The 57,671-nt window shown below is 52.4% G+C and carries 56 protein-coding genes and 1 pseudogene (1 of these 57 running past the window's edge); 25 read left to right on the top strand and 32 right to left on the bottom strand.

The genetic code is table 11. From position 1 onward, the window contains the following. The 6 genes from NP589_RS06115 to NP589_RS06090 all read left to right on the top strand — a co-directional run. Nucleotides 1-644, top strand: the final stretch of a protein-coding gene (locus NP589_RS06115) for an EAL domain-containing protein (RefSeq protein WP_256606179.1). Its footprint begins 2,656 nt before the window's first position; only the last 644 of its 3,300 coding nucleotides appear in the window; its start codon lies beyond the left edge, outside the window; it ends in the stop codon at nt 642-644. A gap of 372 nt (nt 645-1,016) precedes the next feature. Continuing rightward, a complete protein-coding gene (locus tag NP589_RS06110) occupies nt 1,017-1,982 on the top strand; it encodes an ABC transporter substrate-binding protein (protein ID WP_256606178.1) in 966 nt (321 codons plus the stop codon). Next, complete coding sequence (locus NP589_RS06105) at nt 1,982-2,743, top strand: ABC transporter permease (protein WP_256606177.1); 762 nt, start codon at nt 1,982-1,984, stop codon at nt 2,741-2,743. The genes NP589_RS06110 and NP589_RS06105 overlap by 1 nt, the downstream gene beginning before the upstream one ends. Beyond that, complete coding sequence (locus NP589_RS06100) at nt 2,740-3,483, top strand: ABC transporter ATP-binding protein (protein WP_256606176.1); 744 nt, start codon at nt 2,740-2,742, stop codon at nt 3,481-3,483. The genes NP589_RS06105 and NP589_RS06100 overlap by 4 nt, the downstream gene beginning before the upstream one ends. A gap of 1 nt (nt 3,484) precedes the next feature. Beyond that, a complete protein-coding gene (locus NP589_RS06095) occupies nt 3,485-4,045 on the top strand; it encodes an IMPACT family protein (protein ID WP_256606175.1) in 561 nt (186 codons plus the stop codon). Nucleotides 4,046-4,202: 157 nt separating this feature from the next. Continuing rightward, nucleotides 4,203-4,364, top strand: a complete 162-nt coding sequence (locus tag NP589_RS06090) for a hypothetical protein (RefSeq protein ID WP_197491483.1) — start codon at nt 4,203-4,205, stop codon at nt 4,362-4,364. A gap of 84 nt (nt 4,365-4,448) precedes the next feature. On the opposite strand, the gene djlA is transcribed toward NP589_RS06090, so the two are convergent. Next, the gene (djlA, locus tag NP589_RS06085; RefSeq protein WP_256606174.1) at nt 4,449-5,252 is read right to left on the bottom strand and encodes a co-chaperone DjlA; all 804 of its coding nucleotides are present in this window, start codon (nt 5,250-5,252) and stop codon (nt 4,449-4,451) included. A 69-nt stretch (nt 5,253-5,321) separates the two neighbouring features. Between djlA and NP589_RS06080 the strand changes: the two genes are divergently transcribed. Next, a complete protein-coding gene (locus tag NP589_RS06080) occupies nt 5,322-6,218 on the top strand; it encodes a phosphoribosylaminoimidazolesuccinocarboxamide synthase (protein ID WP_256606173.1) in 897 nt (298 codons plus the stop codon). Between the two features lie 55 nt (nt 6,219-6,273). Here NP589_RS06080 and NP589_RS06075 read toward each other — a convergent pair whose 3' ends face one another. The 16 genes from NP589_RS06075 to NP589_RS06000 form a co-directional block, all read right to left on the bottom strand. Beyond that, nucleotides 6,274-7,524: a sialidase family protein gene (locus NP589_RS06075; protein ID WP_256606172.1), complete on the bottom strand. Its 1,251-nt coding sequence runs from the start codon at nt 7,522-7,524 to the stop codon at nt 6,274-6,276. A gap of 129 nt (nt 7,525-7,653) precedes the next feature. After that, nucleotides 7,654-10,083 (bottom strand): TonB-dependent receptor, encoded by a 2,430-nt coding sequence (locus NP589_RS06070; protein WP_256606171.1) that lies wholly within the window; start codon nt 10,081-10,083, stop codon nt 7,654-7,656. A 414-nt stretch (nt 10,084-10,497) separates the two neighbouring features. After that, the gene (locus NP589_RS06065; RefSeq protein ID WP_256606170.1) at nt 10,498-13,299 is read right to left on the bottom strand and encodes a glycosyltransferase; all 2,802 of its coding nucleotides are present in this window, start codon (nt 13,297-13,299) and stop codon (nt 10,498-10,500) included. Nucleotides 13,300-13,605: 306 nt separating this feature from the next. Then, the gene (locus NP589_RS06060) at nt 13,606-13,803 is read right to left on the bottom strand and encodes a winged helix-turn-helix domain-containing protein (RefSeq protein ID WP_064009484.1); all 198 of its coding nucleotides are present in this window, start codon (nt 13,801-13,803) and stop codon (nt 13,606-13,608) included. A 100-nt stretch (nt 13,804-13,903) separates the two neighbouring features. Beyond that, nucleotides 13,904-14,158, bottom strand: a complete 255-nt coding sequence (gene minE, locus NP589_RS06055) for a cell division topological specificity factor MinE (protein ID WP_020483546.1) — start codon at nt 14,156-14,158, stop codon at nt 13,904-13,906. Beyond that, nucleotides 14,158-14,970 (bottom strand): septum site-determining protein MinD, encoded by an 813-nt coding sequence (minD, locus tag NP589_RS06050; protein WP_026147021.1) that lies wholly within the window; start codon nt 14,968-14,970, stop codon nt 14,158-14,160. Before minD ends, minE begins: the two co-directional genes overlap by 1 nt. Nucleotides 14,971-14,991: 21 nt before the next feature. Further along, nucleotides 14,992-15,732, bottom strand: coding sequence for a septum site-determining protein MinC (gene minC / locus NP589_RS06045; RefSeq protein ID WP_256606169.1), 741 nt, complete (start codon nt 15,730-15,732; stop codon nt 14,992-14,994). Nucleotides 15,733-15,800: 68 nt separating this feature from the next. Further along, the gene (gene mgtE / locus NP589_RS06040) at nt 15,801-17,159 is read right to left on the bottom strand and encodes a magnesium transporter (RefSeq protein ID WP_064009486.1); all 1,359 of its coding nucleotides are present in this window, start codon (nt 17,157-17,159) and stop codon (nt 15,801-15,803) included. A 35-nt stretch (nt 17,160-17,194) separates the two neighbouring features. Continuing rightward, nucleotides 17,195-18,052, bottom strand: coding sequence for an RNase adapter RapZ (gene rapZ / locus NP589_RS06035; RefSeq protein WP_256606168.1), 858 nt, complete (start codon nt 18,050-18,052; stop codon nt 17,195-17,197). 56 nt (nt 18,053-18,108) lie between these two features. Continuing rightward, the gene (gene hpf, locus NP589_RS06030; protein ID WP_036272894.1) at nt 18,109-18,399 is read right to left on the bottom strand and encodes a ribosome hibernation-promoting factor, HPF/YfiA family; all 291 of its coding nucleotides are present in this window, start codon (nt 18,397-18,399) and stop codon (nt 18,109-18,111) included. A 39-nt stretch (nt 18,400-18,438) separates the two neighbouring features. Further along, complete coding sequence (locus tag NP589_RS06025) at nt 18,439-19,875, bottom strand: RNA polymerase factor sigma-54 (protein WP_256606167.1); 1,437 nt, start codon at nt 19,873-19,875, stop codon at nt 18,439-18,441. A 13-nt stretch (nt 19,876-19,888) separates the two neighbouring features. Beyond that, nucleotides 19,889-20,614: an LPS export ABC transporter ATP-binding protein gene (gene lptB, locus NP589_RS06020; protein ID WP_026603153.1), complete on the bottom strand. Its 726-nt coding sequence runs from the start codon at nt 20,612-20,614 to the stop codon at nt 19,889-19,891. After that, complete coding sequence (gene lptA / locus NP589_RS06015) at nt 20,614-21,114, bottom strand: lipopolysaccharide transport periplasmic protein LptA (RefSeq protein ID WP_064035440.1); 501 nt, start codon at nt 21,112-21,114, stop codon at nt 20,614-20,616. Before lptA ends, lptB begins: the two co-directional genes overlap by 1 nt. Further along, on the bottom strand, nt 21,101-21,667 hold the full coding sequence (lptC, locus tag NP589_RS06010; protein WP_064009491.1) for an LPS export ABC transporter periplasmic protein LptC: 567 nt from the start codon (nt 21,665-21,667) through the stop codon (nt 21,101-21,103). The genes lptA and lptC overlap by 14 nt, the downstream gene beginning before the upstream one ends. Continuing rightward, the gene (gene kdsC, locus NP589_RS06005) at nt 21,664-22,197 is read right to left on the bottom strand and encodes a 3-deoxy-manno-octulosonate-8-phosphatase KdsC (protein ID WP_256606166.1); all 534 of its coding nucleotides are present in this window, start codon (nt 22,195-22,197) and stop codon (nt 21,664-21,666) included. Before kdsC ends, lptC begins: the two co-directional genes overlap by 4 nt. 12 nt (nt 22,198-22,209) lie before the next feature. Then, a complete protein-coding gene (locus tag NP589_RS06000) occupies nt 22,210-23,184 on the bottom strand; it encodes a KpsF/GutQ family sugar-phosphate isomerase (RefSeq protein WP_371929648.1) in 975 nt (324 codons plus the stop codon). A gap of 144 nt (nt 23,185-23,328) precedes the next feature. On the opposite strand from NP589_RS06000, the gene NP589_RS05995 reads away from it, so the two are divergent. The 7 genes from NP589_RS05995 to hisD are packed head-to-tail and all read left to right on the top strand — an operon-like array spanning nt 23,329 to nt 28,972. Next, nucleotides 23,329-24,147, top strand: a complete 819-nt coding sequence (locus NP589_RS05995; protein WP_064009493.1) for an ABC transporter ATP-binding protein — start codon at nt 23,329-23,331, stop codon at nt 24,145-24,147. A gap of 17 nt (nt 24,148-24,164) precedes the next feature. Beyond that, on the top strand, nt 24,165-24,947 hold the full coding sequence (gene mlaE, locus NP589_RS05990; RefSeq protein WP_256606165.1) for a lipid asymmetry maintenance ABC transporter permease subunit MlaE: 783 nt from the start codon (nt 24,165-24,167) through the stop codon (nt 24,945-24,947). A gap of 1 nt (nt 24,948) precedes the next feature. Further along, nucleotides 24,949-25,413: an outer membrane lipid asymmetry maintenance protein MlaD gene (gene mlaD / locus NP589_RS05985; protein WP_256606164.1), complete on the top strand. Its 465-nt coding sequence runs from the start codon at nt 24,949-24,951 to the stop codon at nt 25,411-25,413. Beyond that, on the top strand, nt 25,413-25,724 hold the full coding sequence (locus NP589_RS05980; protein ID WP_020483561.1) for an STAS domain-containing protein: 312 nt from the start codon (nt 25,413-25,415) through the stop codon (nt 25,722-25,724). Before mlaD ends, NP589_RS05980 begins: the two co-directional genes overlap by 1 nt. Before the next feature lie 33 nt (nt 25,725-25,757). Then, complete coding sequence (murA, locus tag NP589_RS05975; protein ID WP_064009496.1) at nt 25,758-27,023, top strand: UDP-N-acetylglucosamine 1-carboxyvinyltransferase; 1,266 nt, start codon at nt 25,758-25,760, stop codon at nt 27,021-27,023. Nucleotides 27,024-27,038: 15 nt separating this feature from the next. After that, entirely contained in the window at nt 27,039-27,668 is a 630-nt protein-coding gene (hisG, locus tag NP589_RS05970) for an ATP phosphoribosyltransferase (RefSeq protein WP_256606163.1), read from the top strand. 2 nt (nt 27,669-27,670) lie between these two features. Further along, nucleotides 27,671-28,972 carry a histidinol dehydrogenase gene (hisD, locus tag NP589_RS05965; protein WP_256606162.1) on the top strand — a complete coding sequence of 434 codons (1,302 nt, stop codon included), beginning with the start codon at nt 27,671-27,673 and terminating at the stop codon, nt 28,970-28,972. On the opposite strand, the pseudogene NP589_RS21730 reads toward hisD, so the two are convergent. The 3 genes and pseudogenes from NP589_RS21730 to NP589_RS05955 all read right to left on the bottom strand — a co-directional run. Continuing rightward, nucleotides 28,962-29,159: pseudogene (locus tag NP589_RS21730) on the bottom strand (BrnA antitoxin family protein); the annotation flags it as partial. The gene hisD and the pseudogene NP589_RS21730 overlap by 11 nt on opposite strands. A gap of 27 nt (nt 29,160-29,186) precedes the next feature. After that, nucleotides 29,187-29,315 carry a hypothetical protein gene (locus NP589_RS21725; protein WP_371929647.1) on the bottom strand — a complete coding sequence of 43 codons (129 nt, stop codon included), beginning with the start codon at nt 29,313-29,315 and terminating at the stop codon, nt 29,187-29,189. Continuing rightward, complete coding sequence (locus NP589_RS05955) at nt 29,290-29,595, bottom strand: BrnT family toxin (protein WP_256606199.1); 306 nt, start codon at nt 29,593-29,595, stop codon at nt 29,290-29,292. The genes NP589_RS21725 and NP589_RS05955 overlap by 26 nt, the downstream gene beginning before the upstream one ends. 293 nt (nt 29,596-29,888) lie before the next feature. Between NP589_RS05955 and NP589_RS05950 the strand changes: the two genes are divergently transcribed. Next, nucleotides 29,889-30,383 carry a phage tail protein gene (locus NP589_RS05950; protein ID WP_256606161.1) on the top strand — a complete coding sequence of 165 codons (495 nt, stop codon included), beginning with the start codon at nt 29,889-29,891 and terminating at the stop codon, nt 30,381-30,383. A 494-nt stretch (nt 30,384-30,877) separates the two neighbouring features. Here NP589_RS05950 and NP589_RS05945 read toward each other — a convergent pair whose 3' ends face one another. Both NP589_RS05945 and NP589_RS05940 read right to left on the bottom strand, forming a co-directional pair. Continuing rightward, entirely contained in the window at nt 30,878-31,546 is a 669-nt protein-coding gene (locus NP589_RS05945) for a laminin B domain-containing protein (RefSeq protein ID WP_256606160.1), read from the bottom strand. Between the two features lie 437 nt (nt 31,547-31,983). Continuing rightward, nucleotides 31,984-32,865, bottom strand: a complete 882-nt coding sequence (locus tag NP589_RS05940; protein ID WP_256606159.1) for a LysR substrate-binding domain-containing protein — start codon at nt 32,863-32,865, stop codon at nt 31,984-31,986. A gap of 347 nt (nt 32,866-33,212) precedes the next feature. Here NP589_RS05940 and NP589_RS05935 point away from each other — a divergent pair, with 347 nt between their 5' ends. Then, nucleotides 33,213-33,989: an ATP-binding protein gene (locus NP589_RS05935; RefSeq protein WP_026603137.1), complete on the top strand. Its 777-nt coding sequence runs from the start codon at nt 33,213-33,215 to the stop codon at nt 33,987-33,989. Between the two features lie 93 nt (nt 33,990-34,082). Here NP589_RS05935 and NP589_RS05930 read toward each other — a convergent pair whose 3' ends face one another. Both NP589_RS05930 and NP589_RS05925 read right to left on the bottom strand, forming a co-directional pair. Continuing rightward, nucleotides 34,083-34,655, bottom strand: coding sequence for a response regulator (locus NP589_RS05930; protein WP_256606158.1), 573 nt, complete (start codon nt 34,653-34,655; stop codon nt 34,083-34,085). 61 nt (nt 34,656-34,716) lie between these two features. Beyond that, a complete protein-coding gene (locus NP589_RS05925) occupies nt 34,717-36,006 on the bottom strand; it encodes an ATP-binding protein (protein WP_256606157.1) in 1,290 nt (429 codons plus the stop codon). A 385-nt stretch (nt 36,007-36,391) separates the two neighbouring features. Between NP589_RS05925 and NP589_RS05920 the strand changes: the two genes are divergently transcribed. From NP589_RS05920 to NP589_RS05895, 6 genes are read left to right on the top strand one after another with little or no spacing between them, the layout of a single operon-like run. Further along, the gene (locus NP589_RS05920) at nt 36,392-38,029 is read left to right on the top strand and encodes an ASKHA domain-containing protein (RefSeq protein WP_256606156.1); all 1,638 of its coding nucleotides are present in this window, start codon (nt 36,392-36,394) and stop codon (nt 38,027-38,029) included. Then, entirely contained in the window at nt 38,029-38,694 is a 666-nt protein-coding gene (locus NP589_RS05915; protein ID WP_256606155.1) for a cobalamin B12-binding domain-containing protein, read from the top strand. The genes NP589_RS05920 and NP589_RS05915 overlap by 1 nt, the downstream gene beginning before the upstream one ends. Continuing rightward, nucleotides 38,691-39,719: a uroporphyrinogen decarboxylase family protein gene (locus NP589_RS05910; protein ID WP_256606154.1), complete on the top strand. Its 1,029-nt coding sequence runs from the start codon at nt 38,691-38,693 to the stop codon at nt 39,717-39,719. Before NP589_RS05915 ends, NP589_RS05910 begins: the two co-directional genes overlap by 4 nt. Beyond that, nucleotides 39,716-40,336: a DUF1638 domain-containing protein gene (locus NP589_RS05905; protein WP_256606153.1), complete on the top strand. Its 621-nt coding sequence runs from the start codon at nt 39,716-39,718 to the stop codon at nt 40,334-40,336. Before NP589_RS05910 ends, NP589_RS05905 begins: the two co-directional genes overlap by 4 nt. Beyond that, nucleotides 40,333-41,985: a sensor histidine kinase gene (locus NP589_RS05900; RefSeq protein ID WP_256606152.1), complete on the top strand. Its 1,653-nt coding sequence runs from the start codon at nt 40,333-40,335 to the stop codon at nt 41,983-41,985. Before NP589_RS05905 ends, NP589_RS05900 begins: the two co-directional genes overlap by 4 nt. Beyond that, on the top strand, nt 41,982-44,078 hold the full coding sequence (locus NP589_RS05895) for an EAL domain-containing response regulator (RefSeq protein WP_256606151.1): 2,097 nt from the start codon (nt 41,982-41,984) through the stop codon (nt 44,076-44,078). Before NP589_RS05900 ends, NP589_RS05895 begins: the two co-directional genes overlap by 4 nt. Nucleotides 44,079-44,315: 237 nt before the next feature. Here NP589_RS05895 and NP589_RS05890 read toward each other — a convergent pair whose 3' ends face one another. From NP589_RS05890 to NP589_RS05860, 7 genes are all read right to left on the bottom strand, one after another. Then, entirely contained in the window at nt 44,316-49,034 is a 4,719-nt protein-coding gene (locus tag NP589_RS05890) for a YCF48-related protein (protein WP_256606150.1), read from the bottom strand. 350 nt (nt 49,035-49,384) lie between these two features. After that, on the bottom strand, nt 49,385-49,897 hold the full coding sequence (locus NP589_RS05885; RefSeq protein WP_256606149.1) for an aspartate carbamoyltransferase: 513 nt from the start codon (nt 49,895-49,897) through the stop codon (nt 49,385-49,387). Nucleotides 49,898-49,955: 58 nt separating this feature from the next. Beyond that, on the bottom strand, nt 49,956-50,375 hold the full coding sequence (locus NP589_RS05880) for a phosphate-starvation-inducible protein PsiE (protein WP_256606148.1): 420 nt from the start codon (nt 50,373-50,375) through the stop codon (nt 49,956-49,958). Between the two features lie 9 nt (nt 50,376-50,384). Beyond that, on the bottom strand, nt 50,385-51,416 hold the full coding sequence (locus tag NP589_RS05875) for an urease accessory protein UreH domain-containing protein (RefSeq protein WP_256606147.1): 1,032 nt from the start codon (nt 51,414-51,416) through the stop codon (nt 50,385-50,387). Nucleotides 51,417-51,447: 31 nt separating this feature from the next. Next, the gene (locus NP589_RS05870) at nt 51,448-53,316 is read right to left on the bottom strand and encodes a multicopper oxidase family protein (protein ID WP_256606146.1); all 1,869 of its coding nucleotides are present in this window, start codon (nt 53,314-53,316) and stop codon (nt 51,448-51,450) included. A gap of 101 nt (nt 53,317-53,417) precedes the next feature. After that, nucleotides 53,418-54,344 (bottom strand): sulfite exporter TauE/SafE family protein, encoded by a 927-nt coding sequence (locus NP589_RS05865; protein ID WP_256606145.1) that lies wholly within the window; start codon nt 54,342-54,344, stop codon nt 53,418-53,420. A gap of 13 nt (nt 54,345-54,357) precedes the next feature. Continuing rightward, nucleotides 54,358-55,050 carry an MBL fold metallo-hydrolase gene (locus tag NP589_RS05860; protein ID WP_256606144.1) on the bottom strand — a complete coding sequence of 231 codons (693 nt, stop codon included), beginning with the start codon at nt 55,048-55,050 and terminating at the stop codon, nt 54,358-54,360. A gap of 297 nt (nt 55,051-55,347) precedes the next feature. Here NP589_RS05860 and NP589_RS05855 point away from each other — a divergent pair, with 297 nt between their 5' ends. From NP589_RS05855 to NP589_RS21720, 3 genes are all read left to right on the top strand, one after another. After that, the gene (locus NP589_RS05855) at nt 55,348-56,703 is read left to right on the top strand and encodes a sigma-54 interaction domain-containing protein (RefSeq protein WP_256606143.1); all 1,356 of its coding nucleotides are present in this window, start codon (nt 55,348-55,350) and stop codon (nt 56,701-56,703) included. Nucleotides 56,704-56,811: 108 nt separating this feature from the next. Continuing rightward, nucleotides 56,812-56,997, top strand: a complete 186-nt coding sequence (locus tag NP589_RS05850; RefSeq protein ID WP_256606142.1) for a hypothetical protein — start codon at nt 56,812-56,814, stop codon at nt 56,995-56,997. Then, nucleotides 56,991-57,233: a type II toxin-antitoxin system RelE/ParE family toxin gene (locus NP589_RS21720; RefSeq protein WP_371929646.1), complete on the top strand. Its 243-nt coding sequence runs from the start codon at nt 56,991-56,993 to the stop codon at nt 57,231-57,233. Before NP589_RS05850 ends, NP589_RS21720 begins: the two co-directional genes overlap by 7 nt. Here the strand turns inward: NP589_RS21720 and NP589_RS05845 are convergent. Continuing rightward, nucleotides 57,230-57,671, bottom strand: a 442-nt coding sequence (locus tag NP589_RS05845; protein ID WP_256606140.1) for a F0F1 ATP synthase subunit gamma, incomplete at its 5' end; no start/stop codon positions are given. The two genes, NP589_RS21720 and NP589_RS05845, sit on opposite strands and share 4 nt — an antisense overlap.

Below are 57,671 nucleotides of genomic sequence, written 5' to 3'. Positions count from 1 at the left end.
CGGAAAAAGGCATGGTTTCGCCGGCGGAATTTATCCCGATTGCCGAAGATACCCAGTTGATTTTGCCGATAGGCGAATGGGTTATGCGCGAGGCCTGCCGGCAGATCAAGGTGTGGGACGAACAGAACCTAGCTATTCATCATGTGGCGGTTAACGTCAGTTCCCGGCAATTCCGCCAGGCCGATTTTGTCGATCAAGTAAAACGCATTTTGATCGACGCCGAATTGCCCGCTGAGCGTCTGGTCATTGAACTGACCGAAGGCTGCGTAATCAGTGACATAGACGACACTGTGGAAAAAATGCGCGACTTGCAAACCCTGGGCGTGAAAACCTCAATCGACGATTTCGGCATCGGTTATTCCTCGCTGTCTTACCTGAAAAAACTGCCCATCAGCCAATTGAAGATCGATCAGAGTTTCGTCAGAGACATCGCCAGCGACCCCAACGACGCGGTGATTGTGGAGACTATTATCAATATGGCTAAAAACTTAGGTCTACATGTGATTGCAGAAGGCGTGGAAACCCAGGAACAAATGATCTTTTTACGCAATAAAGGCTGTCTTTCCTACCAAGGCTATTACACCGGCAGGCCAGTGGCCGCTGCCAAATTTGAGCTGGAAGACAGATTACTTCCAACCGAGTAAGGGGTTGGGAGATTATCTGCACGACAGCCGTCAATATTCCTGAATGGCAAGCTTCGAGCTATCCATACAGGCTGGATTTCGGCATTCCTTGCCGAAATGACGATTTTGAGGATATAAGCCGTACAGCAGAAGCAGCTGGCTAATCAGGTGAATATGTAAGCTGGCCTTTAAATTCGTCGCTCCCGCGCAAAGCCGGAACCCAAGGTTACGCGCGAGGTCTAGTTGGCTCCCGCTTTCGGGAATATAGGTCAAAGGATTTACCCTTAAACCATTCACAACACATCGCCCCCAAGCAAATCCGACAAACATTCTCGAATTAGGGGCGGCTGCGTTAAAATCGTCGCGTTAACCATCCGACTAGGGACTTTGAAGATGAATATAAAAATTTGCCTGTTTGCCATTGCCTCTTTATTGCCGCAGTTTGCCGGCGCCAATGAGAAACCCACAATCCGCATAGGTGCCATGGCGGCCGGCACCTTAAATTGGGAACTGGCGGCTATGCGTAATCAAGGACTGCTGGACAAAGCGGAATTCAACGTAGAAAACATTGCGGTTGCCAATCAACAAGCCGGCAAGGTCGCCCTGCAGGCCGGCTCGGTCGATGTGATCGTCTCCGACTGGATCTGGACCTCCAGCATGCGCAGCACCGGCACAAATTTGAGCTTTTACCCGTTTTCCGACACCTCCGGCGTGCTACTGGTGCCGGCTGATAGCCCAATCAAGTCGGTCGCCGATCTAAAAGGCAAAAAACTGGGTATAGCCGGCGGCGAGCTGGATAAAAACTGGCTACTGTTGCAGGCGCTGGGCCAGCAACAACAAGTCGACCTAAATGCCGGCGTGGAAAAAATCTACGGCGCGCCGCCATTACTAAGTCAGCAACTGCTGGAAAAACGCGTCGATGCCTTGCTGACCTTCTGGCAATTTGCCGCGCATCTGGAAGCACAAGGCTACCGGGCGCTGTTGACCGGCGAAGACATTATTCGCCAGCTCGGCATCAGCGAAACCGTACCCAGCATCGGCTATGTATTTAAACAGGACTGGGCCGATCAACATAAAGCGGCGTTCAAACAATTCCTGAGCCTGAGTAAACAAGCTCACGACACACTTTGCAGCTCCGATACGGAATGGCAGAAAATCCTGCCGCTCACCGACGCTGCCAGTCCGAAAGAACAACAAAAACTCCGAGAGAGCTATTGCCAGGGCCGGGTTGAACAATGGGGCGCCACGCAACAAAGCGCCGCCGCAAAAATCTACGCGATGCTGCATCAACTCAGTAATAACAAGCTGACCGGCCAATCGGCACAACTACAAGCGGGGACGTTCTGGTCGGCCGATTGATGTTGACGGGCACTTTTAAACTTAGCCACTCTGCCGTCACGCTGTTATCGCTGTTAGTGCTGCTGGGCATCTGGCAGCTGGCGGCCAGCTTGATCGACAGCCACACCCTGCCCTATCCGGTCCGGGTCGCCGAGGTATTTTGGCAAGTAACCCGATCCGGCGAACTGCCTTACCATTTGGGCGTAACGCTACTTCGTCTGCTGGTCAGTTTCTCGATTGCGATGGTATTGGGCTGCGCGATTGGTGTGGCGCTGGGTAAAAATAAAGCCCTGGATGCGTTTTTCGACCACTGGCTGGTGATATTTCTGAATATCCCGGCGCTGGTCACCATCATCCTCTGCTATGTCTGGTTCGGCTTGGCGGAATCGGCGGCGATTCTGGCGGTGGTGATCAATAAGCTGCCGAATGTGATTGTCACCATTCGCGAAGGCACGCGAGCGCTGGACAAGGACTTATTGGAAATGGCCGAAAGCTACCGTTTCGACCGCAAAAAGACGTTTTTTCATGTGATTTGGCCGCAGTTACACCCGTTCGTGATGGCCGCCACCCGCTCCGGCCTGGCGCTGATCTGGAAAATTATTTTGGTGGTGGAACTGCTCGGCCGCAGCAACGGCATGGGCTATCAATTGCATCTGTTTTTTCAATTGTTCGATGTCGCCAGCCTGCTGGCTTATACCTTTGCCTTCGTCGCGGTCATCCAATTGATCGAGTGGCTGTTGCTGCGGCCCTTGGACCGCAAAGCCTTGCGGTGGCGGCGATGAACGACATTACTATCAGCATCCAGGATAAGACTTATCGCTCCAAGCATATCGACGACCGCCAACACCAGGCAATTGCCGATTTGCAGCTCAGTGTGGGCCGGAATGAGTTCGTCTGCCTGCTCGGCCCGTCCGGCTGCGGCAAAACCACTTTATTAAACATGATCGCTGGCCTGGATAGCCATTATCAGGGCCAAATCCGCATCGGTAGCCAAGCCGCGACCGCCAAGATAGGTTATGTGTTTCAGAATCCCAGACTATTACCCTGGTATACCGTCCGTCAAAATATCGAAGTAGTATTCAAGCAAACGCCGCCTGCCGCCTTGATTGATTCATTACTGGCAGACATGCAACTGAGCGACGTACAACAGGTTTATCCGGAACGCTTGTCGCTAGGCATGCAGCGGCGAGTAGCGATTATCCGCGCCTTCGCGATCAATCCGGACATTCTATTGATGGACGAACCCTTCGTCTCGCTGGATGCGCCCAGCGCCCGGCAGGTACGCAATTTATTGTATTCGCTGTGGCAACAGCGGCCGCATACTGTACTGTTCGTCAGTCACGATCTACGCGAAGCGATTGCCTTGGCCGACCGCTTGATTTTCCTGTCGCCGCCGCCGATGCGGATCATCAGCGACATTCCGGTAAACATTCCGCGCGACTTGCGTAATGACGAGACGCAAATCGAGGCCTTTCGCGAGCGTTTGCTGAGCCAGCATCCGGCGATTAACGGGCTGTTGTAAGGTGCGCGTCGTCGTCAAGACTTGTGAAGTCGAGGAGATCATCAAGAAGTCCCGCTTCATCAGCATCATCAGTCCTTGCCAGACCGAACGCGATGCCTTGCTCTTGCTGCGAGATTTGCACCAACGCTATCCAGACGCCAGCCATATCGTTTACGCCTACCGCATCCAGTCGCCGGACGGTCTGATTTGCCGCTTTCACGATGCCGGCGAACCCAGCGGCACCGCCGGCAAACCGATTTTTCAGCACTTGGAAGGTAAGCAGTTAATCAATCTGGTCGTAGCGGTAATTCGTTATTTCGGCGGAGTGAAACTGGGCGCGGGCGGCTTGACCCGTGCTTACGGCAATGTCGCCAAGCAAGTCATAGAAGCCGCCGACATCGTCGAATACATTGAATTTGTTGAACTGACATTTACTCTGGATTACCACCGGCTACAAGCACTGGAATATCAACTGAAAAAACTGGATGGCGGCATTATCGCTCAGGACTTTTCCGATTCGGTGCGGCTGACCGTCAAACTACCCAAGAGCAACCTGCCCGCACTTCACGCATTCCTGGATTAAAAACAGCTTATAACAGCGCTAGATGACAGCTTTATTTCACTTTTGTTTCTCATGAGGAAACAAACAATGCACTATAGCCAGTATTGTAAATAAAAAAATAAGGCTTATAGTGAAGTCGTCTTCATTGGTATCGACTGTATTCAGTCTAGGAGCAAAAATGAACAAATCGAACAATCTGTATAGAGACGTGCTCACCGGCCTGTTTTTCACCAGCGGCGTGTTTGGCTTCATGTCCGGCGAGTTCATCATCTCCACCATGCTATTTGGCGCTGCAACCATCGCCAGCAATCTGGATTTTAGCGACTCGTTTCGCGCTTAAGTTTTGTTGTACCTCCCTCGTTGTTAAGCAGTTAATCTGTTTATTTCAAGCCCGTCAGCCGCCTCCGTGGCTGGCGGGCTCTTTTTAAAACCCTCTTGCTTCGCGTATCGTCTCGTAGGCTTTTCTGATTTGCTGAGTCTTTTGCTTGGCCATCTGCATCATTTCCTCCGGTAAGCCTTTGGCTACCAACTTGTCCGGATGATGCTGACTCATCAGACGCCGATAGGCTTTTTTAACGTCGGCATCATCGGCTGTGGCGGCTACGCCCAACACGGCGTAGGCATCCTCCAATTTAGACAAGCCTGCTTTAGCTGTTTGAAACTGTTCGCCGGACTGCTGAAAACGATGTTGCGCCTGTACTTGCCCTTTAATAATTTGATACTCGAAACGCGATAAACCCAGTTGCGCACAGATATCCAGTAACAGCTTTTCTTCCTTGGCATCGTAGACGCCGTCGGCAAACGCGGCCTGAATCTGAATTTCGACGAACATTCGTACCAAATGGGTACGGCGATGACATTCAATACGAAACTGCCGCAGCACTTCCACCAGCGGAAAATCGACCTGCTTGCCCTGTTGAAACAGTTGCACGGCGGCTTCGCGCAGTTCGGGGTTGAGTTCCATATTGTCCATCACCCGTTTCGCCAGCCCAATTTCCTCGTTGGAAACCCGGCCATCGGCCTTGGCGACATGCCCCATCACCGCGAAGGTGGCGGTGAAAAATGCCATTTGCACGCGTTGCTGGTCGCCGGGATTAAATGACTCGCCTGCCATACCGTCCATGCCCGTATCGAACTGATGCCCTACCGATGCGCCAAAAATCGCCCCCAGCGGCCCACCCAACATAAATCCAAAAGCCCCACCCACCAACTTGCCCAGCCAACTCATGCGTTTCCTATCCTCAACAGGTTTAATGATAAAATTGCAGCCACTTTCCACTGACTTCACACCCGTATTATGAATGCCCCCGCCGCACTTTACGAATCTTCCCTGCCGCATTTGAAATTGCTCGGCCGCGGCAAAGTCCGCGACATGTACGAAATCGATGAAAAACATTTGTTGATTGTCACCTCCGACCGGATGTCGGCTTTCGACGTGATCATGCCCGATCCCATTCCTGGTAAAGGCCGCGTATTGACCAGGGTGAGTAATTTCTGGTTCGAAAAAATGCGGGATATTATTCCCAACCATTTGAGTGACGACTTGACTCTGGCGGATGTCATTCCAGACCCTGATTTAAGGGCGCAAGTAGAAGGCAGGGCCATCATCGTCAAACGCCTGAAACCGCTACCAGTGGAAGCCATCGTGCGCGGCTATCTGATTGGCTCAGGTTGGAAAGATTACCAACGTTGCGGAGCAGTGTGCGGTATCGAGCTTCCGGCCGGCTTACAACAAGCACAGCAATTGCCGCAGCCGATTTACACGCCGTCCAGCAAGGCGGAAATGGGCACCCACGACGAGAACATCAGCTTCGCCGATACGGTGGCATTAATGGGAGAGGAACTGGCTGGTAAAGTGCGCGACGCCAGCTTGCGACTTTACTCTACGGCGGCGGAGTACGCCCGTGCGCGTGGCATCATCATCGCCGATACCAAATTCGAGTTCGGTCTGGACGAAGACGGCAAATTGTATTTGATCGACGAAGCATTGACACCCGATTCCTCAAGGTTCTGGCCGGTCGAACACTATCAAGTCGGTATCAGCCCCCCCAGCTTCGACAAACAATATCTGCGCGATTATCTGGAAACCCTGGATTGGAATAAAACCGCGCCCGGCCCGAAATTGCCGGAAGACGTCAGCAGAAAATGCGCGGAGAAATACCGGGAAGCGGAATTGAAACTGATTGGAAATTGAACCGATGCCAAAACCGCCATCCCGCCCAGCAGGCGGGATGGTCTTCGATAAAAACCTAAATCGGCTTAAATTGATAACCCTGCGCCGTTTGCCAGGATAGATAGACCTTATCGCCATCGCTCAACAGAAACGCATCGTCCGCGCTTTCCGCCGTTTCACCGACGACTTCAGGCTGAGACCAGTTCAGGCCTCCGTCCTCTGACTTAATCAACTGCAAAAGATTATGGCTGCCGTCGAATTCCGACCAGACCACAGCCACCTGCTCGCCCCGACCCAGCACGTTGGGATGTTTGGCGCCTTGGCCGCCGAAACGGTAAGCCGGCGAATATGTCAGGCCGCCGTCCTTGGAGTGGCCGTAAAACAAGCCTTGTTTATCCGCAGCGCCGCTAAACCATACCGAGTGGTAAACGCCATTGCCGGCAATCGATAAGGCCGGGCCATGATGCGGACAGGCGTCGATTTTCCAGTTTTCTGCGCTGACGCGTTGCACAACTCCCGGGGTTTGCCAATCCTTAAATTTAACCAATGCATGGTCGCGGATATTGCCGTCATAGACATGCCGCCACAGCACGACAGGTAAATTGTCAGTATCAATTTCCACACCCAGACGGCAACATTCGCAACTATGCGGCGCGACGACCTTATTGGGGTAAAAACTTTTACCACCATCATCCGACCAGGCGTAATACACCGCCGTGCCGCTGAACTCTTGTTTCGCGGCCTTGGCTTTTTCCTTGTCGCGCGCATCCAGCCAAGCGACGAAAATCTCGCCATTCTGCCCAACCGCCAGGGCATCGAAGCGATGACCGATCACGTCCAGATTGTCGTTGACCGTTACCGGCTTGGAAAAAGTTTTACCGCCGTCCATTGATCGACTAAAACGAATATGGCCGGTATGACGTTTTTCCAGGTTCTGGGTCCAGGTCAGATAGATATTACCTTGCGCATCGAGTTTGATTTTCGGCCGGTATTCGCCGCGCGCGGCAATAACTTCCGGCTCCGCATTTACCGCAACCGGCGTAGAAAAGCTCGCCCCTTTATCGGCTGAGGATTGCACATAGATACGATCACGAACTACCCAAGCCAACCACAGCACGCCATTATTGTCGAAAGTCGCCGTCACCGTCTCGGAACAGCCGATTACCGGATTTGTTTGTAAATCGGCACATAGCGATTTTTTGTCGGCATGTTGTTCGTGTTTAGCCGACTCAGCCCCTTGCTGGACTGCAACCGGTTCGTTGGCACACGCACTTAAAAGCAACGAGGTAATCATTGCTACGGGGAGTTGAAATTTCATCATCGTCATTTAATAGCCGCAGAGAAAGTTACGAACATTTTTACCCGCTTGAGCGGGTAAAAATAAACTGTGTTATTTAACGCACAACAAGGATTGGACGCTTTCCGCCCAACCCTTTTGGATACATTCAATACCGGATTAATAGTTAAATTTCAATTCCGCGATATAGGTACGCTGCGGAAACACATGGAACAGCCAATATTTTTCGTTGGTGATATTGTCGATACCCGCCGAAAGCGTCAGTTGCTTGGTCAGTTGATATTTGGCGCGGGTATCCACAACAAAAAACGCGCTGCCGGTACCGGTGTAGGTATCCGGATTGACATCGCTGTTATCGATTTGCCCATATTGCTGACTGCTATAGCGTCCACTGATTGAAGACGTAAAATCCTTGGTCACATGGTATGTGGCCGTGGCACTGGCGCGCCACTCGGGTACTCTAGGTTGATACTTGCCCACGGAAGCAGGTAAGGCCGCATTTTTATCGATACGCGAATTCGCCCACGTCACGTTACCCGACAAGTCCAGGCCATCGATAACGACATTACTGTGTTCACCGGAAAACTCCCAGCCATAGGTGCTGATTTGGTCGATATTCTGAGCGTAGGATAAGGTCGAGTTGGTAACCGGACTGAAGGTCGTTTGACTGTAGATGGCGTCATAGACTTTTTCATGGAACAAACTCAAGCGCAACGAGCCTTCGCTCAGAAAATATTGCGCAGAAAGCTCGGAAGATAATGCTTCTTCAGGCTTTAAAGTTGGATTGGGATTGACGATATTTGAGGTGCCACCAGAACCCACATTAGATCCCTGGAACAATTCAGTCACCGTCGGAAAACGGTAAGCTTGAGCGATAGAGCTGGTGAATTTCCAGCTATCGGTCGGTTTCCAGGCCAGCGATGCTTTTGGCGAAAATCGTAAGTCGCTGCGGTTGGACTGATTGATAGTTCTGCCATTGGAACCGGTATTGGTGCCATCGAAGGCATTCCAGTTTTCTAATCGCCCGCCCAGTGTCAGCGTCCAATCCGGATCGAATGTCCATGCATCTTGAATCCAGATCGCATTGGTTTCGGTCTTGCCTTGTGAATTGGTGAATAAACTACCCTTACCGCCATATAACCAATTGGACGTGTTGTATTGCTGGTTGTTTAACTCGTAAAGATCGTGATGATAGCCAAAGCTCACATGGTGAGGCCCCCATGCTGACTCAGGACGCCAGATGCCCTTGGCATCAACGGTATGCCAACCGGTATCGTTCAAACTGGTAATTCTACCGGCGCCACCGGCATCGGCTCCATTCGGCGCAACTGTCGGAGCTCTTTGCTCATCCTGACCGTAATTGATCACACTGCCATTCAATTCCCAGTCGAAAATACCGCCTGTATTGGATTTCAACGCCATACCGTGAGACCAATGCATTTGTTGGTAGTCATTTTGCGCAAATGATGGAGAGTCAAGATTATAAGTTTTACCTCCAAAACTCGCATAGCCGCTATTAATCGGTAATCCCGTCACTGTATTGTTCAAATAACTTTTAAACCCTCCACTTTCATCGTTTTGCCAAAGTCCAAGTGTATAGGTAGCCTTCAATGTCGGCGTGATATCGTAGGCCAGCTTCCATTTAAAATTGTCTTGTACGGTATGCCTGATATTACCTTCCCCAATTGCTGAGTAAGGGACATTCGTCCTATCAAGATCTCCAACAGCGCCAATTACCGGATTAATTGCCGTTCCAACTGGAAGAGCTGCAATTTGGGCATTGCTTAGAGGGGCAGTCGGACTTCTAGTACTGTTGTATGTGCCAGTAGGCACAAGATAAGAATAGGTGACCGGCTGACTATGCGCATCCAAATGACTGACGTCAAAGCGCCAGGAAAAATCGCCATGTCGGCTACCCAAATTTGCAGTGTATTGCTGAGAGTCATAGACGTCAGTATGTCCATATACATCGTATTCCTGCCAAGTGGATTGTACGCCGCCGCCCGCTTCAAACTTTTCCGGCATCCGCGTGGTGATGTCGATGACGCCGCCAATCGAGTTTCCGCCGTAGGCCGCAGAAAACGGACCGTACATCACGTCAACCCGTTCGATTTCCGACGGCGATACCATGTTCCAGCGCGGCGATCCAGTCATGCCATTGTTATTACCCAACAACGACGAGAGCAGAATACCGTCTGCGTATATCAAGCTGCGCGCGCTGGAACCGGTCCCTGAAGTACGCATAGACACCGGCATTTCCTTGTCGCCAATATAACGTTTACGCACCAAGATATTGGGCAGATACTTGATAGCATCCTCGGTGTTCATCACATTGATAGTATCTTCCATCTTCTCGCGAGTAACGCTTTCGGTCACCGCAGGCAATTTATATTTTTCTGTGGCTGTTTGCGTAGTGGCTTTTTGGCTTTCTGCAGTAACGGTCATTTCCGGCAATACAGCCGCTTGATTGCTAACGGCTTTGTTGTCCGCCTTGTCATCTTCGGCAACCGAGACTCCCGGTAACACAAGAAGCAGCATCGCCCCCAATAAACAGGGCGTGGCGCTAAGTTTGATTTTTGCGTGTTTCATAAGGTTTAAAAATTACGGAGATATGCGATTTGTTCTGAATACGGGCTTATTGTTGGCAAAAGCGCTATTTAAAACACCAACGGCTTTTAGTGTTTTCACACACTTTAAACCAACCATTCACGGAACTAAGCAATTTATGACCCTATATACGATTATGATTTTGTTTCAATAACCTAAGAAAATTTGTCATTAAAAAATCGCTAAATAATCTAATTTATGCGGCAAATGACTCACACAAATTAAGTTATATAACACAGTTTTTTATATCCCCACCACCTCAGCTGTTCCGGTGCTGCAATTTACAAGCTAAGCAACACCTCGGACCGCTACAGGATAGCGGCCTCACCCCTAAACGAAAAAACCCTTGCCGACCTTTCAGCCGACAAGGGTTTTCAGAGACTAACCAAGCGATATTTATTCGTCCGCGTCTAACTCGTCGGCGGAGAGTTTTTTGCCTGGAAAATAGTTAGGCGCAACGCTGATCAAGATCGTCAACAGAGTAGCCACATAAGGCACAGACTGCACCGCCAATACCGCCATCCACAGCCGGCCGCTCAAGTTATCGAAATGCTCGATGGAGCGCATCGCCAGGATGCCGGCGACCAGTAAGGCCAGCAATAATAACTCCTGCCAGATGATCAACAAGCCAGCCACCAACGGTCCTTGCTGCTCGTATTTCGGGGTCCGCATGAATGGCTTGCCGGAGGTGAACAAACCCTGCAAGGTACCGCGCGCCACGGTATGCGTCAGCGATAAACCCGCCAATGCCGCACCTAAGGCATGCAGCATCGAACAAGCCACCCGAGCCTTGTACAACCACAAACCGCGCAAGATCTTAAAGGCAAACAGACCGATGGTCGGCAGCAGGAAAGCATTAACGGGTAACTCACTATGGATAGGGTCCGACACAATCAGTGCTGTCAACACCAAACTGGTTCCGGTAAACAACAGCGCCAAGGCATCGGAAAACCAAGGCAACCAACCGGCCACAAAGTAATAACGCTGAGCGGAAGTAAGCGAAGATTTTTTATTCGGTAGAAAATGCCGCCAATGCTTTTTGATGATTTGCATCGCGCCATACACCCAACGGAAACGTTGCGTCATATAACCCGAGAAAGTATCCGGCATCAGGCCGCGACCGAAGGACTCTTTGCAGTACACCGAATCGTAACCGGCTTCGTACAAACGCAAACCCAACTCGCTGTCCTCGCAAATACACCACTCACCCCAGGGACCGACTTTGTCGAAGGCCGATTTGCGGACCATGGTCATCGTGCCATGCTGGATAATCGCGTTGAATTCGTTACGTTGCACCATGCCGATATTGAAGAAACCGGCATATTCCCAGTAACAAATATCCTTGAATGCACCTTGGTTGGCGTCGCGATAGTCCTGCGGCGACTGCACAAAGCCGACATTTTCCTGGTCGAAATACGGAACCATCGCTTTCAACCAATCCGGGTTCAAGATGTAATCACTATCGATTACAGCGATGATTTCGGCGTCTTCAGCGGTATTGGTCAAGGCATAATTGATCGCGCCAGCCTTGTAACCGGGCCAATTATCCAAGTGGAAGAAACGGAATCTAGCGCCTAAGCGATCACAGTCGTCACGCACCGGTTGCCAGACCGTCGGATCCTTGGTGTTGTTATCCATCACCAACACTTCAAAATTCGGGTAATCGACCTTGGCCAACGCATTCAAGGTCTTGCGCACCATTTCCGGCGGCTCGTTATGAATCGGCAAATGGATGGACACTTTGGGATAACGAAAATCCGCTGAAGGCGTTAACGGCGTAAACGTCCGCCGGCCTTTTCTATGCCAAATAACTTCGGAAATTTCCAGACTCTCGGTCAACAACACCAGAATAGCCATGGCCTGCATCATTAGCAAGATAGCCCAGAACACCACCGAAAAACTGGTTTGGTATTGCGCAGCGGCAATGGACGCCGACCAGAACAAGACCGACGCCGCCAAGTTGGCGACGATGCCGAAGAAAAACTTACCCGGCAGCTTCAGACTCTTACGAGTGAACAAGAAGGCCGCCATCAAGATAATACTGAGTACCGCCGCGCCACTGGCCCAGTTACGCCAAGTTGGATTCGCCAATACATCGCCTTCCATCGGAAATTTCGGCTGCCGATCGGCATTGAATAAGCCCCAGTAGGCACCAGCGGTACCTTCCAGCTTGATCTTCCAAGGCTGGTCGAAGGCTTCGACCACATAATAAATCACGTTTTCGGCCGTAGCACGGTTCAGGAATTCCCGTAAGAATTTGGCTTGATTCGCCAACGATGCGCTTGCGGCTTTTTGCGGCGGACCATCGGACGGCCAACCCACCTCGGTGATTACGATGGTTTTATTGGGGTACAGCTGTTGCAATTCGTAGTAACGCTTGAATACATATTCGACCGCGTTGTCGCCTTCCGCGCCTTGCGGCAGATCAACCGGCACACCTTCCCAATAAGGCAGAATGTGTACGGCTATGTAATCGACTTCCGCCGCTAGGGCAGGATTCGCTACCCAAATATCCCAAGTCTCGGCAGTACTGACGGGTTTCCAGGTACGTTTTTTCACTTCACGAATGTATTCGATCAGTTCATTCGCTTTACCGGCCACTTCCGCCTTAACATCCGCCTCTATTTTCAACTGCAAATCGGGCTCGCTCATCGAGCCGGAAAATTCTTGACGCACTTTCTGCGCGATGGGGCCGCTGACCTTGTTTCTGTAACGCAACAGGGATTCGTTACCAACCAACGTGCGGACAATGGTTTTAGGATATTGATTGGTCAGATTGATCAGGCTTTCGACTTCGCGCTGATTTTTATCCAGCCGCTTCTGCGTGTTCTCTAACTTTTTTTGCGGATCGTCCTCAGAGCTGTCGTCATCAACCAAATCCACCCAACAACCCATGGCCAGATTGATCGCATTCTTGGCCGTCAACTCAGGCACAACCTCCATACCTTCCAACGAGGTGTAGGTCCTTATCGAATGCGCTTTACCGGACAACAACTCCAGATCGGATTGAATCTGTTCCCTGGTGGGAAATACGCCATCCGCGGGATTGAAATCGCGACCTTTGGGGTTAAAGGTCACCCCCATCATGGTATCGCTCCAGGATGGCAGCTTTAACGGGTTGTTGACGTAAGACCAGATACCCAGGTTGATGACAACCAGTAGCACCAAGGTGAAAAATGTGGCAATTTTGGCTTTCATTTCGACAGAAAGACTCCGCGTTAGAGGGTTATTAGAATCAGTATTTTTATAGTTTTTACGGCATTACACAGCCAATCCGTCGGCGAACGAAAATGCGTTTACTGCGGTATCTGATTTCGACGGAGCGCCTGGCGCGTGTCTATGCGGGCCACGCATTCCTGTCAGGTAACAGATTTACCAACAAAACACAGCGGCAATTAGGATACCCGCCCAAGGGCAAACCCCGGCGACGCTCAAACCGGCAAGGAGCCGGTATTGAATGCCACCACACTTAGCTCAACCTTAAGCAGGTATGCGGGAAAACTTTTACTTCAATGAAAGCGTTTCGACGCGTCCTTTCATTTCAATATTCAGTTTGTCTTCTTTAGCCAACCAACCGATAGCTCGCTGTACATCGTTCTTACCCAAGCCGGTTTCGGTTGTGACTTTATTAACGCTAGCTTCGCCATGCGTATCCAAATATTGCCAGACTGCTCCAGCTGCTTCGCCAATTGTATCCACCATTTCAACTCCTCATCATTTAAACAACAAAAAAAATCGGGGGTTTTTTAGTCGTGTTATCCAGCCGTCCGCGACGCAAACCGCATCAAGCTAGCCAACACATCTAACGCTCATCAGGCAGCACAATATTAAGTTCCAGGGTTTCCTGGTTTCCATCCTGTTCAAAATTAACGGTAATGGCATCCTGCCCGACATTGACATATTTACGGATCACCGCCAACAATTCTTGTTGCAACTCGGGCAAATAGGACGGTTGATTTCTGGATGCACGCTCATGGGCGACCAGAATTTGCAATCTTTCCTTGGCCAGCGATGCCGTATTGGTTTTCGAGGATCTGAAATAATCTAAGAGACTCATCACTTGCTCCCGAATAGCTTACTCAATAAGCCCTTTTTCTCTTCCTCAATAAAACGATGCGGTTTAGTTTCACCCAAGTAACGCGCCACGATGTCCGCATAGGCCTGCCCTGCATCGCTTTGCTCATCGAGAATCACCGGCGTACCGGAGTTTGACGCATTCAATACAGACTTGGATTCGGGTATAACGCCCAACAAATGTAGCGACAAAATTTCCTGTACATCGTCAACGCTGAGCATCTCGCCCAATTTCACCCGATCCGGCGAATAGCGCGACAACAACAAATATTCCTTGATCGGCTCTTCGCCGTTCTCGGCGCGGCGCGATTTGCTGGACAAAATACCCAGCATACGATCCGAATCCCTGACCGATGAGACTTCCGGGTTAGTCACCACAAACGCATCGTCAGCAAAGTACATGGCAAGTGTAGCACCGCGCTCTATTCCTGCCGGTGAGTCACAAACGATGTATTTAAAGTCTTTGGACAACTCTTCCAGAATTTTGCCAACGCCTTCCGTTGTTAAGGCATCTTTATCACGGGTTTGCGATGCCGGCAATATAAATAACTGGTCGCAACGCTTGTCTCTGATCAAGGCTTGATTCAGGGTCGCTTCGTTGTTGATCACATTAACCAAATCATAAACCACGCGACGCTCGCATCCCATGATCAAGTCGAGATTACGCAGCCCCACATCGAAATCGATCACAGCGGTTTTATGTCCACGCTTCGCCAAGCCCATCGCGATAGCGGCGCTGGTTGTGGTTTTGCCCACACCACCTTTTCCCGATGTTACTACGATAATTCTGGCCAATGTTGTTCCTCCAAGAAAAGCTTAAATATCTTTGATAATCAGAGTCTGGTTATCCAGACTGATCTGTACGGGCTTGTGCGCGGGATACTTGCTCAAGTCGTCGCTGAGCTGGTAAATGCCGGCTATCGAAATCAGTTCGGCTTGCAAATCCGAACAAAAAATACGGCTGTTGACGTTACCCAGCACACCGGCTAACGCCCGTCCACGCAAGGATCCGTATATATGAATATTACCTTCCGCCATGATTTCCGCGCCGGCACTAACGGTTGCAGTGACGATCAAATCGCCTTTTGCATAAACCCGCTGGCCCGAGCGGATAGGCTGGGTCACTAATTTATTTTCTATTGATTGACTAGCTTGCTTTTGCTCTTCCGGCGCGGGTGTCGGCAAAGTTTTTGCCGGCACCTTGTTGACCAGGGGCACATTGCTGCCGTGCAGGGAATGCTGAGGCAAATTCATAGCCAAGGCGTCGCCGTTCTGTTTTTCGTTACCGCCGCGCAACCCTATCGGCATGAAGCCGTGCTGACGGACGATAGCGACTATTTCGGTGAAATCAATTGGCAGGTTTTGAGCGTTAAGTTTTTGCAGATCGATCAGCAATGGCGAGTTTTTAAAAAACTCGGGGGCTTGAATCACTTTTTCCTTGAGCTGCTGATCGATCAAAGACATGTCATTACTGGCTAACAGCAACACCGGCACGGTCAGAGACGTGCTTTTAAACTCCAAAGCTGTTTTTTGCGAAGTAGGTGCGCCGGTTGACATCGAGTTTGGAAAATCCGCTACTGAATGTCCGAAATACTATCATTTTCCGTGACAAAAAGCACAGTTCCTTACAGTAAAAACAAGGTTGCCAAGCCCAAAAATGCCATGAATCCAACTACATCGGTAACGGTGGTCAGCAACACGCCGCCAGCCAGAGCGGGATCCACACCGATCTTGTCCAACAACACTGGAATCGCCACACCCGATAAGGCGGCACAGACCAAATTGATCAACATCGCCACGCCGAGCAGCATGCCGATATGCGGATTATGGAACCACAGCCCGGCCACTACCGCCACCACAACAGCCCAGACCAAGCCGTTTAACAGGCCTACGGAGACCTCTTTAAACAAAAGACTCACGGCATTACTAGTGGTGACTTGCCGCAAGGCTAAACCCCTGACAACCAGTGTTAAAGTCTGACTACCAGCGATACCGCCCATACTAGCAACAATCGGCATTAATACCGCCAATGCGACGATCTGCTGAATGGTGGCCTCAAACAAATCGATGACCGAAGCGGCCAGGAACGCGGTAAGCAAATTCACACCCAACCAGAGCGCGCGTCGTTTGGCACTACTAAAGACCGGCGCAAACATATCCTGCTCTTCGCTCAAGCCGGCCATGCTCATTAGCGAGTGATTGGCCTCCTCACGAATCAAACCCACGACATCGTCGATAGTGATGCGCCCCAATACCTTGCCGTCATCCGCCAATACTGGCGCGGACAGCAATTTCCGCCGCTCGAACAAACCCGCTACGTCGCGACTAGACATACCGTACGGAATAGCTGAGCTACGGGTGTCCATAATCGACTCAACCTTGGTGTGCGGATCGTGCGTCAACAATTGATTAATCGGCAACAAGCCCTGAAACTGCTCTTTGCGATCCACCACGATTAGGCTGTCTGTAGCGGCAGGCATATTCCCGCGCAACCGCAAATAACGCGTCACCACGTCCAGCGTCACATCGGCACGAATGGTTAATACGTCGTCAGACATCAAGCCGCCGGCGGTATGCTCGTCGTAGCTAAGCGCCTTTTCGATACGATTGCGATTATGTACGCCGATCGATTCCATCACTTGCGACAGCAAGGGTTCGGGCAATACATGCAGCAGATCGACCATGCCGTCAGCACCCATCGATTCGGTAGCGGCTATCAAATCCTTTCTATCGGTGATTTTCAGTAAGCTGCTGCCCACTTCGACATTTATCTCGACCAGAATTTCGCCGATCACGCTGGGCGGCATCACCGCCCACAGTTTAGCTCGCAGCTCCGGCTCCAAAGACTCGAGAATATGCGCCGCTTCCGCCGGGTATAAGGAACGCACTAAGTTCCTAATCTCGATCAGAGAGTCTTTTGCCAACACTTCGATGGCGCGATCTAAAAGATGCTCGGTATTTTCAAGCTTTGCTGCTGATGTCATGGGTAAAAACCAAGAAATTGGGCTGGGTAATTGCGTTAACGCAATTCCCGATGCCTGACGATAACGTTAGGAGTAATAGTTTGAAAGTGCTTACTTAATGCCTCAACTAGGTAAACCGAGCGATGTTGACCACCGGTACAACCGATCGCTATGGTTAAATAACTGCGATTATCCGACTCGAAGCGCGGCGCCCAGCGACCGATGAAATAACCTATGTCATGCAGAAACTCTTTCACGATCACTTCGTTCTGCAAAAAATCGATGACCTCGGCGTGCTTACCGGTCAATCCTCTCAGCTCCGGCGCCCAATAGGGATTGGGCAAACTGCGGGCATCGAACACAAAGTCGGCATCCAACGGAATACCGTATTTAAAACCGAAGGACTGAAACAAAATCGACAAAGAACTTTTGCCCTTTTCGCCCAAACGGTTTTTCAGCAAATCCCGTAACTGATGATAGTGGGTGAAACTGGTATCGATGACTATGTCGGCACGGGTCGCCACGGGCCGCAGCATTTCCCGTTCGATTTCCAGAGCCTCGCGTAGCGGTCGGCTTTCTGTGGTCAGCGGATGGCGGCGGCGCGTTTCACTGTAACGCTTCAGAATAATGTTCTCGTCCGCCTCCATGTAAACCAGTTCGCAATCGATGCCTTTGTTGCGAATAGAGCTCAGACTATCCGGAAAATCCGCCAACTTCTGATTACGGTTTCTGGCATCGATACCGATGGCTGTTTTACTGTAGGTGGCCGGATCTTTCAGCATCACATGATCGACAAAATCCTCGAGTAAGGTCACGGGAAGATTGTCGATACAGTAATAGCCGCAATCTTCCAGGGTATCCAAAGCGATACTCTTGCCCGATCCCGATAAGCCGCTAACGATGACTAGTTTCATATCCAAATCGATACAGAGCAAATAAGCCTATTCACTCTGTATCGCTCAAGCTCAAATTAACGATGGTTCTGATTTTTTTCTTTATGTTTGACGATTTGTCTGTCGAGTTTGTCGACCATGCTGTCGATAGCCGCGTACATATCTTCTTGCACATCTTCGGCATACAGTTTGGCGCCGCTGATTTGCACGGCTGCTTCGGCTTTTTGCTCAAGCTTCTCAACGGTCAAAATAACGTGAACATCAACGACATTGTCGAAATGACGTTTGATTTTGCTGATTTTTTCATCAACGTAGGCTTTTAATGCTTCGGTGACTTCTACGTGATGACCTGTGATACTGACTTGCATGGAATACTCCTGTTTTTAAAAATTATTCTTCCAGATTGATCAAATGTGCCTTTTCCGCTGGCTGGTTGAAGGAATGGACATCGCTTCCCGATATTTGGCAATGGTGCGGCGCGCGACATTAATGCCCTTCTCATTCAATAAGTCCGATATTTTACTATCGCTCAATGGCTTGGCCGGATTTTCACTGCCGACCAACTCTTTTATCAGCGCCCGAATCGCGGTCGCCGAACACTCTCCCCCACCATCGGTACTGACATGGCTGGAGAAAAAATATTTAAATTCGATCACACCGTGCGGGGTGTGCATGTATTTTTGCGTGGTGACCCGAGAGATAGTCGATTCGTGTAACTCCAGCTCCTCGGCAATATCGCGCAATACCATCGGCTTCATCGCAATCGCGCCGTGCTCGAAAAAATCGCCTTGTTTTTCGACGATACTTCTCGCCACCCGCAACAAGGTGTCGTTGCGGCTATGCAGGCTTTTGATAAACCAGCGCGCTTCCTGAAGATGATTTTTCATGCTGACGTTGTCATGGCTATTGTCGGCACGTTTGATCATCCCGGAATAAAATGGATTGACACGCAATTTGGGCGCGATCTCCGGGTTCAGACTAACCAGCCACTGGCCGCTGACTTTGGCGACAAACACGTCAGGCACCACATATTCGACATCCGAATCCTGCAAGCGTGCGCCCGGCTTGGGGTCCAGGGTTCTAATCAGCGCCAATACGCCCTTCAGCACATCCTCGGTCAGGCCAATCCGCTTCATCAGGCGGGCCTGATCGCAACTGGCCAATAAATCCAAATGTCTATGCACGAACTCCAAAGCTTCTGACCGATAAGGCGTCGTAACCGGCAATTGCTGGAGCTGTAAGCCCAGACAATCGGCCAAATCCAGCGCGGCCACGCCGACGGGGTCAAAGTTTTGCACCATATGCAGCACGGCCAGGACTTCATCCATTTCCAAGCCTTCCAGTTGATCCTGCAAGCCCTGGAAAATATCAGTCAATTCGCTGGTCACATACCCGTCGTCATTGACCGCGTCGATGATGGACGTAGCAATCGCATAATCGCGATCCGAGATCGGAATCAACTCCAACTGCCAGACCAGATGATCCCTTAAAGACTCGGACTTACCGCGAAAGGCCTCAAACTCGGGACTATCGCCATCATCTCCGCCGCTGGGCAACGAACTTTCGTAAACGTCGTCCCAACTGACATCGACAGGCAACTCATCCGGCATATCCGTTTGCGAGCCCTCGCTGGTCTGCTGATCGGTGTTTTCCAGCTTTTTGTCCCTGAACTCGAGATTCGGCAACTCCTCTTCATCGATTTCCAACATCATGTTGGATTCCAAGGCTTGCTGGATTTCCTGTTGTAAATCCAAAGTCGACATCTGCAACAGTTTGATGGCCTGCTGCAATTGCGGCGTCATGGTCAGACTCTGACCGATACGGAGTTGTAGAGATTGCTTCATGACTATTCGAATTTCATAAACTAAATTTCTCGCCCAGATACACTCTACGCACCTCTTCGTTATCCACCAACTGGCGCGACTGGCCTTCGGCGATAACCTTCCCATTGTTCAAAATATAAGCGCGGTCGCAAATCTCCAATGTTTCCCTCACTTTGTGTTCGGTAATCAAAATACCGATACCCCGGTGCTTCAAGTGCGCAATGATTTTTTGCAACTCCAGCACCGAAATCGGATCGACACCAGCAAACGGTTCGTCGAGCAGGATAAACTGCGGCTCACTCGCTAACGCCCTGGCAATTTCCACCCGGCGCCGTTCGCCGCCTGACAGCCCCAGAGCCACCTGATTGCGCAAGTGGTTGATATTAAACTCTGTCAGCAACTCATCAATCAACAACTCGATTTGCCCATCGGTCAAATCGGCCCGAATCTGCAATACCGCGCGTAAATTGTCGGCCACGCTCAATTTACGAAATACCGAAGCCTCTTGCGCCAGATAACCGATCCCCAAGCGCGCGCGCCGATGCATCGGATGATGCGTGATGCGTTGCTCGTCGAGAAAAATCTCGCCGCTATCGGCTTTGACCAAACCCACCATCATGTAAAAGCTGGTGGTTTTCCCGGCGCCGTTCGGGCCCAGCAAACCTACTACTTCCCCGGTATCGACCCTCAGACTGACCCCATCGACCACATTTCGGTTGTTGTAGCGTTTAAACAGCTGTTCCGCAACCAATCGCGCCATTATTGCGCCTGCTTGGGCTTAGGTTTAATAACCGAGTGCACGCGCTTGCCGTCGGATTGCGCTTCACCAGCCTTCAGCAAGGAGTTCTTGGTATCGTACTCGATATACTCACTGGATTGTTTGGCATCACCCTGCCAAACCGAGGCATTTTTCATAAATTTCAGCAAATTCTGGTCGGGGTAAAATTCGTTGATCAATCCTTCCCCGTGCATTTCTTCCTTGCCAACCGCCGGCAACTGTTTGAATCGTGACGGTTTACCGGTGGCAATCAATTTGATAATCGCGCCATCCTTCAAGTAAACCACCAACTTGTCGCCATCGATTCTGATCGTCCCCTGAGTAGCAACCACATTGCCGGTATAGGTGCTGATCTGCGCCTTTTCGTCGTAAACCGCATTATCCGAATCGATGTAGATGGGTTGTTCGGAATCCGACTCCAGACCAAACGCCATCCGCGCCGAGAATAACAGGCCTAGACCGACCATTTTACTTAATTTCATAGCGACCTTTCACTTTGGACAACAATTTCAGGTGAATCGGACTAACAAAAGTCGCTTCCATTCCTACTCCCGCCGTTTTGTTGGGCGGGCTGACGATTTCCGCCCACGCCTGTGTCTCCGCATAATGGCTGGCGAGTTTCACCCGCAAATCCGATGTATTGATGGTCAGCGCCGAATTGGTCTTCGACGCTTCCCGGTTGATATAAGCACTACCGTTAAGTTGTAAATTATCGCCGTCCGCCGCCATCACTCCGCTGTCGGCCCTGATCAGCCAAGGCATCTGGTTGGGGTTATACAAAGTCATCACCGGTTTTTCCAGATGCGTACTGCCGTCGGCTTTAAAGTGCTGCATTTTTTCCGCCGCCAATTCGCTTTTCGGCACGCCGTCGATATTCATTTCTTTTTTGAAATAACCCAGGCTAAAAAAATCCGGACTATTTTCGACAATTTTCATTTCGGCGTCACGCTGTTCATTGAGCTGTACCAGCCACCATGACAACAATGCGGCCAAGCCGACATAAATAAAAATCTGTAGATTTTTCAGTACGGTCATAAATAGGTTTGCAGCACGCCGTCAAAGCTACCTTGGACTTGCATGATTAAATCGCATACTTCCCGAACCGCACCTAAACCGCCGGCCGCCTGTGTTTGCCAATGCGCATAGTTTTTAAGGGCGAAATTGGCATCTTGCACCGCCACCGCAAAACCCACCTGGCGCATGACAGGCAAATCCAGAATGTCGTCGCCGATATACGCCACTTGCTCGGGCGTCAACGCCAAGCGTTGCAAAATTTCCGCGAATGCCGCGCGCTTGTTTTCGTGCCCTTGATAGACCAGTTCGACTCCTAGGCCCTGCATGCGCAGCGTGACTGAATTTGATTTGCGACCGGAAATCACCGCCACTTCCACACCGGTCTGCCGCAGCAATTTAATGCCGTGCCCGTCGCGCGCATGAAAACATTTGTATTCTTTGCCGTTATCGTCGAAGAACAAGCGGCCGTCGGTCAGCACGCCGTCCACGTCCAAAATCAACAGCCTTAGTTGCTTAACAATACTCAGTAATTGAGGGTTTAAATCGAACATCACTCGTCACTCTCAGACTATGCCGGCCCGCAGCAAATCGTGCATATTCAACGCGCCTAACAACTTTTGTTGGCTGTCGACGACCAGCAGGGCATTGATTTTTTTGCTTTCCATGATTTGCATGGCTTCCGCCGCCAACATATTCACATCGATTACTTTACAAGGACCGGTCATGACTTGAGCGATTCGCGTGGCATGCACATCCAGATTTTTTTCCAGCATCCGCCGCAAATCACCATCGGTAAATATCCCGGAAACCCTTCCCTCGCCATCGACCACTGCGGTCATGCCCAGCTTCTTGCCTGTCATTTCCAGTAAAGCATCACTCACCAAAACGGTATCAGTAACCACCGGCACCTCACTACCGCGATGCATGATGTCGTTGACCTGCAACAATAAACGCTTACCCAAACTGCCGCCAGGGTGCGACAACGCAAAATCATCGCGGGTAAAGCCCTTGGTTTCCAGTAGCGAAACCGCCAATGCGTCGCCCATTACCAGTGCCGCCGTGGTGCTGGCGGTCGGCGCCAGCCCCAAAGGACAAGCCTCTTGCTCTACCGCGACGTTGATGTGTACGCTGGCAAACCGGGCCAAAGCGGAATCGGGATTACCGGTCAGCGCAATCAGCGGCACACCGAGTCGCTTAATAATAGGCAATATCGTCAGGATTTCTTCGGTTTCGCCGGAATTGGACAATGCCAGCACCACGTCCTGCCGGGTAATCATGCCAAGATCGCCGTGACTGGCTTCTCCCGGATGTACAAAGAAAGCCGGGGTGCCGGTACTGGCAAGCGTGGCGGCAATTTTACCGGCAATATGCCCGGATTTGCCCATACCGGTGACCACCACCCGGCCTTTACAGGCCAGTAGTAAACGGCAGGCGCTAACAAATTGCTCATCGATGCGTGCAGCCAAGCCGGCAACCGCCTGCATTTCGGTCTGAATCACCGCCAACGCCAACGCCTGTATGTCTTGATCACAACCCACGCAAATTAACTCCACGCACCGAAACAAAAAGGAACCATTATTGCATGTTATTAACCGACTTTTCACCCCAAGTCATTGACTTATTCTCGACGAGTCATAGAAAATAGCCTGTTCCCAATCCAAAAACTCCTGTGATTCCGGTAGATGGCCAATAGCGCAAGTCCTGAAGACAATATCGTTTCTATTAGTAACTTGAGCTTTTCCAGAGGCCCCAGAAAAATTTTCGACGCCGTCAGCCTGGAGATTCAACGCGGCAAAGTCACGGCCATCATGGGCCCCAGCGGCACCGGCAAGACCACTCTTTTGAAATTGATCGGCGGCCAACTAGCGCCTGACCGCGGCCAAATTCATGTGGACGGACAAAATGTTCACCGCCTGAAAACTCGCGAACTCTACGAATTGCGTAAACGCATGGGCATGCTATTCCAAAGCGGCGCCCTGCTGACTGACATGAGTGTGTACGATAACGTAGCGTTTCCCATGCGCGAACACACCCATTTGCCGGAATCGATGATCCGCACTTTAGTATTGATGAAGCTGCACGCGGTGGGCCTGCGCGGTGCGCGGCATTTGATGCCCAACGAGTTGTCCGGCGGCATGGCTCGCCGAGTTGCGCTGGCCCGCGCCATCGCCCTCGACCCACTGATGATCATGTACGACGAACCGTTTACCGGCCAGGATCCGATTTCCAAGGGCGCGCTAGTACACTTGATCAAGTCGCTGAACACCACGTTAGGCCTGACCAGCATCATCGTCTCGCACGATGTGCAGGAAACCGCCGCGATCGCCGATTACATCTATGTGTTGTCTGGAGGCAAAATCATCGGCCAGGGCACCCCACAAGAGTTACAGCAATCCGATTCGGAATGGGTGCAACAGTTTATGCACGGCGATGCCGACGGCCCTGTACACTTTCACTATTCGGCGCCTGATTACCTCGACGATCTGCTGGCGAGCAAATAACCAACTTGTATTCAACAATGTTTCAATTTCTGCAAAATCTGGGAAAAACCACACGCAGCAGCTTTGCCAAGCTCGGCCGTGCCTCGTTTTTTCTGAGCCACACGTTGACCGGCATCAGTGATGTGGTGCCGCGCCCCAACTTGCTGATCAAGCAAGTGTATTCGGTCGGCGTTTTGTCATTTCTGATTATCACCATCTCCGGCCTGTTCGTCGGCATGGTTTTAGGTTTACAAGGCTTTAATATTCTGTCGGACTTCGGCGCCGAAGAATCGCTGGGCGTGATGGTCGCCGCCTCGTTGGTGCGCGAACTGGGACCCGTGGTATCGGCTCTATTGTTTGCCGGCCGGGCCGGCTCGGCCTTGACCGCCGAAATCGGCTTGATGAAGGCCACCGAACAATTATCCGGCATGGAAATGATGGCGGTCGATCCGATCAAGCGCATTATTTCCCCGCGCTTTCTGGCCGGTTTTTTATCGATGCCATTACTTGCCGCCTTGTTTAGCGCCATCGGCATCATGGGCGGCCATCTGGTCGGCGTGGGCATGCTCGGCGTCGACGACGGCGCGTTTTGGGCGCAAATGCAGGCCAGTATCGACTTTCAAGAAGACATCATCAACGGTGTGATCAAAAGCGTGGTGTTCGGCTTCGTAGTGTCCTGGATTGCCTTGTTCGAAGGTTACGACGCGATTCCTACTTCAGAAGGCGTCAGCCGCGCCACCACTCGCACCGTGGTCAATTCAGCCTTCTCGGTTCTGGCACTCGATTTCATTTTAACCGCACTCATGTTTGGAGACATTTAACATGCAGCATTCCAAGACCCAGGATACTCTGGTCGGTTTTTTTGTCGCCAGCGGTATTGCCGCCTTGTTTTACATGGCGCTGCAAGTCAGTAATCTCGGCAGCTACACCGGCGACGACAGCTACACCGTGATCGCCCACTTTCAAAATAGCGGCGGCCTGAAAGTCAAATCCCCAGTGTCCGTTGCCGGCGTGCGCATCGGCCGCGTTTCGGCAATTCGGCTGGACAAGGAAAGCCACGAATCCATCGTGGAAATGCGCATCGAATCGCAATACAACAATCTACCCAGCGATTCCGGCGTCAGCATTTATACCGCCGGCCTGCTGGGCGAACAATACGTCAGCCTGGACCCCGGCTCGTCGGATGAATATTTGAAGGATAAAAGCACCATCGATATCACCAGCTCCGCCATCGTACTGGAAGAAATGATAGGCAAATTCATGCTGAACAAAGCGGAAGGCAAATAATGTCCAAGCTGACATTAACCGAACAGTCTCCCGGCCACTTTACCGTGGAAGGCAGCCTGACTTTTGCCAGCATCGACAAACAAACCTTGCAATCCTTTAAGTTCTTGAAAGGTATGGATAGCATGTGCATCGATCTCGCCAAAGTACAGACTACCGATAGCGCCGGTCTGGCCTTGATGATCGAATGGATCAGACTCAGCCGCATGGGCCGGGTTAAGCTGTCCTTCAAGAACATCCCGGCTCAGCTGCTAGCATTGGCCAAACTCAGCGGCCTGGACGAAACCGAATATTTTGCAATCCACACGCATTAAGCTGCGTTCCAATTTACAAACCAATAAAAATCCATGGATAAATTACTGATTACCGGCGGTCAACCGCTGCACGGCGAACTGAGAATCTCCGGCGCCAAAAACGCCGCTCTGCCTATTCTGGCCGCCACCCTGTTGTCCGATGTGCCGGTCAGCGTCGGCAACATTCCGCATTTGCACGACATTACCACCACCATGGAATTGTTGGGACAAATGGGCGTGCGCCTGACCGTCGATGAAAAAATGAACATAGAAGTCGACACCAGCACTATCGACAAGTACGAGGCACCTTACGAGCTGGTGAAAACCATGCGCGCCTCGATTCTGGTATTGGGACCGTTACTGGCCCGCTTCGGCGAAGCCTATGTCTCGCTGCCCGGCGGTTGCGCCATCGGCACCCGGCCGGTGGACATTCACATCGACTCACTGCTTAAAATGGGTGCCGACATTACCGTCGAAGCCGGCTATATCCACGCCAAGGTTAAGCGCTTGCAAGGCTGCCATCTGGTGCTGGATAAAGTCACCGTAACCGGTACCGAAAACATCCTGATGGCTGCGACACTGGCGGAAGGCATCACCATTATCGAAAACGCCGCGAAAGAACCGGAAGTTACCGACCTGGCGCATTTTCTGAACAAAATGGGCGCGAAAATTACCGGCGTCGGCACCGACATTCTGACCGTGGAAGGCGTAGAAAGACTGGGCGTCGAAGGCTTGCATTACGACATCCTGCCAGACCGTATTGAGACCGGCACCTATCTGGTGGCCGGCGCGATCAGCCGCGGCCATGTCAAATTGAAAAACACCGATCCGAGCACTTTGGACGCGGTACTGGTTAAATTAAAAGAAGCCGGGGCCGACATCACCTGCGGCGAGAACTGGATCGAGCTGAATATGCACGGCAAACGTCCCAAAGCCGTTACCGTGCGCACTGCCCCGTATCCGGCGTTCCCGACCGACATGCAGGCGCAGTTCACCGCCTTGAATTCCGTCGCAGAGGGCGTGGGCCTGATCACCGAAACCGTATTTGAAAACCGCTTCATGCACGTGCAGGAACTGCAACGCATGGGTGCGCAGATCAAACTAGAGTCCAATACCGCGATCTGCACCGGCAGTAGCCAGTTAAAAGCCGCGCCAGTCATGGCTACCGACTTGCGGGCGTCAGCCAGCCTGGTCTTGGCCGGATTGGTTGCGGAAGGCGAAACCCTGGTGGACCGGATTTACCATATCGACCGTGGCTACGATCACATCGAAGAAAAACTGTCGCAACTGGGCGCCACAATTCGCCGCGTTCCTAACTAACCTCATCGCAAAACCATGTTGACCATTGCCGTATCCAAAGGCCGTATTTACGAAGAAGCTCTGCCGTTTCTGGAACAGGCCGGCATCACGCCGATCGACGATCCGGACAAAAGCCGCAAACTGATTCTGCAAACCACCCGCCCCGACGTGCAGTTGGTGATCATCCGCGCCACCGACGTTCCCACCTTTGTGGAATACGGCGCGGCGGATATGGGTATCGCCGGCAAGGACGTATTAATGGAACACGGCGCGGAAAGCCTCTACGAACCGCTGGATTTAGGCATCGCCGGTTGCCGCTTGATGACCGCCGGCCCGGTCAACGCCCCGGAAGTGAAAGGCCGTTTGCGCGTTGCGACCAAATACGTCAAAACCGCGCAGCGCTACTACGCCAACTTAGGGATACAAGCGGAAATCATCAAGCTTTACGGCTCGATGGAATTGGCGCCACTGGTCGGCTTGGCCGATTGCATCGTCGATTTGGTCGATACCGGCAACACCCTGAAAGCCAACGGCCTGGAGCCGCGGGAACTAATCGCCAACATCACCTCTCGACTGGTGGTCAATAAAGCGGCGATGAAAATGAAACATCAAGCCATTCAAGCACTCATCGATCAGTTCGAAACCACGTTGGCCCAGAGGGCGTAACCATGACTGCGATCAAGATGCTGCGCCTAGACAGTGCAGCCGTCGATTTTGACAAACAACTACAAGCCCGTTTAGCCTGGGATGCCAGCGACGATCTGGAAATACACAAACGGGTATTGGACATCATCGCCGACGTTAAAAAACGCGGCGACAAAGCCTTGCTGGAGTATACCAACCGCTTCGACGGCACCGCCTTTAAAACCGCCGCCGAACTGGAACTGGACCGAGCTGCGTTACAACACGCTTGGGACACTCTGCCCAGCACCCAGGCCATTGCGCTGCAAACTGCCGCTGACCGAGTCCGCGCTTACGCCGAGCATCAAAAACTGCAATCCTGGCAATTCACCGAGATAGACGGCACGGTGTTGGGGCAAAAAGTCACGGCACTGGATAAAGCCGGCCTGTATGTGCCGGGCGGCAAGGCCGCCTATCCTTCATCGGTGTTGATGAACGCGATTCCGGCCAAAGTCGCCGGCGTCGGCGAACTGATCATGGTCGTCCCGACCCCGCGCGGCGAAACCAATGCACTAGTATTGGCAGCCGCCTATGTGGCCGGCGTGGATAGAGTATTCACCATCGGCGGCGCGCAAGCCGTGGCGGCCTTAGCTTACGGCACGGAATCGATCCCGGCAGTGGATAAAATCGTCGGCCCTGGCAATATCTATGTCGCCACCGCCAAAAAGCTGGTGTTCGGCCATGTTGGTATCGACATGATCGCCGGCCCATCGGAGATTTTGATCATCTGCGACGGCCAGACCAACCCGGACTGGATTGCCATGGACATGTTCTCGCAAGCCGAACACGACGAAAATGCCCAAGCCATTTTGATCAGTGACGACGCCGGTTTTCTGCAACAAGTCGAAGCTAGCATCAACAAATTACTACCGGAAATGGAACGCGCCGACATTATCCGCGCCTCACTGTCAGGTCGCGGCGCGTTTATCAAAGTCGGGAACTTATCCGAAGCCGCGCAAGTTGCCAACCGTATAGCCCCGGAACATCTGGAATTGTCCGTAGCGGAACCGGAAGCCTTGTGTGAACAAATTCATAACGCCGGCGCGATCTTCATGGGCCGCTTCACTGCCGAAGCGCTGGGCGATTATTGCGCCGGCCCGAACCACGTCCTACCCACCTCCAGCACTGCCCGGTATTCGTCGCCCTTAGGGGTTTACGATTTCCAAAAGCGCAGCAGCTTGATCAATTGTTCGGCGGTTGGCGCGCAGAATTTGGGCAAGATTGCTTCGGTGCTGGCGCGTGGGGAGAGTTTGACTGCGCATGCGCGGTCAGCGGAATTTAGGATTTAATCAACAGGCGGGTGCGGGCCGGATAAGCGAAAGTATTTCCGGTCTGTAATTGTGCGGGCGAGCGATCCTTCAACCATTCTTTCAAGGCGGCATTCATCCTAGTCTGCCAACCCTTGCCGGTGGCACAAAAAGCCTCCAGCACTTCGGCGTCCAATCTAATCCCGGTAAACACTTTCCGTGAATCCTTACGTGGCTGCCCTTGACCTTAAGCATTTCAGGCTCTTGGCTCCGCACCGAATAGCTCAGCAAACACCTCGCTGGCGGTGCGCGCCCGTTTAAAATCGGTTTCAGTCAGTTCGCGAACTTCGCTGTCTGCCTCAGTCAACGGTAATGGATTTACCATATTTGCGGGCTCCTCTTAAATTTTCTTTTCGGAAACTAATTACCCGAATTCCACCGCTAATCGGTGTGAAGTACAGGATATGCAACCGATCATTCAGGTAACCCGCCACAACAAAATGTCTCTCTGGCGAATCTTTACGAACATCTTCTGTCGCAGTCGCGCTAGACCAATCTAAATCAACTACTAACTCGAAGCTCAAACCAGATTCGAAAATATCTTGGATGTTTTTTGCGGAGTCTAACCAAGCTTCGTTGTAACGAAATGTCGCGCTAAAAACGATATATCGTGGCCCACAGGCCTTGTTCGTGGTGATGTTTCTTGACCTTAAATTACTAATAGTTTTTTATATTCAAACAGATAGCCTCTTATAGCCTTGATTAACGAAAATTGGCATTCGATTTGCCAAATTAGATTTAACAGGTTGTTGAAAAATGCGATTTTTGATAATCCCGGCCCAACAAATAGTGACTTTATTTTCTCCATAAGCACTGCTTGTTATGTAGAAAAATTCAAATACCGAGAAAATCAACAGCCTGCTGAGACGAATAATTTTTATTTTTTAGAGGATATTTTATGAACAGATTTAACAGTTTTTTAAGCGTTATATTGGGTTTTGTCATGGTCTCATCAGCCAACGGTGGTGCCATTGAGGATCCCAATGGCAGCGCCGGCCGGCCTGTGCACTACGAATTTAGCGCCGGCGGTATCACCACCTATTTCACTGACTGTAAAGGATTGGGTTCGCAGAACGAAGTGGTTGAACGTCCATTGACTGGCCCGCGCGGTGAATACGCTATCATTAAGATACCCGGACGTCAGTCGGTTAAAAATCTAACCTGCAGCAAAAGCCTGGGGAAATCGCTTGAATTTTGGAATTGGCGGCAACAGGTTGGAAAAGGAGGCCGGGAGCGAGTAGATGCTACGTTGATTGCCTATGATCAAACGATGAGCCCCATCGCGGAATGGAGCTTTACCCACGTGTGGCCGGTGTCGATTGATTACAACGAAACAAGCCCCGGAAAAGAAACCATGGTGTTCGCCGCCGATCAAATCCAGCGGATGCGGTGATCGAATCCGTGAATGCGGTCACAATCATTACCCTTTCAAGCGTCATGGAAACGTGGCAACCGCGAAGAAAACCAACTGGTTGGGGTGTACGTTCTGAGTTTTTTCAATACCGCAAGGCGCTATCTTTAGGCGCCAATAGGAGATAGGGACAAACAACATGCGTCCGATTACGCTGCGCTAGTCGGACCTACCAAATCCGTTTTAATAGCGGGACGGATTTTGTCCCGTATGCCGCGCCGAGCACCGTAGCTTTTGAACGGATTAGCCCGTTAGGGGCGAGGCATGGATGCATCGCGTTACCGAAGGGCAGGAAGCCCCTTTCGGCGACCCCGTTCAAAAGCGAGGAGCGCAGGGAATAAGCGGCATTCGGGTGGCGTTTCTTTTGGTGACTTTTCTTTGGCCAAACAAAGAAAAGTACCTCGGCTGTCGGGCCGAGACACGACTCCAAAACAAACCGTCGCGCCAGCGACACAACAACATAACGAGTCAGCGCGTTACGCTCGACGAATACGCGACCCAAGCCCCGCAACCCCAAAGCCAAATAACCAAAAAGCCCCCGGCAACGGCACCGTTTGCAAAACCACATTATCCAGACCGGCGGTCTCAATAATGCCGTTCGTGTATTCGCCATGAATATAGAGCCCGCTCAAATCTGACAATACATTATGAAAATCACTTTGACTGGCGAACACCCCGTCGGTGGTGCCCAACCGCCATTCCGAAGAGGGTGCCAAGCTCAGGCTGATATGGGTCCAGCCACTGTTTGGCACGATGTTCGGGTCGCGCTTCCAGAGCAAGCGTTGGCCGTTGCCGACCAACATGACGTCCGTAGTTTGCCAATTGACATCGCCATCGCGGTAAGTCAAATCGTAGGAAAGTCCGGTAGCTCCAACCTGCGAACCTAAGAAAGCAGCGGGGGCGGAGAAGGTGAAATCACCGCTGTCCGGATCTTGGGCGGCGAGATAATTACCGGGATTACCGCCGCCCGATATGTAACTGGGCTGGTATTGGCCGATGATCGAATAATTATTCTGGCTGAAATCGGCAAAACTGACGATTTGCCAGTTCTCGCTGTTTACATCGAACGAACTGGACACACTGGCGTGAACTGACTGCGAAATCAGCAGTGCAATAGCAACAGGTAATATCTGGTTGTTGTTCATGATCGGTACTCCCAAGGTAAAAGCCCGGCGTTGAAATCGGGAAACGTGGTTGCTTAAGGCGATAAGGTTCAAGGCATTGGAGGCAATAAGTTGCTATCTTTATCAGGCCTTATGTTCAGCCTTATGTCATTCTGCGCATCAGGCTGTTACTTATGACGTCCTAAGGATTAATGACTATGCAAATTTTAGACGATTTGCAATTTCACGAGGTGTGGGGCGCCACTATGCCGTAGCGAATTCCTCGGTTTTTAAACGGACATACGATATACAGGCCGGCTTTCTTTTTTAGGCCAAGCGCAAATTCCTTCTAGCAAATATCAACAGTGGACAGCCAGACTCGCCGGGCAAAAAACTAACGAGGTTGTTCGTGGAAACAGTCACTTGAACCTCGACGCATAAACTGCCTAAAACATATTCTTCACGGCAGCAGCAAAAACCTATGTGCCTTCAGCCGCCTTCCGCACCAATCCACTCAATCGCTGAATCAGCTCCCCTCTGGCACTGGTTTTGCGCCAAACCATACCTATGGTCCGGCTCGGCGCTGGCTCCGCGAAAGGTAAATAACAGATCCCCGGTTCCTCGCGAACTGCGATTCGCGGCATAAAGGTGATGCCGGTGCCGGCGTGAACCATTTGCCGCAAGGTTTCCAGGCTAGTGGCGCGAAGGTCTTGTTCTTCGTCGGCACCGACTGTTTGGCAGATTTGCAGCGCATGACCGCGTAGGCAATGGCCTTCATCAAGCAGCAATAAATGTTCGCCGTTTAGATCGTCTTGCTCGACTTGCGGCTTGGCCGCCAACGGATGACCGTCAGCCACCGCCAGCAAAAACTCATCGTCGAACAAGGCCTGGCTTTCCAGAAAATCCTCGTAAATCGGCAGAGCCAGCAAGGCGCAATCCATTTGCCCGCTGCGGAGTTGCTGTAACAGTTGTTCGGTTTTTTCCTCCACCAAAATCAGCCGGATGCGCGGTAAATCCCTCTTGATTAAGGGTACCAGTGGCGGAAACAAATAGGTAGCCAGGGTGGGAAAGGCACCGAAACGCAGGTTGCCGGCCAGCGGGTCCTGGGCGGTAGCGGCCAGTTCCTTGATATTGTCCTGTTCCTTCAAGATACGCCTTGCCGACGCCACGACCTGCTCTCCCAGCTCGGTAGGCAGCACTTTTTTATTGGTGCGCTCGAAAATCTGGATACCCAATTCGTCTTCCAACTTTTTTATCTGGGTACTCAAGGTCGGCTGGCTGATGCAGCAACGGTCGGCCGCCTGCACAAAGCTGCGCAGGTCGGCAACGGCGATTAAATAATGTAAATCCCGCAGATTCATAGCCACCCCGCAAATAGCCAATAACTATCGTTTAAATGATAACAATCGATTATAAGTCTATCATCCGGCAGAAACGAGCTTCGGCCACCAAAGCCGCGATCTATAATAAAGTTCTCGCAGTGCGAAGTTGCCCGTGCAAGCGGCATATACCGGCTGTAGTGGCTAGTCACATTTCCACAACAGCTCTGACTTTCCCACAAAATCTGTGGATAACTCTGTTGGCAACCCGTTAAAAGCCGCGCTAAGTTGTTGCTGTGCTTAGAGTGGTGTTAAATTGTCTAAAATTTATACAATATCCATTTCTTTACACAAACCGGCACTTCGACCGGCCCAGCAAAGGATCACAGATGATAGATTGGAACCACACCTATGCGGCAATTTGGCGCCAGCGCCAGGCGTTTCTGCGTCCTGTTCGGCAAATCGATCCGATCCGGCTGGATCAACTGCTGGGCATAGAGCCGCAAAAGCAGCAAATGATAGACAACACCCTGCGCTTTCTGGCCGGACTGCCGGCGAATAATGCCTTGTTATGGGGCGCACGCGGTACCGGCAAGTCCTCGCTGGTGAAAGCCTTGTTGAACGAATATTTGCACGAAGGCTTAAGAGTCATAGAAGTTGATAAACAAGACTTGTTGTATCTGCCGGAAATCGTCGACGACATCCGCGAACACAATCAGCGTTTCATTATTTATTGCGACGACCTGTCTTTCGAGAACGGCGATGCCCTATACAAGCCGCTGAAGAGCGTGTTGGAAGGCTCTATTGAATTACCACCGGAGAATGTGTTGTTTTACGCCACGTCCAATCGCCGCCACCTACTGCCGGAACATATGCGCGACAATCTGGATACCCTGCTGGTTGACAACGAGGTGCATTATTCCGACACCATAGAGGAAAAAATCTCGCTGTCCGACCGCTTCGGTTTGCGGCTGGCGTTTTACCCACAACATACCCAGACTTACTTGGACATTGTCGACAGTTATTTCGTCGATTATCCCGGCAACCGAGAGGCTTTGCACAAGGCCGCGTTGGACTTTGCCCATCAGAACGCCGCCAAAAACGGTCGAACCGCGAAGCAATTTTTCAATGCCTTTAGTAATGACGAGCGTACCGAACAGCTGTAGCTCGACTCTAAAACGGCTACCGGTTATAAAAACTCTTCTGCTTAGACAGAATCTTCAGTTAACGCGAAGGAGGGAGCGGTGGAATACCTCTGACTATTGCAAATCCTCGTCGTCGAGAATAATGGAACCATCCTGCGCCCAATTGACTTGCGTGATACCCGGCTCCTCGGCCTCCAGCGCCTTAATAATGGCTTCTTTTTCATTCAGGAGTATCTGCTGTGCGCGCACCTGATCGGCCAGGGCCCGGTTTTCCAACAACATGCGCTTGTGCGCCAGACCATTCTCGACGACGTTGACGATTTCCAGATTACTCCAGGGCTTGTTGATAAAGCGAAACACTTCCGCTTCATTGATGGCGTGCTGCGCGCCTTCCAGATCGGCAAAACCGGTCAAGACAATGCGCACAGCATCCGGCTGCATGCGCTTGAATAAAATCAAAAAGTCGATACCGTTAATCCCCGGCATCCGGTAATCGGAAATCACCAGATCGAAGCGATGTTGCTCGGCTAACAATAAGGCTTCCTCGCCGCTGATTGCGGTAACAGGCTCATATTGTTTCAGCAAACGCGTCAGCGCTTTCAACACGTTCGGCTCGTCGTCGACGATCAGTATTCTAATGTCTGCCTGGTTCATGGTTTTGCAATAATAGTGGTCTATTAATGACATAGTCTGGCATGTAAAGCCCCTTCTGCAAGTTCGGTTTTAAAAATCCGCCATACGCACCAGACTATTCGGTGGCCCCCAATTCCGGCGGCCGAATCGGCAGCCAGACTCGAAACCGGCTACCCTGCCCAAGCTGGCTGGTCACTTCGATTCTACCGCCATGCTTACGCACAATATTTTGCGAAACCGACAGCCCCAAGCCGGTGCCCTTGCCGACCGGCTTGGTGGTAAAGAACGGCTCAAACAAACGCGGCAAGTTCTCAGGAGCAATACCTTTGCCGCTATCGCTGATTTCCACCCACACATTCTGGTCGGCGCGACCGGTACTAATCTGAATGTCGCCTTTGGTTTCGATAGCTTGCGCGGCATTGATCAGCAAGTTCATAAACACCTGATTCAATTGCGAAGACAAACAATAAATCTGCGGAATCTCGCCGTACTGTTTATGTACCGTGCAATGGTATTTCAGCTCGTTGGCGATAATATTCAGCGTGGAATCCAGACCCTTATGCAAATCGCCCAACTCCCATTCGTTTTTGTCGGCGTGCGCAAAATCCTTCAAATCCTGAATAATGTCGCGCACCCGCGTCAAGCCTTCCATCGATTCGGCGATCAATTCCGGAATATCATTACGTAAATAATCAAGCTGCTTGGTTTGTTTCAGCTCACGCAAGTTTTGCCGCGTCTCCTCCGATAAGGGTTTCTCGTCCAAGGCCGCGTTGCTGGCATCCAACACGCAAAAAACATCGCGCAAATAACTATCCAGCGTATTCAAATTGGAATTGACAAAACCGATGGGATTATTGATTTCATGAGCGATGCCGGCCGCCAACTGCCCTATCGCCGCCAATTTTTCCGATTGCAATAATTGCAAATGCACAGACTCATTCTCCTGATGTCGGCGTTGCACTTCGGTTTCCAGATAGGCATTTTGGTCTTTCAGCCAATCGCGGGCATTCTTCAGCTCCAGCTGGGTTTTGATTCTGGCCAATAGAATCGACAAATGGCACGGCTTGTAAAGGTAATCCACCGCCCCGAGTGACAAACCCCGCTCTTCCTCCAGATCGGAGGTCAAGGCGGTAACGAATATCACCGGAATGTCGCCGGTTTTGGGATCGGCTTTTAACTGGCCGATGACTTGATAGCCATCCATATCGGGCATCATCACATCCAGCAGAATCAAATCCGGCTTCGGGGTACCGCCCGCCAATTGCAAGGCTCTCTGCCCGCTGGTGGCCACCAAAACCTGATAATACGGGGCGAGAAACTGCCCGAAAACCGACAGGTTGATGGACTCGTCATCGACTAACAGAATGGTGGCTTGGCGCTCTGTCGAGAGTTTATCGGATTCCATCTAAATTCCGTTCGATTTTAAAACCATGATCTGGATTGACTGCAAGCGTCTCAGGCAAGCGAGTTCGGGTCACGACCCAGCTTTTTGGAGCGCCAGCAAAGTGTACCCGATTGTCGATGACATTCCAGTAAGAACAGCGTGCCATTAGCCCAAAGCGCCTTTTCGGCAAAGCTTAGCCGCATATAGGGGAGTTTATGCCGTAAAAGCCGATCTGAGAAAGACAAATCGCTTACACAGCAGGATTGAGTCAGCGAAACTAGCGATACGCACTAAAATGATAAGGGAAAAGAACTCGCTATTTTGCCAATAAAACGAGCAGCACCCGGATCATGCCAGACCTTATCAAACGCGCAATCGCTATAACTCATACTGGTTTCCATCGACTATGACCACCATCACTCCCAATGCCGGACAAACAGCGTCCCAGGCTAGCGATATGCTGGCGACGGTCAGCAGCGACGAACAGACGCTCCGGGTACTGCTTAAACCTCACCTTTCGGTACGCCAAGCACTCGATACCACCGATTTACGCGTGCGTGCAGCCTGCGGCGGCTTGGGCACCTGCGGCGCCTGTCTGATTCAAACCGTCAGCGGCGAGTTTAACCCGCCGACCCTGGCGGAACGGCAAAAGCTGCTACCGGAAGATCTGGCTGCCGGCATGCGTCTGGCCTGCCAGTTGCGACCACATAGCCACTGCACGCTTTACCTGGAACACCCCGCACCGCATTCCGCATGGAAAAGTCTGGACCCGACCCAGCTTTATCACGCCAGCGGCAATCCAGCCATTTCCGAGCATTTCTATGGCGTGGCGGTAGACCTAGGCACCACGCACATTCGCCTGTCCGTGTGGAACCGACAATCCGGGCGCCGGATCGGCACGCGCTACAGCATCAATCCGCAAGTCGCGCATGGTGCGGACGTTCTGACCCGGCTGAATGCCGAGCGCCTGGACGTTCAAGATTGCCGCCGGATAGGCCAGCAAGCTCGCGAGGCTATCATGGATGGCATACGCGATATTCTCAGCCGCGATATGGGCGAAATAACACCGGTACTGGCAGCGCTGGGCAAAGTGTTGATCGTCGGCAATACCGCGATGTTGACGCTGATTTGCGGCAATAGCGGCGACAGCCTCTACCAACCTGAGAACTGGCAAAGCCCCATCGTCTGCCTACCGACCGATGCCGATGCCTGGCGCCAGATATGGCGTACACCGCATGCCGACATCGACATTGCCCAACCGCTGGCCGGCTTTATCGGTTCGGATTTGCTGGCCGACCTGCTCGCCACCGGCATTACCGAACAATCGCAACCGATGTTGTTAGCCGACTTCGGCACCAACACCGAAATCGCGGTGTGGGACGGCACAAACCTGTGGGCCAGTTCCGTGCCGGGCGGCCCGGCTTTCGAAGGCGTGGGCATGCGCAACGGTTTAACCGCTGAAGCCGGTGCGATTTGCAAAGTGTCGGCAAGCGGCTTACAGACGATAGGAGATGCCCAGGCGCGCGGCTATTGTGCCAGCGGTTTCATCGACGCGATTGCGTTGCTGCTGGACAAAAAGCACCTGAAACCATCCGGACGCTTCGCCGAACCGCCAACCGAACAGGGCTTTTTATTGCAAGCCGACGTGCCAAAAAGTGCCATTTTTGCGAGCGACATCGATATTTTCCAGCGCGCCAAGGCATCGACAGCCGCAGCCATGGCACAATTGCTGGCCTTAGCAGGTTTAAAAGTAAACGAGTTAGACAGGTTATGGATTTGCGGAAGTTTTGGTCAACATTTGGACCTAAACAGTGCATTCCGGGTCGGTTTACTGCCGACGCTGCCCAGCGAGCGGATCAGCCTGCTGGCCAACGCCAGTCTGGCCGGCTGCGAACAGCTGCTGTTGAATCCAGCCGGGCCAAATCTATTGAATGAAATTGTCCAACGGGCGCGCACGATCAATCTGGGCGGGGTTTTTGAGTATGAAAACCGCTTTATCGACAACTTACGCTTGCAGCCCATGCCCATCGAGGAATTCCAGTAATGCTCGACGCTTATATTCAATCCTACAACCAGGCGGTATTCGAAACCGATAAGCCGGCGGCCCTAGATGTCGTCAATCAGGCCTTGAGCGACGGATTCAGCCCCGAAGATATCGTCTTCAAATTAGTCATCCCGGCCGTTGAATTGATGATGACTTTGATCGAAAAGGATCCGGACGCCAATCTGGCTCAGCATTTCATGACCGCGCAAATAGCCGCCGACGTCACCGAAAAAATGCTGGAAAAATTCAGTAAACCACCGGAAATGATAGGCAGGGTTGTTATCGGCGCCGCATACGGCGACCTGCATTCCTTGGGCAAACGGATTGTCAGCGGCTGTTTGAAATCGCTGATGGTGGATGTGGTCGATCTGGGTACCAACGTCAGCGCCGAAAAATTCGTCGATACCGCGATGACCGAGAACGCTCAGGTCATCGCGGTATCCGCCATGATGGTCCACACCGCCACCAGCGAAAAAGGCAGTTTGGGGGTGCGCGCACTATTACAAGAGCGCGGCTTGGAACAACAAATCAAACTGGCGGTAGGCGGCGCTCCCTACCGTTTCGATCCGGAGTTGTATATCAAGGTCGGCGCGGATGCCTGGGCGCCGGATGGCGTCACCGCCGCCAAAGTCATCGTCGATTTGATTCGCGAGGTCAAGCCATGACCCCCCTGGAAATTCTGACCGCAGCGATGACCGGCAGCCCCGCACCGCGCATCCCGGTTTTTTGCAATCTGCCCGATCACGGCGCCCGGGAATTAGCTATGCCTGCCAAGCAATACTTCAGCAAGGGCGAATATGTCGCCGACGCCCAACTGCGCATGCTGCGGCGCTACGGCTACGACAACATCTGGAGCCTGCACTATGTCGGTAAGGAAGCGGAATTGCTGGGTTGCCGGGAAATCCTGTTTGCCGACGACGGCGTACCGAATGTCGCCGACTTCGTCATCAAAAACCTGGACGACATCGCCAAACTCGAAATTCCCGCTGACATTACCCAACATCCAGCCTGGCAACCCGTCGCCAACTGCCTAAAGATTTTGCGAAGCGAAGTCGGCGCCACCCATCCTATTTGCGCGTACGCCACCGCCTCGACCACTCTGCCGGCCATATTGATGGGCATGGATAAATGGATGGAGCTATTTTTGCTCGGGCCATTCGATGTCCGCGACGAACTGCTGCGCAAATGCTCGGATTTCTGTCAACAGGAAATCGCCGCGTTGCGGACCTGGGGCGCCAATGTATTAATTTACTCCACACCATTCGGCTCGCCGTATTTCGTCAGCCGTAAACAAATCGAGCAAATCGTGATGCCCTGGATGCGGCGGGACTTACTGCCCGGCGGTAGCGAAGGCCTCGTTTATTACTGTGGCATGGCGCCCTTTAACGATGTGATCGATTTGGTTTTCGATGAACTTGACATCAAAACCCACCACATCAGCCCGCTCGCCGACATTGCCGAAGCCAAACGCCTGATCAATACCCGCGGCCTGACCTGCGGGGTAATCGACGATATCAAAATGATTCATTGGAGTCCGGAGCAAACCCGCGCCGAAGTACAGCGTATTGTCGAAATAGGCAAAACCGACGGCCATTTTCTGTTTGGCAACGGCATAATGCCTCTGGCGGTACCGGAGGCCAATATTCAGGCCATGGTCGCTGCCGCATTCGAATATGGGAGACTGCAATGAAAACGTTCACGATACAGCCGGAAAATCAAACCCCGCTGACCATGATAGGCTGCGGCATTTTGCGTAAGGAAGTGGACGGATTAATCGCGAAAAATCACTGGAACGTGCACACCCATTATCTGGATTCGGCCTTGCACAATTACCTGAATCGTTTATCGACGGAATTGAATCAGGCATTGGAAGAACGTGAGAAACTCGGCGAGAAAACCGTAGTGTTTTACGGCGGCTGCCACCCGTTGATGGAAAAATATCTGGAAGGCCACCACACCTGCCGCACCCACGGCCAAAACTGTATCGTGATGTTGCTCGGCTACGAATTATTCATGCAGGAACTGGAAAAAGGCGCCTATTTTTTACTGGAAGACTGGGCGTTGACCTGGGAACCGATGATTACTGCCTGCTTCGGCGCGAACATGACGGTAATCAGGGAGATATTTCATAGCAGCCACAAATACATCCTGGCTCTGCGCACCCCGTGTAACGGCGATTTCAGTGCCGCAGCCGAAACCGCCGCGCGCTTCGTGGATCTGCCGCTGGAATGGATGGATGTCGGCCTGGAGCATCTGGAAACCGTTTTGGCTGATGCTATTCAACGCCGGCTTGCCGCGGAACAATGACCCAAACGCCTTCCCATCAAGAGCTCGAGGAGCGGGTCAAGCACTTGGAAACCCGCGTCCGCAAGCTTTCGGAAGAAAAAGCCAATCTGTATCTGGTTCTGCACCTGGTGGAATTGCTAAACCCCATCGCCGGCGTCGAAGGACTGTTGGAGAGCTTAATGACCGCCTTGTGCGGCAGTTTGGGCGGCAGCAATGTCGAAATTTATTATCTGGACGAGGGCGAGATTCATTACGCCAATTTGGCAGGCGAACGCCAAGTGATCGACCATATCGAAGACCCATTGATCGGTGAAGTTTTTCAGCATCGCCGCTTCGTCGAACAAGCTACGGATTCGCAGCACACACTCCTGCGCGGCATCACGCCGGCCGTGGCCTGCACCTGGGTCATGCCCTTGCAGGTAGGCAAAGAATTGATTGGCGCCATCAAAATGACCGACATGCTGGGTTCGGCGCAAATGCGCGATTATCTATCGCCGTTTTTCTCGCACATGGCGCTGATTTTGAGCAACGAAATCAAGACCCGCATCGCCGAAAGCGCGAATCAGGCCAAAAGTAATTTCCTGGCCACTATGTCGCACGAAATCCGCACCCCGTTGAACGGTATCTTGGGGATGGCGCAGTTGTTGAGTCTACCGGACTGCGACCCAAGCAAGCATCAAGAATGCGCCCACACCATCCTCGCATCCGGACAAACTCTTTTAACCCTGTTAAACGATGTGTTGGATTTGTCCAAAATCGAGGCGAATCGGCTGGAGCTGATTTACTCCGCTACGCAGCCTCGGCAAATCATCACCGAAGTACAATCGCTGTTCGGGGAAAGCGCGCATCAGAAAAACCTGCGGATCGAAACCGTCTGGCTCGGACCCAGTGAACAATGCTACCAGCTGGATCAAATCAGAGTCCGGCAAATGCTGTCAAACCTGGTCAGTAATGCCATCAAATTTACCAATCAAGGGGTTATCCAAATCCAGGTTACGGAGTTGCGCCGGCAAGGATCGCAAGCGCAACTGGAATTTTCAGTTACCGATCACGGCATCGGCATTGCCACAGAACAGCAAAGCCTGCTATTTAAACCCTTTACCCAAATCGACGCCAGTTCGACGCGGCGTTACGCCGGCACCGGCCTGGGCTTATCCATCGTGCAACGTTTTGCCGGACTGATGCAGGGCGAAGCCGGTGTGGAAAGTAGTCCCGGCATGGGCGCCCGGTTCTGGTTCAAAATTCGCTGCGACCTCGTTGATTGTCATCTTCATAATCACAATTCCGAACAAGAGCGCTTACCTGTCCCGTGCGCGGAACTGTATTCCGCGGCAGCCAATGCCGGACTCCATCGAGATACGCCTGTCTATGCGGAGCAAACCGTCTGTGCTGTGGCCGACCCGGCAATCAGTGCGGAAGACATCGCCGTGCTTCACCGTAATCAAGAGATACGACCGCTAATGGACGAACTCGATAACTTACTTGCCAAAAACATGTTCCATGCCATTAATCACGTCAAGGCACTGCAGAACTTACTGCGTGCTAGTGCGGTAGAACTGCGTTTTTCCGAAATAGCTCAATCGGTTAACGAAATGAAATTCGACCAGGCACGCCAGCAATTAAGGCAGCTTTATTTAGTCTTGGGTTGGGACGGAGCACAAACCGAGTGAACAGCAAACAGTTGAAAATTCTCGCCATAGACGATACGCCCGCCAATCTGGCCTTGTTAGGTCTGGCATTGCAAGACGATTATCAAATTCAAATCGCCACCTCGGGCAGTAAGGGTCTGCAACTGGCGCTGGATGAGCCGCCCGATCTGATTTTGCTCGACATCATGATGCCGGATATGGACGGCTATGAAACCTGCCGCCAGTTCAAGGCCAGTCCACTGTTAAAAGACATTCCGATTGTGTTCGTTACCGCTTTAAACGAAATTCAAGCCGAAGCCTTGGGCTTTTCCTTGGGCGCCGCGGACTATCTGACCAAACCCATCAGTATCGAAATTGCCCGCTTGCGCATTCGCAACCTGCTGGAACGCGAACAATTTCGTCAAGAACTGCAACGCCGCGAGGCCGAGCAACGTCTGGCGGCCAGCGTATTCGCCCACACTCATGACAGTGTAGTAATTACCGACAGCGAGAATCGCATCATCGATGTCAATGCGGCCTTCAGCCGAATTACCGGTTATTCGCGCGAGGACGTTTTGGGTAAAAATCCCAGCATGCTCAAATCCGGCCGGCAATCCGCGGAATTTTACAAAGCCATGTGGCAATCTCTGAACGCACACGATCATTGGAGCGGGGAACTGTGGAACCGCAATAAAAAAGGCGAGGTCTTTGCGGCGCTGACGTCGATTTCGGTGGTGCGGGACGACGACGGCCAAATTCATCATTACATCGGCTTATCGGCGGACATCACCCCGCTGAAGAACCATGAATACGATCTGGAACGCATCGCTCATTTCGATCCGCTGACCGGAATTCCCAATCGGGTGCTGCTGGCCGACCGTCTGGCGCAAGCACTGGCCCACACGCACCGTGCCGGCAACCATATGGCGGTATGTTATCTGGATCTGGACGGTTTTAAACCGGTCAACGATCAGTTCGGCCACGAAGTGGGCGATCAATTGCTGATTGAAACGTCCCTGCGCATCCGCGACTGCCTGCGCGCCGGCGATACCGTGGCCCGCATCGGCGGCGACGAGTTTGTGCTGCTATTGCTGGACTTTAGCGACAGCCGCGAATGCGAAGCCGTATTGGAGCGCATGCTTTGCAAAGTCGCGGAACCCCTGTCGATTGCGGACAACTTGGTCTGCGTCTCCGCCAGCGTGGGTCTTACCCTGTACCCCGACGATCTGGCGAGCGCGGACACCTTGTTGCGGCATGCCGACCAGGCCATGTATGTCGCCAAACAACGCGGCAAAAATCGCTACCACCTGTTCGATCAGGAACTGGATAGGATCGCGCTGATCCGCGGCGAAACCTTAACGCAAATCGAAGCCGCGCTGCTGAATAACCAGTTCGTGCTGTATTTTCAACCCAAGGTCAATATGCGCCTGGGTAAAGTACTGGGCGCGGAAGCATTGATTCGCTGGCAGCATCCCGAGCGCGGCTTATTGTCGCCTGCCGCGTTTTTACCCGACATAGAAGGCACCGAGCTGGTCATAGCGCTGGGCAACTGGGTATTGGCCCGCGCCCTGGACCACTTACAAAAGTGGCAAGACATGGGCTTGAACATTGTCATCAGTATCAATATTGCCCCGCGCCACTTACTGCACCACGACTTCGTCGACACCTTGAAAGCCGGCTTTGCCGCCCATCCGCAATTGCGCCCCCATTGTCTCGAACTGGAGATACTGGAAACAGCGGCGCTGGAGGATATTGGCCGGGTCACCGCCGTGATGAAGGAATGCCAAAAACTGGGCGTCGGCTTTGCATTGGACGATTTCGGCACCGGTTATTCGTCACTAACCTACCTGAAAGCCTTACCGGCCGACACCTTAAAGATCGATCAATCGTTTATTCGCGACATCCTCGGCGACCCGGAAGATTTGGCTATCGTCGCCGGCATCATCAATCTCACCGCCGCCTTTCATAGGCAAGTGATAGCCGAAGGCGTCGAAACCGAAGAACACGGCTTGCTATTGTTGAAATTGGGCTGCGACAACGCCCAAGGCTATGGCATCGCCCGCCCCATGCCGGCCGGGGACTTACCGCGATGGATAACGAATTGGCTACCGAACCAGGAATGGCTGAAAAATTAGTTGTTGGCTCTACTATTCCTTTTTTTCCAAAGCGAAAGAGCCTGGATGAGGGAATGAAATCAACTATTAACCCAGCCCTTAATTATCGTCGCCTCCGCGTAGGCAGGAGACCCTTGAAAATCCTGGATTCCCGCTTTCGCGGGAATGACGGCTACAGAAAATTTAAGGGTCCGGCTTAACAATACCAGATCCAAACCTCGCGCCCACCGCTTGAGCTAGGCGGTTTTTGGCTCTGACTTATTGCGGTTTATGGATCTCCAGATTCTCGATGAAATATTTAAACAATCGGCAGTCGTCGTCACTGGGCGGACCAAATGATTGCAAATGTTGCGTCATGGATTGCGCGGAATTTGGATACGCACTCAAATAAGCACCACTGGTCTCGGCTAGTTTTAAATCGTTAGCGGCTTTCTCAAAGCCCTCTTCACCCAAATAAAAATGCAAAGCCGCCAACGCCACCAACTGCGCTTCACCGTGCGCGCCAGTCGTTTTCGGCCAGCGACTGGCAAAGCAGCGCAGTCGGTTTAAAAAAGCTTTGACGGTACGCGGCGAATTGATCTCCGGCGGCTGTGACTGGGTTTGGTGAATCAGCGGGTACCAGATCCGCAAGGCGGCGGCAAACTCCGGCGTATCCTGAGTTTGCCTTGGTCCGAACCAGTCCCGGCCAAAGGCTTTGTAAGCCATTTCCAGATAATCCACCAGCCGGTTTCGCGCCTTCTCGTTGACGCTTACCCAAACCAATCCACCAGCCAACAGCATAATCAGCAGCAACAAGCCATAGCCGATGCGCTGCGGCCAGGGCGTCAATTGTTCAGGTTTGAAATCGGCGCGAAACGAGGTAATACCGGACTCGGCTTTACGTTGGTCTGGCTGATCGGCGACCGGCTCAACGTTGGTTTCCGCCGGCTTAGTAACCACTTCAGTCGCCGGCTGCGCTGCCAAAATCAGGGGTTTGGGAGTGGTAGGTATAGGCTGACTGGCATGGTAAGCCGCCCAAGCCATCGCGGCCAACAGAACAAAACCCTGTAGTGTCAAAACCAGCCCGTTACCTAGGGTTTGCAAGCGTTGCTCGCGTTGGCCGCGACTATCCTCTTCGCCGCCGCTGCCAGTTAATAAGTTCAGCATCGCCTCGCTGCCGGCGGAAGGCACCGGCACTTCAATGTTGATCAATTTTTGCAGATAAAAGCGTGCCAGGCTGCGTGGTTTTCGGGTTGGCGCAGTTTCTGCCGGCACTCCGCCCGCCGCCGGACCATTGTCATCAAATTCGTGCAAGGCTTCGGCGAGTTCCTTGAAATGCAATTTGACGTTTGCCAGTACATATTTAGGGGCGATGCCCATCACGATGAACAACTCGCCGCTGCTGACCAAGAAATTACAGGTTTCCAGCACCCGCAACGCATGCTCGCGGCTGCACCGGTCCAGATCGTCTATAAACAACACCAACCGGCGCCGACCCAACAACTTGGTCAAACGCTCGAAGCGCCGTTCCCAGATTTGCCGGGTACCCACCGGCTCGGCAGCTTCTATAACGCCGGTTTTGCTGATCGCGGTTTTCAATAAATCGGTGCTGGCTAAACCGAACAGCGACGCGCCCTTGACCACGACCACCCCCGCTACGGTTGTCAGCACCGTCAACAAGGCTGTCAACCAGGCCGGCAAAGCAAATGGCGCTTTGCCTGGGCTATGTTCCAGTTGCTTAACGATGGCTTGTTTACGCTCTTGCGTTAATTCATGCTCGAGTACTTTTCCCGCTTGTGCCAATAACTCGTCGTCGCTGGCGAAGGCGCTTAAGGTATCTTTGCAGTTTGCCGAATCTTTCGCTGTGCCGGAGATATCCGCGTTTACCAAACATTGCAGTTTCTCGCAATCGGCGGGGCTAAACAGCTGGTCCGCGGCGGACTTCGCTGGATTGGTACCGCTATCCGCTTGAGCACATAAGCGGGCATGGCCTTGTGCAGTCAACACCGCAGGTTGCTCCAAGCCGGCCAAGTGGGAAGCGAAGTGCCACACCTGATTTTCTTCCGCCTCTTCATGAAAATAGGAAAATGCCGCCAACCAACAAAAACCCGTCAAGAGTGCAGCCGCCAGCAGCTGTAGCCAAAATCGCCGATGCGTCAACAAACGCAATTTAAACCACAGGCCCGGCAACAGCCAGGGCCATAGCGGCGGCGTAGCCTGCTGACGCACGCATTCCAGGATTGAGCCCAGTACCTGTTGCTCTTCCTGATGATGCCAAGCGTTATACCAGACCGGTCGCAAACCTTCGCGGCGTAACTCGGCTTGCAAATAATTCATCACCGAGCTTTTGCCGCTGCCCCAATCGCCGGTAATGGCCAGGGTCAATGGTGGCTGAGTGTTTTCGTTACGCAGAAACGCGGACAAATCCCGAGCCAACTGCAGACTACCCAGATAATCCTTGCTGCCAGGCGTGGTTGGCTTGTCGGAAACGGCGGTGGGGTTGATTCCTAAATTGGGATCGCTGGCTTCCGGTTCCCTTAATTCGGCCAACTGCAAGCGCAAGCCACGGCTGAACAACAGTATGATCGGCAACCAGCTAAGGTAATACCAGGGCGCCGGATAGCGTTGATAGGGCAACACCGGGTCCTGCCAATGTTCGCCGCCGTCGCTGGTGGCGAGTAGGGTGCCGGCTGCGCCGACGGTCCAGGCATGCCGGCCTCCGCTGTCGGCATATATGTCTATCAAGTTAGCCGAAGTATCACTGTTTTGCGGCTGCCATGTGCCACCGCTATTTGTAGTAGACACTACAGTGCCGCCGACACCAACTGCCCAACCACGACTGCCGTCGCCGGCAAAAGCTGATCCTCTGAGATTCTGTTGGGTAGTACTCACTTGAGCATGCCAATTTTTTCCGCCATCGGATGTGGAAAAAATCGTCCCCTTAGAGCCGACAGCCCAACCGTTTATACCGTCGGCCTGAAACTGAAGATCGAGAATGCCTGCCTTTGAACCAATCATCTGAGATTGCCAGGTCAAACCACCATCCTCGGTAAAGTCCGACTTACCGCTGACGTCGGCCAGCCAACCTCGCTGACCATCCTCTGAAAAATGCATGGCAAAAAGTGTTCCCCATATATTAGGGTCAAGTTGCCAGTTTTTGCCTCCATCACGGGTTACCAGAAATCCCCCGTCGCCCGCTGCCCAACCGTGCAAACCGTCATTGAGAAACTGAACTCTGAATAAGAACATTTTGGTGTCGTTGTTTTGAGCTCGCCAATTTTTCCCAGCATCGGTGGTAGCAAAAATAACCCCATTGCTACCGGTCAACCAGCCATGTTGGCCGTCAGCTAAAATGTGCAAGCCAAATAGGTGTTGATTGGTTTGAATTTCCTGCATTCGCCAATTTCGACCAGCATCGGTACTAGATAAAACCGCGCCATCAGCGCCAATTACCCAGCCAAGTTGACGATTAGTCATAAATTGCACACTGCTAAACACCTTCTGGCTTGCAGCCTGCCAACTATTCCCACCGTCAGTGCTGGCAACTATAGTTCCGTCGGCACCGACGGCCCAACCGCGCAAACCATCAAGAAGAAATTTAACGCTACGTAACTCACCTGAAGTTCCGCTGTTTAGTAATCGCCAGCTGCCACCGCCGTCAGTGGTCGCAGCGAGGGTACCATTCGTGCCAGCCACCCAACCCCGTAAGCCGTCTTTTAGAAAGCGGACGCTACGTAAAAATTGCGATACTTGATTGGGTTGCGACTGCCAGTTGTTGCCTCCATCCGAGGTGGCAACGATGCGCCCACCCGTCCCCACGGCCCAACCGCGCCGATTATCGATAAAATCTACCGATTGAAAAATTTGATTGGCATTTTTAGCTTGAGCTTGCCAAGTTTGACCGCCATCTGCGGTGGCAAGTATGGCCCCAAGATCACCGACGGTCCAACCATGCAGTTCATCGGAAAACGTCACACTATTCAGCTGCGACCCGGCAACACTCGCCTGATTTTTCCAACTTTTACCACCGTCTGCGGTAGCCAGAATGAGGCCCGCCTGGCCTACTGTCCAGCCATGCGCGGGATCGACAAAATGTAAGCTGTTCAATATTTCCTTGGTGCCACTGGTTTGGAGCTGCCAACTTTTGGCACCATCTGCAGTGACCAGAATCACACCATCTTCGCCGACCGCCCAACCATGAGAGGTGTCGACGAAATACACGGAATATAAATTGGCGCGCTTCGGATCCCGTCCACTCGGCTTTTGCTTCTGAACGGGTGGCAGCGAAACGGGTTCGCCCGCCTTACCGACTGTACTTGCTTGAGGTGAGTTTTCTGGAGTGGGTTTCGCTGGCTCATTATTGGTCTTTGCCGCAGGTAGTTCTTGCTCTTGCGGCGCACTCGGGGACTTTTGGACTGGCGACTGGTTTGCGTAACCGAGCGCAGGGTTTATCACCCTGGCAGCATTTGCCTCACCGCCGTCGGCATTCCGAACGTTGAAAGGTGCATTGTCTAGGTTAGTCGGAACCGCTTGCTGCTGTTGAGGCTCGGCCTCAGGCATCCCGGCTTGCGCTGACTTAATCCAAAAACCGTCGGCCCGCGCCAAAGGTACTATTGGCGCAGGAGGCCCAATTTGCCCTTGCTGCCAACTCACGCCAGCATCCGTACTGTAGATGATCAAACCGCCATCACCCACAGCCCAAATATGCTGACCATCTTCGGAAACAGCCAGATCGTTGAGATTCCCGGCGATGGCCGGCAAGCGGCGAAAAGCGTTGCGCTCGATTGGGTATCCCCAATAATCCCAACTCAACGATGTGGGTTCAGGGCGATAGGCGTTACGGTGCGGCGCTTGCTGGAAGGCGATGACGGTAGATAGCAAGGCCAGCATTAAGGCCCAGCCTAACCAGTATCCAGGGCGGCTCAGCCAATGCAGGGAGACCGTGCTTATAGCTGCGCCTTTGGTAGCAGACGCGTGTTTTGTCGCCAGTCCGGACATGTCGTCCCCTTATCACCGTTAGATAAGGGCTTTTTAACAACAAAATCGCCGCAAGGAAAGGCCAATCGAATGGCACTATCTCACAGTGAATCGATTCCTGAGTTTGCGGGTAGATTGAATCAAGAATACGCGGGGCTATTCAGCAGGTATTCAGTGACGACTTTCCGCCTCCTAAGTACAAGGATGCTTCAGCCTTGTCAAGAATCGTCATCTCGGCGGGGATTGCCGAGATCCAGGAGCCAAGGATGGTAAGCGTCGAAAACATCCATGTACTCTGGATTCCGGCAATCCATGCCGGAATGACGTTTTGGCTGAAGCAACTTTATAATCAGGTTCCGCCTTATTGACAATTAAGGCTGGTGGTGGCCGTGGTGCATATGCTGTCCGCCGGGCACTGCATGGCGAGCGTGATCGCTGAGTTGGGCATCGAAATAGCTATGGACTGCTTCTACCAACTGTTTGTCTTCGCTCCGATACTCGATTTCGGCGCCGTTCGACAAATCCCGATAGGCAAAACTGACTTTTCCGGCAGCGGACGCCAAGGCATTTAGCCCCGGCATATCATCGCCATGAATACGGCGCGGCCCGGAAAAATCGCCATTGGCAAAACCCGCAGCCAGTTGCGCCAGATGGCTGCGCGCCAAAGCAATTTGTTCAGTATCCGCGCCATCTTTGGCGATGACTTGCTGGATGCCGCCGGATTCGGTCTTATTAAAAATATGTAAGGTTTTTTCCAGATCAAACGGCATTACGTGGCTGCCGCGCTCTTGCACTTCGTCCAGCCGCGCCGGATCGACCGGCGGGATGGCCCGGGCAGCGCTGACCGCTAGCAGTAAGGCCGTTAGCAATAGTGTTTTTTTCATCCTAGTCGTCCTGTGTAAATGAGCCACGCTCACAAAATATTCGAGTTGAATTGATGTTTTACGCTTCGTCGCTTGGCTTACGAATAAGCAGTGTGGATAAGGCGAGCAATAAAATACCGCCGGACACCAATAAAATCCCCATATCGGCCTGATGATGGGCTTGAATATCAGCAATTAACAAACGGGCCAGCGCGGTGATGGCAATGTAAATCAGACAACGCACCGGCATTAGGTTAGTTTTGAAATAGATGCCGACCATCGCACCCAATTCCAAATAGATAAACAACAGCAAAATGTCGCCAATAGTGGCGTGGCCTTGCAACATCATGCCACCGTAAGCCACCACCGCCGACCAAACGATACTGGCACCGATGACAAACAAAGCCAAATAATGAAAAACCTCGATCAGCAAATTGCCTATTTCGTCCGCCAGCCGTTTGGCTTGCTCGTTCAATTGTCTGAAACGTTGAATATCCAAAACTTTACCTCACTGAGCAGGTTGCGTATGTGAAGGCATCTGCGCAGTCATCTGACCTGCTTGGACGATTTTCAAACCGCGTTGCGCCATCATTACGCCCATTGCGATAACCAATATTGCGGAAACCTTGACGAGCTGCCGCATAAATACCGGCGACAACAAACTGGCGAAAAACCCAAAACCGAGCAACGGTGCCAAAGTACCGAGGCCAAACCAAAACAGGATCAACGCGCCCTGCACCGGGTCGCCGCTGCCGGCGGCCATTACATACATGGCCTGTAGCGGCCCGCAGCCCAGCAACAAACCGGTCAACAAGCCGGTACGCAAAGCGCTGCGCGGCTTGCGCATTTCGTCTGCAAGCTGGCGATTGACGGCCTTGGGCATGCGTAAGGTAAAGCGGCGCAAAAAGGCAAAGAAGTTGAGCATCTTCAGACCGTACAGCAACAGAAACACGCTAGCGACTAAAGCCAGTCCGCCACGCATCTGCGGGGTAATGGCGATGGTAGCGCCCAACAGGCCAAAGCCAGCACCGAGTAAGCTGTAGGACAAGGTCTTGCCGAATGCATAACTTAAATGCGCTAACAATTGCCGGGATTTGGATTTGCTAGGATCGGTGTACCCCACCACAAAGCCACCGCACATGCCGATACAATGAAAACCGGTGAGAAAACCGATGCCCAGCAATACCGCTTGATCCATGTTCGGCGACATTTTCTGCATCACACCGGGCATCAAACTCTTGCCCCAGAACGCCACGCCGCCGACCGCCAGCAATAACAACAGAAAAATCAACAGGCCTTTCAGCTTACCGTTAGCAGCGGGTGGCGTCAGTGCCACTCCATAACCCTTGGCGCGAATAGCTTCGTATAACGCCGCTTCGGCGGTAAGCTGGTCGTCGAATTGCACATCAACCGTCGCTCGCGCATAGCTGGCTTCTACCGTTATCACGCCCGGTAAATCAGCCAGCGCTAGGCGAATGGTGTCCTCGCAACCCGTGCAGTGCATACCCTCGACTGTTACATGCCTGTTGATTATTGTCATATCCCGCTCCCTGACAATTGGTGTCGACTGCTCATACCACCAAGAAATCGCGCATCATGCCCATATCTTCATGTTCCAGGTTATGGCAGTGGTACATAAACAAACCTTTGAAATCCTGGAAGGGCTTGATGATTTTCACCCGCTCGCCCGGCATCACCAACACGGTGTCCTTCCAGCCGCCCTCGATGAAACCATCTTTAACCGTTGCGTAATCTTCACCTGAGTTGGTGGCGATGGTCCGGCTTAAGATTTGAAAATATTGGCCGTGCAAATGAATCGGATGCGCCATAGACATCATCATGCCCATGCCACCGCCCATTCCCCCCATGCCGCCCATTTGATGACCGCCGGCATCATCGCTATCGCCGCCATGGCGCATGCCCATCATACCCATGCGTCTATGACCACCCTCGCCTTGCTTGTTATCATCATCGTGCCGCATGCCACTCATCATGCCCATGCCGCCCATTCTGTGACCGCCGGACTCTGCTTGCATGCCTGAGTTGTGCTTGACGCCGGCACTCTCTTTGCCGCCGTGCTCAGCAGCACCGTTAGCACCATGTCCACCGCCATGTGCATGAAAAATCTCCATCAATTGCACGGTATTCAGCGGGATACGCTCGCTCGGCAAGATGTCGTTATAGGCATAGGGCCGGCCATTTAAAACCATGCGCATCGGTCCTTCCGAAATAGCGATAGGCACCGGTTTACCGGGATTGACCGTGTCGCTTAAGCCGTAATGGTGAATTTGCGCCAAACTGTTGGGTAATTTCGGACTATCGCTTACTTGCCGGGTGACTTTCACCGTAAAAATCGGATAGTCGCTACCCACCGGCAAAGCACTGCCGTGCATACCCATGCCGCCGCCCATGCGCCCATGTTCACCTTGGCCACCGCCCATCATTCCCGGCAATACGCCGGAAAAAGAACGGCTGCGCAACACCAACTGAGAGCCGACTTTACGCCCGCTGAAATCCGCCCAAATATCCAAACGCTCGCCGGGGGCCAGCATCACGTAAGGTTTATTGACCGGAGCCTCCAGCAAACCGCCATCGGTGCCGATGACGGTAACGGGCGACTTGTCGTCCCAAGCCAGTTTGTATATGCGCGCCGTTGAGCCGTTGAGGACGCGGAAACGATACGCTCGACTGGCCACGTCGAGCTGAAAATCGGGGCGACCGTTCACCAAAATTCTGTCGCCGTAAAAACCCATCATGCGGTCGTGCATGGCATGCACATATTGCAGCTGATTATTGGCATCGAACTTGCGGTCCTGAATCACTATAGGCACTTCATACTCACCGCCGGGCAATTCCAGACGACGCTCCTCGTCGTCGTTAACCAAAATCGCCCCCGCCAAACCGTGATAAACCTGTTTGGCTGTGGTGTTGTGCGGGTGCGGATGGTAGATATTCATGCTGGCCCGGTTGAGCATTTCAAACTCATAGACAAACACTTGACCGCTATCTATCGTGTACAGCGGATGACCGTCCACTTCGGCCGGCACGTGTAAACCATGCCAGTGGGTGATGCTGGGCTCGTTAAGCTGATTGTGTAGATTGATTCTGATCTTTTGGCCTTTCTCGAAGCGCAGCACCGGTCCCAAGTAAGAACCGGGAATTTCGGTTAAGGTTTGTGCCGGTCCCTTCACCAACTTGGCAAAGTATTGCTGCACCCGCGTAGGCTGACCCGGCAAAATTGCTACCGAACTTGGTTTGCAAATCAAGTCCAGTTCCACGTCCGGGTGAAAATTCGCCGAAGCTTTTCGCGGCGGCATCGTCGGCATCTCGCCCATGTTTTCCATGGCCCGCAGCCACGCGGGCGTTGCAGCCCACGCCATTAATCCGGCGCCACTTTGCGCAAAAAAGCGCCGACGGGACTTATTGAATGAATAAGACATATACCCTCCTCAAACGATTTTTATAGTTATGCGCCAAACGGTTAACACCGGATGACGAAAGTAACGGTCTAACACAACCGTCAATATTAGTCTAGCCTAATTTATAGGTGCTGCCGAGGCTGCATTGGCACCGCTTCTATATGCGGTTTACGGCTATGAATACGATTGCCGATTAGACCTAGCGCCAAGACGGCGGCTAAGCCGGCCAACACCCGTCGCCAGGCAAGTTCGTCATCCTGCCACACCGCTAAGGATGCCAACAGTTGCCAACTCAAGGCGTTAAACAACACGTAAACCGCCACCACCATCACGAACCAACCAAACCCGCGCCGTAACACCGCCGCACTAATAAAATTGGATAACCAGCCGCCCAGAAAACTGCCGCATACCGCACCGGCGGTGACCAGTATCATCAACTCGATATCCAACTGAGCGTGATTGGCGTAACCGCTCAAGCCGGCGGTGGCGTTCATCACGATAACCAGCAACGAAGTACCAATCGCCGCCGGCATCGGCAAACCCACCAACAAGGTCAATGCAGGCACGATCAAAAAGCCGCCGCCGACCCCCACTAATCCAGTCAAACCGCCGACCAAAACCCCATCGAATAACAAACGCAATATCGGTGTCTGTAAAGGACACATTGGTAATGCCTGCTCAATAGTTGTCTCGCTAGGCGCTTTCTTGAAGATCATCGCCAAACCGGTCAACAAAGTAATCGTCCCAAAAAACACCATTAGCCATTCGCCGGAAAAATGCCCGGCCAAGCGACCGCCGCCAAATGCGCCAAGCATGCCGGCCAAACCAAATACCAGCGCGCTTTTCCAGCAAACATGACCGCGCCGCGCATGCGGAATTAACGCCATCAGGCTGGATACGCCCACTACCACAAAAGAGGTGACGATGGCGGTCTTGGGCGGCACATCCAGCACGTATACCAGCATCGGCACCGTCAAAATCGAGCCGCCGCCGCCCAACAAGCCCAGCAGCAGGCCGATACAGATTGCCAAGATCAGCGTCAGGATCATCGGCTAACTCCGCCTACTCGACCAGCGTCCCACAGGACTGATTGGCCGGCAGCGCCTGATCGATAAACTTGGGATACGCCAACTTCAATTCGCTCATGATCGCTATGAACTCGGCACGCGTGCGGCCTTGACCAATGCGGGGGTTTTTAGCCATTTCCTGTTTGATGGTAGACACGGTATTGCCTTGGTAATCGTGTCCGGGATAAACCAGCGTATCAGCCGGTAAAGTAAATAATTTGCCGGTGATACTGTCGTAAAGCTGGCCGGCATCACCTTGCTGGAAGTCGGTGCGGCCGCTGCCGCCTATCAGCAAGGCATCGCCGGTAAACACCCGGTCGGCCATCACATAACTGACGCAACCGCCGGTATGGCCGGGGGTATGCCGTACCTGAATATCCAGATCGCCAACTTGCAACAGCACACCGTCTGTGACCAGCAAATCCGCGCAGAGCGCACCGGCATCCCGATGCACCACACTCTTGCTGCCAAGCTTTTCGCGCAGCAAACCGGCACCGGTGATGTGATCGGCGTGCACATGCGTTTCCAGGGTGTAAATCAGTTTGAGATCCAAGCTTTGGAGTAAATCGATATAAATCGGCAGCTCCGAGGCAACCGGATCGATCAGGCAGGCGCGACGACTACGTTCACAGCCCAACAAATAACTGTAGGTGGAGGTTTCTGTTTCGAAGAGTTGTCTGAAAATCATGACCAGCCTCGTTTATCGCAAAATAAAAAGAATATAGGGTTTGTATATCAATACTCGTGCCAGCTTATCGGCAATATTAATCTCCGTACTGCTTATAAAATTCGCTTTGCATAACATGGACTAAACACATATATACCTTTGTTTTAACTAAATATTTTGTTTTTCACCGATTAGTTTGATAAGTCGATAGATACTATAGAGTGGCCTCGCAACGGCCACAAATGATGTTTCAACACCAAATACTGAAACAATACTGATACACTTGAAACATCACTGAAACAAGACGAGATTTAGCGCATGGCATCTTCCTCCCCCCTATTCAAACGCTGGCTCGGCCAAATCGGCGCCGATCAAGTCGTGGAAGTGTTAACCGACTTATTCGAAAGCGGCGCGGCCTTTATAGTGGACAGCAATAGCGACATCTTGTTGTGGAGCAAAGGCGCCGAACAATTGTTTGGTTTGAGCGCGACCGAGACCATAGGCAAGCCTTGCAAAACCGCACTGAATTGCGACCGCGGCAACGATCCCTGCAACTTGGCCGAACTCGGTATCGTCAAGTCGCAAGCAGTGCGGATACATCGCCCGGACGGTCGCACGTTGAATTGCTATCGAACCGCCCGCGCCTTCTACGACAGCAACGGCGGCTTCGCCGGGGCGATTGAATTTCTGCAACCGCAAAGCGACACAGCGCCCGAGCAAAAATCTGACGACAGCGATAGCTTTCACGGCATTCTGTCGCGCGACCCGGCGATGAAAGAGGCCATCAAAATCATCCGCAACGTCGCCGAAACCGAAGCCACCGTGTTGATCCGCGGCGAATCCGGTACCGGCAAGGAAATGGTCGCGCATGCGCTGCACCTGGAAAGCCCGCGTCACTATCAACCGTTTCTGGCCATCAACTGCGCGGCCTTAACCCCCAGCCTATTGGAAAGCGAGTTGTTCGGCCATGTGAAAGGCGCGTTCACCGGCGCGGTGCGCAACCATGCCGGCCTTTTTCAACGCGCCAACGGCGGCACGCTGTTTTTGGACGAGATAGCAGAGTTGCCATTGGAACTACAAGCCAAGCTATTAAGGGTGATACAAGAACGCAATTTCATTCCGGTGGGCGGCGATAGCGCCGTCAGCGTCGATGTGCGGATTATCGCCGCCACGCATAGATCGTTGCGCGAAGAGGTCAAGGCCGGTCGATTTCGCGAAGACTTGATGTACCGCTTGCGGGTCGTACCTATCTTTCTACCGCCATTGCGCGAGCGCCGTCAGGACGTCAGCCTGCTACTGCAACATCTGATAGACCGGCATAACACTCAAGGCCATCGTCATATCGACAGCATCGCGCCGGAAGCGATGCGCCTGCTGCTGGATTACCGCTGGCCTGGCAATGTCCGGGAATTGAATAATGTCGTCGAATACGCGTATGCGGTCGGCCGCGACAGCGAGCTGAGCATAGGCGATTTGCCTCCGGAGTTCCGCGAACCGCTTAAACCGATAGCAACGATTGACCAGCACCTTGCACCGCGTGCGAAAAGTCAAAACGAAGCGGAATTGATCCGTGAGGCTTTGGAAAATAACCCGGACAACCTGGAGCAGGCCGCGCAGTATGCGGGGATGAGTAGGGCAACTTTTTGGCGGAAGCGGCGGAAGTATGGTTTATAGGTTTGCTTAATTGGCGGGTTAATCGCTTCAACACCACGCAAATATCGTATTGACGTCCTATTGATTGCGTCTTATGGTTTAGCTCCATTCATCAATGGGACTCTATTCATGCAAACACCCACTCTAAAACAGGAAGCGCTGGAATCGATTGACCGTTTGCCTGACAACGTAGACATTGACGAAATCATGTACCAGCTCTACGTCGTCGACAAGTTACGCAAAAGCCGCGAAGCTATCGCTGAAGGCCAATTCATTCACCATGAAGAGCTCAAGCGCGAAATCGAACAATGGTGATCGTGTGGTCAAAACCCGCCCGCGAAGACCTCCACTCGATACATCAATTTATAGCCCGTGATTCCAAACAATACGCAAACCATGTAGCGCGAGACATTCTTGCTAAAGTGGATGTACTGACGACTATGCCAAAGCTGGGCCGGACAGTTTCCGAAGCGGCGAGACTTCAAACAGGAGGATCTGCAACGGGAATAAGCACTGAATGGCTAAACGCAGGCTACTGCCAAATTGCCTAATGCCGCCCCACCATTAACTCGATTTCCTCGACGATTTCTTCCTGACGCAGCCGGTTGCGTTGCCGCTGTAGTTCTTCGCCACCACGTTCCAAATGCCGCAACGCGGTTTCCATCTGCATCAGCCGCATGTGATTTTCCACTCGAATCGAACGCAACAGCAAAGCCAGCAGCGTATGAAACAGATAATGTTCGGCAACGCCTTGAGCCACTTCCGCCGGCGGCGCGAAAGTCTTCGGCGGGTTTTGCCTGGCGTTGCCGGCAACATTCGACAGAGGCCAAAGACGTTGGCTGCGCGCACCTTGTTCGTCACGAACACAAGCAATCAACCCGAATTCTACACCGCGTAGCTCGGCGACCGCCGCCAGAATGCTATCTATCGCCGCCGGCGCATCCAAACCGCCGTCGGCGCCGCGCAGCCGTTGCAGCGCGGCGCGCTCG

The organism is Methylomonas rosea, from assembly GCF_024505055.1.
Classification (GTDB): Bacteria; Pseudomonadota; Gammaproteobacteria; order Methylococcales; family Methylomonadaceae; genus Methylomonas; species Methylomonas rosea.
This window is presented reverse-complemented; position numbering and strand designations above follow the sequence as displayed.

What these genes read in the sequence shown, in the direction of transcription:
- NP589_RS05885 (WP_256606149.1), bottom strand. Translation starts at nt 49,897, where the DNA reads ATGAAAAAAACACTATTGCTAACGGCCTTACTGCTAGCGGTCAGCGCT.
- NP589_RS05890 (WP_256606150.1), bottom strand. Translation starts at nt 49,034, where the DNA reads ATGTCCGGACTGGCGACAAAACACGCGTCTGCTACCAAAGGCGCAGCT.
- hisG (WP_256606163.1), top strand. Translation starts at nt 27,039, where the DNA reads ATGTTGACCATTGCCGTATCCAAAGGCCGTATTTACGAAGAAGCTCTG.
- NP589_RS06025 (WP_256606167.1), bottom strand. Translation starts at nt 19,875, where the DNA reads ATGAAGCAATCTCTACAACTCCGTATCGGTCAGAGTCTGACCATGACG.
- NP589_RS05980 (WP_020483561.1), top strand. Translation starts at nt 25,413, where the DNA reads ATGTCCAAGCTGACATTAACCGAACAGTCTCCCGGCCACTTTACCGTG.
- NP589_RS06070 (WP_256606171.1), bottom strand. Translation starts at nt 10,083, where the DNA reads ATGAAACACGCAAAAATCAAACTTAGCGCCACGCCCTGTTTATTGGGG.
- NP589_RS05925 (WP_256606157.1), bottom strand. Translation starts at nt 36,006, where the DNA reads ATGGAATCCGATAAACTCTCGACAGAGCGCCAAGCCACCATTCTGTTA.
- NP589_RS05905 (WP_256606153.1), top strand. Translation starts at nt 39,716, where the DNA reads ATGAAAACGTTCACGATACAGCCGGAAAATCAAACCCCGCTGACCATG.
- NP589_RS06060 (WP_064009484.1), bottom strand. Translation starts at nt 13,803, where the DNA reads ATGGTGGATACAATTGGCGAAGCAGCTGGAGCAGTCTGGCAATATTTG.
- NP589_RS21720 (WP_371929646.1), top strand. Translation starts at nt 56,991, where the DNA reads ATGGTGATCGTGTGGTCAAAACCCGCCCGCGAAGACCTCCACTCGATA.
- NP589_RS21725 (WP_371929647.1), bottom strand. Translation starts at nt 29,315, where the DNA reads ATGGTAAATCCATTACCGTTGACTGAGGCAGACAGCGAAGTTCGCGAA.
- NP589_RS06110 (WP_256606178.1), top strand. Translation starts at nt 1,017, where the DNA reads ATGAATATAAAAATTTGCCTGTTTGCCATTGCCTCTTTATTGCCGCAG.
- NP589_RS05940 (WP_256606159.1), bottom strand. Translation starts at nt 32,865, where the DNA reads ATGAATCTGCGGGATTTACATTATTTAATCGCCGTTGCCGACCTGCGC.
- lptC (WP_064009491.1), bottom strand. Translation starts at nt 21,667, where the DNA reads ATGACCGTACTGAAAAATCTACAGATTTTTATTTATGTCGGCTTGGCC.
- NP589_RS05920 (WP_256606156.1), top strand. Translation starts at nt 36,392, where the DNA reads ATGACCACCATCACTCCCAATGCCGGACAAACAGCGTCCCAGGCTAGC.
- djlA (WP_256606174.1), bottom strand. Translation starts at nt 5,252, where the DNA reads ATGAGTTGGCTGGGCAAGTTGGTGGGTGGGGCTTTTGGATTTATGTTG.
- hpf (WP_036272894.1), bottom strand. Translation starts at nt 18,399, where the DNA reads ATGCAAGTCAGTATCACAGGTCATCACGTAGAAGTCACCGAAGCATTA.
- NP589_RS06090 (WP_197491483.1), top strand. Translation starts at nt 4,203, where the DNA reads ATGAACAAATCGAACAATCTGTATAGAGACGTGCTCACCGGCCTGTTT.
- rapZ (WP_256606168.1), bottom strand. Translation starts at nt 18,052, where the DNA reads ATGAAACTAGTCATCGTTAGCGGCTTATCGGGATCGGGCAAGAGTATC.
- NP589_RS06105 (WP_256606177.1), top strand. Translation starts at nt 1,982, where the DNA reads ATGTTGACGGGCACTTTTAAACTTAGCCACTCTGCCGTCACGCTGTTA.
- NP589_RS05875 (WP_256606147.1), bottom strand. Translation starts at nt 51,416, where the DNA reads ATGACAATAATCAACAGGCATGTAACAGTCGAGGGTATGCACTGCACG.
- NP589_RS06075 (WP_256606172.1), bottom strand. Translation starts at nt 7,524, where the DNA reads ATGACGATGATGAAATTTCAACTCCCCGTAGCAATGATTACCTCGTTG.
- NP589_RS05995 (WP_064009493.1), top strand. Translation starts at nt 23,329, where the DNA reads ATGGCCAATAGCGCAAGTCCTGAAGACAATATCGTTTCTATTAGTAAC.
- NP589_RS05860 (WP_256606144.1), bottom strand. Translation starts at nt 55,050, where the DNA reads ATGATTTTCAGACAACTCTTCGAAACAGAAACCTCCACCTACAGTTAT.
- NP589_RS05950 (WP_256606161.1), top strand. Translation starts at nt 29,889, where the DNA reads ATGAACAGATTTAACAGTTTTTTAAGCGTTATATTGGGTTTTGTCATG.
- NP589_RS05915 (WP_256606155.1), top strand. Translation starts at nt 38,029, where the DNA reads ATGCTCGACGCTTATATTCAATCCTACAACCAGGCGGTATTCGAAACC.
- NP589_RS05935 (WP_026603137.1), top strand. Translation starts at nt 33,213, where the DNA reads ATGATAGATTGGAACCACACCTATGCGGCAATTTGGCGCCAGCGCCAG.
- NP589_RS05870 (WP_256606146.1), bottom strand. Translation starts at nt 53,316, where the DNA reads ATGTCTTATTCATTCAATAAGTCCCGTCGGCGCTTTTTTGCGCAAAGT.
- mlaD (WP_256606164.1), top strand. Translation starts at nt 24,949, where the DNA reads ATGCAGCATTCCAAGACCCAGGATACTCTGGTCGGTTTTTTTGTCGCC.
- minC (WP_256606169.1), bottom strand. Translation starts at nt 15,732, where the DNA reads ATGTCAACCGGCGCACCTACTTCGCAAAAAACAGCTTTGGAGTTTAAA.
- hisD (WP_256606162.1), top strand. Translation starts at nt 27,671, where the DNA reads ATGACTGCGATCAAGATGCTGCGCCTAGACAGTGCAGCCGTCGATTTT.
- murA (WP_064009496.1), top strand. Translation starts at nt 25,758, where the DNA reads ATGGATAAATTACTGATTACCGGCGGTCAACCGCTGCACGGCGAACTG.
- minE (WP_020483546.1), bottom strand. Translation starts at nt 14,158, where the DNA reads ATGAGTCTCTTAGATTATTTCAGATCCTCGAAAACCAATACGGCATCG.
- lptB (WP_026603153.1), bottom strand. Translation starts at nt 20,614, where the DNA reads ATGGCGCGATTGGTTGCGGAACAGCTGTTTAAACGCTACAACAACCGA.
- mlaE (WP_256606165.1), top strand. Translation starts at nt 24,165, where the DNA reads ATGTTTCAATTTCTGCAAAATCTGGGAAAAACCACACGCAGCAGCTTT.
- lptA (WP_064035440.1), bottom strand. Translation starts at nt 21,114, where the DNA reads ATGAAATTAAGTAAAATGGTCGGTCTAGGCCTGTTATTCTCGGCGCGG.
- NP589_RS05945 (WP_256606160.1), bottom strand. Translation starts at nt 31,546, where the DNA reads ATGAACAACAACCAGATATTACCTGTTGCTATTGCACTGCTGATTTCG.
- mgtE (WP_064009486.1), bottom strand. Translation starts at nt 17,159, where the DNA reads ATGACATCAGCAGCAAAGCTTGAAAATACCGAGCATCTTTTAGATCGC.
- NP589_RS05930 (WP_256606158.1), bottom strand. Translation starts at nt 34,655, where the DNA reads ATGTCATTAATAGACCACTATTATTGCAAAACCATGAACCAGGCAGAC.
- NP589_RS05855 (WP_256606143.1), top strand. Translation starts at nt 55,348, where the DNA reads ATGGCATCTTCCTCCCCCCTATTCAAACGCTGGCTCGGCCAAATCGGC.
- NP589_RS06080 (WP_256606173.1), top strand. Translation starts at nt 5,322, where the DNA reads ATGAATGCCCCCGCCGCACTTTACGAATCTTCCCTGCCGCATTTGAAA.
- NP589_RS05910 (WP_256606154.1), top strand. Translation starts at nt 38,691, where the DNA reads ATGACCCCCCTGGAAATTCTGACCGCAGCGATGACCGGCAGCCCCGCA.
- NP589_RS05865 (WP_256606145.1), bottom strand. Translation starts at nt 54,344, where the DNA reads ATGATCCTGACGCTGATCTTGGCAATCTGTATCGGCCTGCTGCTGGGC.
- NP589_RS05900 (WP_256606152.1), top strand. Translation starts at nt 40,333, where the DNA reads ATGACCCAAACGCCTTCCCATCAAGAGCTCGAGGAGCGGGTCAAGCAC.
- NP589_RS06100 (WP_256606176.1), top strand. Translation starts at nt 2,740, where the DNA reads ATGAACGACATTACTATCAGCATCCAGGATAAGACTTATCGCTCCAAG.
- kdsC (WP_256606166.1), bottom strand. Translation starts at nt 22,197, where the DNA reads ATGTTCGATTTAAACCCTCAATTACTGAGTATTGTTAAGCAACTAAGG.
- NP589_RS06065 (WP_256606170.1), bottom strand. Translation starts at nt 13,299, where the DNA reads ATGAAAGCCAAAATTGCCACATTTTTCACCTTGGTGCTACTGGTTGTC.
- NP589_RS05850 (WP_256606142.1), top strand. Translation starts at nt 56,812, where the DNA reads ATGCAAACACCCACTCTAAAACAGGAAGCGCTGGAATCGATTGACCGT.